Below are 53,418 nucleotides of genomic sequence, written 5' to 3' on the forward strand. Positions count from 1 at the left end.
AGCAGACGCGGGAGCAGCAGAGCTTCACCGAGATCGTGCCCTCCTCCACCTCCTACGACCGGCAGTTCGTCCAGGAGTGGATGTCGAAGCCCGACGGCTACGCGCTGTTCGAGATCCGGGTGCCGCTGTCCCACCCCATGCTGGCACTGTCCTACCCGCGGGAGCGCATGCTCCCGGGCGGCCCGGCGGAGGTCAACCCGGGACAGTACGAGGTGACCCTCGGCCCGACCAGGCTGACGGTGACCGGACGGGAGGAGGACGGCCCCTTCCACGTCATCCGGGTGGACGCCGCGCCCATGACGCTCCACGACGTCACGGAGACGATCGCGGGCTGGACGAACGACACCCCGATGGAGCACGCGTTCGACCTGTTCGCCGGGTTCTACGGCGAGGCCGCGCTGCGCGCCGCCTACCCCGACGACCTGCGGGCCGACCACCGCATCACCGAGCGGCAGTCCGCGGACGGTCGGGAGAAGACCATCGAGATCACCCCGTCCCACCCGAAGCTGACCGGCCAGAGCGTGACGGTGCACCTCAGGCTGGCGCAGGACGGGGCGCTCACGGTCGAACTGCACAACAGCGTCGACATCGCCGAGGGCGACGCTCCGGCGGTGTTCCGGTACACCGCCGAGAACATCCACGAGGTGAGCGCCTACCTGGAGGAGGGCACGCTGGCGAAGACCGCCCCCTTCGACACGATCAACCTCCCGGCGGACTGGTACTGGACCGACCCGGTACCGACGGCGGGTGAAGTCGGCGCGCCCCTGAGCGCGTTCGGCGGCCCCGGCCACGGCTGGTGGCTCGGGAACCCCGATCCGTCGCCGGCGGAGAGGTACGCCCTGGCGCGCTTCCCCGCGCAGGAGGGCGTGTTCACGCTGCCGGTGCACACCGACCCCGAGACCGGCAGGCCGGTGCTGGACGGCGAGGAACTGACCGAGGACCGGGTCGCCGGGATCCTGGCGGGGCTGCACGCGGGCGATGTCTGGAACGGCACCGACCGGCTGCAGTTCGTCTCCTGCAACCTCGGGAAGGCGCCCGGCCTCGACTTCGTCACCGAGGTGATGCGCCAGCTCGGCCTCGCCGACCTGGGCAGCAGCGCGCTGGTCGCGACGGGCCCGGTGTACTTCTCCCCGCGGGTGGACGGCACGGACGGCCCCGGCCACCTGGTGGTCGCCTCCGAGGTCGGCTACACGGCCGACGGCGTGCCGGCCATCGTCGCCGGCGGGCACTTCCGGGAGGTCACCCGGCCCACGGCGGACGGCCGGACGCCCCCGGTCGTGGACCGCGGGGCCCATCTGCCCGCCCCCGCCCACCCGGAGCGGGACCGGGAGCGCCCCGAGGGCTACGAGAGCGCCGAGCCGGGCACCCTCGCTCCCGACCGCAAGCTGGAGGGCGCGCTGGCCTTCGGGAAGAAGAACAAGAAGCAGACCGACCCCGCTCCCCCCGTGGTCAGGGCCCCCGACCCCGAGGTCAGGCCCCTCGACACCAACTCTGCCGAGGGGGTCGAGAACGTACTGTCGGGCGGACCGCGACCTGCCGACGCGCAGGACGGGACGAAGCTGCCGGAGGGGACGGAAGGCAAGGGCAAGGAGCGGGTCAACGACCCGGAACCCCCAGTGGTGGGACCGGAACCCGGCTCCGTGCAGGCGGCGAGGTTCGTGCTGAACGCCTCCCTCCTCGAACCGCTCTTCGCCCGAACTCCCGATGGTGACACCCACGTCGTGATGGGCCTGGAGTTGAAGGGCGACAAGAGCTGGTACATGCCCCACGCCCAGGTCAGCGGGGACAAGAACGGCGTCGACCGGCAGGCTCGGCCGTTCCAGGCCGCCCAACGATGGGCGGATTACGAGAATCTGGACAAGCAGCGCTTCGACGCCGAGGTGAAGGGGCTGCAGCCGGTCTACGAGAAGATGGCGGAATGGGGTGTCGAGCAGGTTCCCTACGACCCGAGGAACGCGCCCGGCAAGCCGCGGGAGAAGGCGGCCGTCCAGCCCGGTGCGCAGCTGCCCCCTCAGACCGAGGGGGTGATCGCCGTGCTCTCCTCCCAAGGCACGTGCGACAGCTGCAAGTACGTGGTCAAGGACTTCCAGGACGCGTTCCCGGGGGTCAGCGCCTATGTGGGATACGCGAACCCCAGGAACAAGCCGACCCTTGCGGTGGCGGAGCGGACGGTCACGCAGGGCGGTGTCAAGGTGCAGCACGTCCTCGACTACGGCTGGAACGAGATGACCACGCTCACGCCTCCCGGCAAGCACACGCCCAAGAACAAGGACGTCGTCTTCAAGTACTTCCCCGCGAAGAGCAGTGACGGGGCCTGGGAGCGCCAGTGGCTCGCGGACAAGGCAGCCGAGAGGAAGGCCGTAGCGCGGGAATTGGCCCGGGAACAGGCGCAGAGGGCAGAGGCCGGCGCAGTGGAGGAGGCCAACAGGCGGCTCAAGCCGGTCCTGGCCAGGGCCGTCATGAAGTTCGCCGACGAGTACAAGGGCGACCGGGAGGACTTCGTCGTGAAACTGAAGGCCAGCACGAAGAACAGCCCCTTGAAGTGGACCTTCTCCCCAGAACTCGATGCGGCCCTCCTGGGCTGGTACAAGAAGGACCCGCGGCCCGACCTCACCGGCACGGCCTGACCCCGGAACGACCACCGGGTGAACGCCGCCCGCGCCCGGAGCCGTTGACCGGGTGAGGGCGCCCCGGTGCGGGGCCACGAGACCGGGAGCACGACGCGTGGAACAGCAGCAAGGGCGGGAGGCGGCGCCGGACTTCCGCCTGGCGGCGGTGTTCGACCTGGTCGACCCGGTGACCGGGCCGGGCTTCTCGCCGGACCACGCGCTGGTGCGGGACGCGGCGCAACGGGCCGCGCTGGTCGGGTACCTGAGGTCCGGGGCGGAGGTGCTGGTGACGCCGATGCTGATGGACGACATCTTCGACACCTCCCGCCGGGGCGCCGTCCCGATGAACTACCGCACCGACGGCGAGTGGATCTGGACCGACACCGTCGCCTACTACCTGGAGGAGTACGACCTCGCCCCCGAGCCCGGGCTGCTCGCCCACTTGAGCGAGCGCACCGGGCCGTGCCCGCAGCCGTCACCGCAGACCCTCCAGCGGGCGGTCGACTTCGTCCTCCACCCGCCGCGCCCCGCCGAGCCGGCCTGGCGCCTGGAAACCAGCTGAACCCTGCGGCGTGTGCCGCCCGTCGTGTGGGGGAGGGGCGGTTCCCGTCGCGCGGCCGGTGCGGCGGGGCGGGCCGGACCCGTCGAGCGTCGTCGTCGAGGGCCAGGGAGCGCGGGTGGGCAGGGAACGGAGTGCGCGGGGGAGCGGGTCGTCGGGCGGGGGCATCCAGCTGCCCGCCGTGGCCTGGGAGGTCCCCGAGCCGGCCGCCGAGGCCGGGGCGCCGGGTGCGGGCGCGGCCCGTACCGAGGAGCAGGCGCCCGCGGCGGTGGGTGCCGCCGGGGCGGTGGGCGCCGCCGGGGCGGTGCCCCCGGTCGCCGGGAGCGGCGCGGCGCAGGCGTCGGCCGGGCAGGCCCGGCCCGGGGTGAGCGCGGTGCCCGCGCCGGCCGGTGCCACGGAGGGGGAGGGCGCCGGGCGGCGCATCCCCAAGCCGATGGTGGCCGCGGCGGTGATCGCCGGCCTGGTGCTGGTGGGGGTGCCGCTGGGCATCTCCGGCTTCGGCGGGGACGGCCCCGGCACGCCCGGTGCCGACGGCCCGCCGCCCGCCGGGTTCTCCCAGCCGGACGGCGGCGGCAACGGGTACGTGCCCGGCGCCGACGGGCCCGGGAACCCGCCCGGCGACCAGCCGCTGCAGCCCGGCCAGCCCGGTGAGCCGGGCCAGCCCGGACAGCCGGCCGGCCCGCAGCCCGGCGAGGGCGCCGCCGCGGCCGCCGCAGCGGTCCCGCCCGGCATCGGCGCCGACCAGGGCGGCCAGGGCGCCACGGCCCCCGGCCACACCGCCGCCGCCGCACCCCAGGGCGGCGGCCAGAACACCGGCCAGGGCGGCGGGCAGAACACCGGGCAGAACACCGGCCAGGGCGCCGGGCAGGGCAGCGGCCAGGGCTCCGGCGCGGCCCAGACCCAGCCGCAGCAGCCCGCCAACCCCCAGCAGCCGGCCCCGCCCCCGGCCAAGCCGGCCCAGCCCGCCCCGCCGCCCGCGCCCACCTACAGCGGCGTCGCCGGCCCCGGCTGCGGCGGGTCCACCTCCATGCAGCGCAACGGCTGGTACGACGACGGGCAGAAGGGCTGGCGCAACAACTCCGGCGGCTACACCGGCGACGGCTGCGGCGGCGGCTTCGCCTCGATGCCGATGTCCGGCGCCGCCGGCAAGGACGACAACAGCAACTCGGTGGTGTGGACCTTCAACACCGGCTCGCTCACCACCGGCAGCTGCCGCCTGTCGGTCTACGTCCCGAACAACGGCGACATCAAGGCCGTCGGCGGCGCCCCGACCTACTACACCGTGCAGAACCAGTCCTTCCTCGTGAACCAGGTCTCCTACCGGGGCCAGTGGGTCTCGGCGGGCACCTTCCCGCTCAGCGGCGGCCGGATCGCCGTGGTGATGCACAGCCGCGGCCAGGACTGGGTCGGCGACAGCGTCAAGACCTACGCCCACCACGCCGCCTCCGCCGTCCGGGCCGACTGCACCGGCTGACCCGCCCCACCCCCGTACCACCGAGCACCACAAGCACGGCAAGCACCACAGACACGAACGACGGAGGAGAGCGCCCCATGGCCCGCCATGTGCTGACGGTCGGCGCGGAGCCGCAAGAGGGCGGCTACCGCACGATCGCCGCCGCCCTGGAGGCGGCCCGCAGCGGAGCGGTGATCAGCGTCCGCCCGGGCCGCTACGACGAGAACCTGGTGATCACCAAGATGGTGACCATCACCGCCGAGGAGGCCCGCGGCAGCGTACGCATCTCCCCGCGCCGCGGCGCCGTCGTCCAGGTCGTGGCCGAGGCCGTCCAGCTCACCGGCCTGGTCCTGCACGGCCAGGACGAGGAACTGCCCACCATCGACGTCCCGCGCGGCCAGGCCGCCCTGGAGGACTGCGAGGTCGCGGGCAACTCCTGGACCGCCGTCCTCACCCGCCAGCAGGGCTCCCTGGCCATGCGCGGCTGCCGCATCGTCAACCCCGCCGGCGCCGGCATCGTCGAGACCTCCACCGGCACCAGCGTCATCGAGGACACCGTCATCGAACACCTCGGCAGCTCCGCCGTGGTGATCGGCGAACGCGCCAACCCCGTCGTGCGCAACTGCGTCCTGCGCGACGCCCGGGGCAACGGCGTGTGCGCCAACGGCGAAGGCCGCGGCTCCATCGAGGACTGCGAGATCTCCGCCACCGACAAACCCGGCATCGCCCTGGAGGAACACAGCACCACCCGGGTCCTGCGCACCACCGTGCGCGACGTCGCGATCGGCGCCTACGTCAGCTCCGCCGCCCAAGTCCTCCTGGAGGACTGCGCGTTCGACGCCACCCGCGGCCACGGACTGGTCCTGGCCGGCGGCACCGACCCACTGGTGCGCCGCTGCCGCACCACCCGCACCAAGGGCCACGGCATCCACGTCACCGGCCGCTCCCGGGGCCGCTTCGAGGAGTGCGCGGTCAGCGACGCCCAGGGCACCGGCGTCCTGGTCGACGAGTCCGCCAGCCCGGTCCTGACCCGCACCACCGTCACCGCCGGCGCCGGCGACGCCGTCGACCTCACCGGCGAGAGCGCCGCCGAGTTCGACCGCCTGGAGGTGCGCGGCGCCGCCGGCGCCGGAGTCGTCGTACGCGACGGCGCCAACCCGCTGCTGCGCCGCCTGGACGTCGCCGAGGTCGGCGGCCACGGCGTCGAAGTGCTGCGCGAGGGCCGCGGCCGCCTGGAGTCCTGCCTGCTCGGCGCGGGCGGGCGCGCCGCCCTGCGGGTCGCCGACGGCGGCAACACCCAGGTCGGCGCCACCACCGTACGCGGCACCACCGCACGCGGCACCACCACCGCCACCGCGGGGGTCAACGGCGTCGAGATCGGCCCCGGCGGCGTCGCCTCGCTGCGCGACTGCGACATCGCCGACTGGAGCGGCGACGGCCTGCTGGTCGAGGACGACGGCGAACTCACCGCCGCCCGCACCCGCGTCCACGACAACCGCCGCCACGGCATCCTGCTCGCCGCCGGCGCCCGCGCCGCCCTGAACGGCTGCGAACTGACCGACAACGCCCGCGACGGACTGCGGGTGGACTCCGAGGAACCGGTCCGCGTCACCGGCTGCACCGTCACCGGCAACCGCGGCTCCGGACTGCGCCAGACCAGGCCCGGCACCCGCCTCGCGGTCACCGAGCTGACCAGCCGCGACAACGCCCACGCCGACAGCCACGGCAGCGCCGAGGCCCGGCCCGTCGCCGCCCCCGGCACCCGCCCCGCCGACCCCGCACCCGGGGACGGCGGCGGGTACGGAGACGGGTACGGGGACGGATACGAGACCCCGCCCGGCCCCGACGGCGCCGCCACCGAGCCGCCGCCACCGGACCCGGAGGGCCCGCAGGCCGCCCTCCAGGCGCTCGTCGGCCTGGAGGGCGTCAAGGAACAGGTCGCCACCCTGGTCAACCTCAACAAGCTGGCCCGGCGCCGCGAACAGGCCGGGATGCCCGCCCTCCCGATGGGCCGGCACCTGATCTTCGCCGGGCCGCCCGGCACCGGAAAGACCACCGTCGCCCGCCTCTACGGCGCCATCCTGGCCGAACTCGGCGTGCTGCGCAGCGGCCACCTCACCGAGGTCGCCCGCGCCGACCTGGTCGCCTCCATCGTCGGCGGCACCGCCATCAAGACCACCGAGGTGTTCACCGAGGCGCTCGGCGGCGTGCTGTTCATCGACGAGGCCTACACCCTGTCCGCCGGGGGCGGCGGCACCGGGCCCGACTTCGGCCGCGAGGCCATCGACACCCTGGTCAAACTGATGGAGGACCACCGCGACGACGTCGTGGTGATCGTGGCCGGCTACTCGGAGGAGATGCGCGAGTTCCTCTCCTCCAACCCCGGCCTGGCCTCCCGCTTCAGCCGCACCGTCGAGTTCCGCAACTACTCCGCCCAGGAACTGGTCACCATCGTCGAACGGGCCGCCGCCGCCCACGGCTTCGACCTCGCCGAGGCCACCGTCGAGGCCCTCGGCACCCACTTCACCCGCATGCCCAAGGGCGCGGACTTCGGCAACGGCCGCGCGGCCCGCAAGGTCTTCGAGGAGATGGTCGACCGCCAGGCCTCCCGGCTGGCCGCCCTCGCCGAGGTCACCGACGCGGACCTGCCGCTGCTGCTGCCCGAGGACCTCGGCGCCGAGGCCGCGCGCGCCGCCGGCCCCGGCCCCGGCGCGGACGGCCGCAGCGAACTCCTGGCCCGGCTGCGCCAGATGGTGGGCCTGAGCGCCGCCAAGGAACAGGTGGAGAACCTGGTCAACCTGATCACCCAGGCCCGCCGGCGCGAGGAGGCCGGCCTGCCCGCCGCCAGGATCAGCCACCACCTGGTCTTCGCCGGCCCGCCCGGCACCGGCAAGACCACCGTCGCCCGCCTCTACGGCGCCCTGCTCGCCGAACTCGGCGTCCTGCCCACCGGCCAGCTCGTCGAGACCGCCCGCGCCGACCTGGTCGGCCGCTACATCGGCCACACCGCCCAGCTCACCAAGGAGGCCTTCGAACGCGCCCGCGGCGGCGTGCTGTTCATCGACGAGGCCTACACCCTCACCCCGCGCGGCGGCGCCGCCTCCGGCGACTTCGGCCAGGAGGCGGTGGACACCCTGATGAAGCTGATGGAGGACCACCGCGACGAGGTCGTGGTGATCGTGGCCGGCTACCACGAGGAGATGCAGGGCTTCCTCGCCTCCAACCCCGGCCTGGCCTCCCGCTTCCCCCAGCAGATCGCCTTCGACCACTACAGCGCCGACGAACTCGTCACCATCGTCGCCCGCCAGGCCGAGGAGGCCGGCTACCTCTGCGCCCCCGAGACCCTCACCACCCTGGCGACGCTGTGCGCGGCCGTCCCCAGGGACCGCAACTTCGGCAACGGCCGCTTCGCCCGCCAGACCCTGGAGGCCATGGTGACCCGTCAGGCCGGGCGGCTGGCCCGCCTGGAGGTCGGCGACGTGTCCGAACTGAGCCTGCTGCTGCCCCAGGACGTCCCCGCGCTGCTCCAGGGGAGCACGGTGTGACCACCCGCCGCAGCGCCGCGGCCGCCGCCGCCCTCGCCGCCGCCCTGTGCGCCCTGGGTACCGGGAGCGCCCCGGCCGCGGCGGCCTCCGGCGACCCCGCGGCCCTGCCCGTGATCGGCCAGAGCCGCCAGGGCGCCCGCGCGGGCGAGTGCCTCAAACCCTCCGACAAGGGCACCGACCGCACTCCCTGGGCCCAGACCTTCCTGCGCCCCGAGGCCGCCTGGGCACTGGGCCGGGGCGCCGGGGTGACGGTCGCCGTCGTCGGCTCCGGCGTCGACGGCGCCTCCGGCGTCCTGGGCGAACGCCTGGTCCCGGGCCCGCGCGAGTACGGCACCGGCGACTCCACCCGCGACTGCGTCGGCCACGGCACCTTCCTCGCCGGGCTGATCGCCGCCCGCCACCAGGACGGCACCGGCTTCGCCGGCATCGCCCCCCAGGCGCGGATCCTGGCCGTCGCCGTCACCGACGACACCGGCGCCACCACCCCGGCCCTGCTCGCCAAGGGCATCCGGGACGCGGCCGACGCCGGCGCCCGGATCATCGCCTCGGCCCTGCCCCTGCCCGCCGGCGACCCCGGCCTGGAGGACGCGCTGCGCCACGCCGAGGAGCGGGGCGCCCTGGTGGTCGCCCCGGCCACCCCCGACCAGGGCGGCGGCTCGCTGCCCTCCGCCCCGCCGCAGGTCCTCACCGTCGCCGCGCTGGCCCCGGACGGCACCGCGCCGGACCCGGCGGGCACGGGCGGCGGCGGTACGGGGGGCGTTGGTGCGGGTGGCGGCGGTACGGGCACCGGTGCGGGAGGTGGCGGTACGGGCGGTGGCGGTACGGGCACCGGAGTCGGCACCGGAGTCGGCACCGGCCAGGGAGCGCGGACCGGCCCCCGGGTCGACCTGACCGCCCCGGGCGAGGCGATGATGAGCACCGGACCGGCCGGCAAGGGCTACTTCACCGGCAGCGGCCCCAGCTTCGCCGCCGCCGTGGTGGCCGGCACCGCCGCCCTGCTCCTGGGCCACCACCCCGACCTCGACCCGGCCCACCTGCGCGAGCGCCTCGAAGCCACCGCCTACCACCCCGGCACCACCCTGCCCGACCCCCGTCTGGGCTACGGCACCGTCGACCCCCTCGCCGCCCTCACCACCACCCCGCCCGCCACCGCCGCCGCCCTCCCGCCGGCGCGGGCCACCGCCCTGGGGCCCCCGCCCCCGGACCCCGCCCCCCGCCAGGCCGCGACGGTGGCCGCCGCCGTCCTGACCACCGTCACCCTCACCCTGGGCCTGGCCGTCGTGTGCACCACCGCCCGCCGCCGCGCCTGGCGCCCGGGCCGCTGGAAGGCCTGACCGGCCCTCAGGCCCTGTCCGGCCGATCCTGCCGGGCGCACGACGCGCGCTGATCCGCCAAGGTCGGCCGGACAGGACCTCAGGCCCCCGCCGGGCGGATGCCCTCGGCGACCAGCGCGGCGAGGTCCAGGTAGGCGCGGCGAGTGCGCTGGTGCAGCCGGGCGGGCTCGAACATGCCGCCCAGGGCGAGGTGCTCGTCGAAGGGCAGCACGACGGCGGCCCGGCAGCGCTGTCCGAAGTGGGCCACCAGGTCGTCCGCCTTGATCGTCCGGCCCTTGGCCCGCACCCCGGAGATCAGGGTCACGCTGCGCCGGGCCAGCTCCTCGTACCCGTTGGCGCACAGCCAGTCCAGGGTGGTGTCCGCGCCGCTGGCGCCGTCCACGCTGGTGGTGGCGGTGACGACGAGCTGGTCGGCGAGGTCGAGCACGGCGTGCATGGAGCCGTGCAGCAGGCCCGTGCCGCAGTCGGCCAGGACGATCGGGTACTGGCGGCTGAGCAGGTCGACCAGCCGCCGGTAGTCCCCGCCACCGAAGGCGTTGGCGACGGTCGGGTCGGCGTCGTTGGCCAGCACCTCCAGCCCGCTGGGGGTCAGCGAGGTGAAGCGGCGGATGTCCATGTAGCCGGCGATCGAGGGCGCGGCCGCGAGCAGGTCCTGGACGGTGGCCGGCGTCTCCCGGCGGATGCGCCGGCTCAGCGTGCCGGTGTCCGGGTTGGCGTCGACGGCGACGACCTTGTCGGCCCGGGTCTCGGCGAGGACGGACCCCAGCCCCAGGGTCGCGGAGGTCTTGCCGACCCCGCCCTTGAGGCCGATGACCGCGATCCGGAAGGAGCGGTGCAGCGGCGTGCGGATGACGGCCCGCAGCCGCTCCTGCTCGCGCTGCTCGCCCCGGCCCAGGCCCAGGCCGCCGCCCAGGCCGGCCCCGAGGAGCCGGGACCGCCGCGCGGGCGCGGGCGCGGGCGCCGGGTCCGGCTGCGCTTGCGGCTGCGGCTGCGGCGCGGTGGACGGGACGGGCGGCGCGGGCGCGACGGCGGGCGGCGCGGGGGGCATCGGGGGCGGGGCGAGGAGGACGGCGGGGGCGGTGACCGGAGCGGGGCCGGGGGAGACCGGGCCGGGGGAGACCGGGGCAGGGGAGACCGAGCCGGGGCGGGCCTCCGGGGGGATGAGCACCGTCCCCAGGGTGTCCAGCGGCCGACGCCAGTCGGGCTCGGACCTCGGGGCCGGGGGGAGCAGCCCGTAGTCGGGGGAGAGCTCCCGCTCCGGGCCCCGCCCCAGCCGCCGTACCTGCTCGATGACCATGTGGTCCGCCGCCACGTTCCGCCTCCTGTCGCTGGCCGGCCCCCATGCCGGTGCCGTACGGATCCCCCACCGACTCAACGGCCCGGGCCCACGACGCCGTTCAACGCCGGCGAGGGATGTGCCCGCCCCCGAGGATGTCCCCCCGCCCGCCTCCGTCGGGGCGGCCCCGCCGCTGTCGGTGCCGCCCCCTAGCCTTGCGGCCGTGGCCACCCCCGCGCACCTCGACCGGGTCGACGCCCTCCTCGCCGACCCCCGGCCCCACCCGCCCGAGGACACCGACCACCCCACCGGGTACTGCGGCCCCGGCTACCGGGTCGAGGAGCTGTCCGTCAGCCGCGAATTCTGGGACGACCCGGACGCGATGGCCTGCGACCGCGAACACGACCTGGCCCAGGGCGCGTTGGAGGCCCTGGCCGAGGTGTTCACGGCCCGCTGGGGCCGCCCGTACGAGGTCGACCTGTTCTCCTACCTGCGCGCGAGCTTCGACGCGCAGGACGCCGGGTACCGGCCCGCCGAACCGGTCGGCCTGCTCTGCCAGCAGGCCGTCACCCTGCACGTCTGGCCACTGCCCGGCGCCGAACGCTGGCTGGGGCTGTGCGTCGGCCAGGGCGACAAGGAACTGCCCGTCGTCCTGTCCGCCGCCCTCGCCGACGGCCCCGCCCCGGCCCCCACCGCACCCGACCCCGCGCCCGACCCCGCGCCGTGAGCGGCCCTCAGGCAGCGTAGGCACGCGACGGCGAGGCCTGATCCCGCAGGATCCCCGGGAGGCGCCCCCGGGGGGAGCGGGAAGTCGGCGGGGACGACTTCCCGCTCCGGCCAGAGGGGGGCGAGCACCGAGCTCCCGCCCCCGGGGCGGCGGTCGCCCGCGCACCAACCGTGCCAGGCCACCGGCCCAGCGGGGAGCGGGAACGGCCGCGCCCACCCGTGTGGGTGAGCGCCGGCGCGCCATAGTCCGCCGACCGGTTTGCGGCACCGGAAGTCGACCGGGCCGACTTCCGGTGCCGGCACCGGCCCGCCGCAGCGGCGGAAACCGGGCCCACGGCCCCGGGGCGCCCCGGCCGGCACGCCCGGGGCGCCCCCGATCCGGCCGGAACCCGGCCACCGCGCCCCCACCACACACCCACCCCCACCTCACCCTCCACGAACCACCTTGACCTCAAGCCGACTTGAAGTCCTACCGTGATCACGTCCTGGCGAACGACACAGAGAGGGCGCAGCAGCGTGACGCTCAAGGAGTACCCGCACGAGGTCCTGGCCGCCCAGCCCATCGGCGCGTGGACCGGCGAGGCCTACCGCCGGGTGGTGGGAGCCCTGCGCGGACAGCTCGCGGTGGAGGGCCTCACCCAGCCGCACTGGTGGACGCTCAACCGCGCCGCCGGCGCCCCCGGCCGCTGGAACCGTACCACCCTGGTCCCGCGGCTGGCCCCCCACGAGGACCTCGGCCTCGACTTCGACGAGGTCTTCGACGACCTCGCCGCCCGCGGCTGGCTGCTGGAGGACGCGACCACCGGCGCCATGTCCCTCAGCCCGGACGGCGAGGCCGCCCGCCTGCGCGCCCGCGAGCGCAACCTGCGCGTGCTCCGGCAGGCCCACGAGGGCGTCGACGAGGCCGACTTCGTCACCACCGTCAACGTGCTGCGCCGCATCACCGCCAACCTGGGCGGCGACGGCGACCTCCCCGAATGACGCCCGAACGACCGGCCCGCGCCGCACCGGCGACACCGGCTGGTCCGCCGCCCCGGTGCCGCCGCCGGCGGGCCCGACTTCCCGTGCCCCGGCCCCCCGCCCTCCCGCGCCCCCGGTGCGGGAGGGCGCCGCGCATCCGGATGCGCCCGGGGGTGCCCCCTTGCGCTCTGGCGCGGGTGCCGCCGCTTCCCCCACGCTGGGCCCGAACCGTACGGCCCCGAGCGGCCGCCACGGACCGCCGAGTCGTATCGGGAGCGCGGAAGCCGAATGCCCCAGGACATCGAGTTCACGGTGCCCCTCGCCGGCCGGGTCAGCCCCGAGCTGGCCCGGGCCCGCCGGCGCCACCTGGCCTGGGTACGGGCCGGCGGGCTGGTCGCCGACCCGGAGGCGCTGCGCCGCTACGAGCTCTCCCGGGTCGCGGACAGCGCCGCGTACGGCTTCCCGGACGCGGTCGGCGCCGACCTGGACCTCTGCTTCGACCTGCTCGGCTGGTTCTTCCTCTTCGACGACCGGTTCGACGCCCGGGACGGCCGTACGGACGACGCGATCGCCGTCTGCCAGGACTTGGTGGACCTCCTGCGCTGGCCGAAGCAGCAGACGGCCCACGCGACGCCCGTCGTCGCCGCCTTCGCCGACTGCTGGCAGCGGATGAGCGAGGGCATGTCCGGGGAGTGGCGCCGCCGCACCGTCCACGACTGGGTCGACTGCCTGGCCGGCTGGCCCACCAAGATCGCCGACCGGGCGCACGGCGTCCTCCCGGACCCGGCCGCCCACCTGCGCGCCCGCCGCCGCACGATCGGGGTGCGCCCGCTGCTGGCGCTGGCCGAGCGGGTCGGGCACTTCGAGGTCCCGCTGCCGGCCTGGTGCACCAGCCACCTGGAGGCGATGCGGGTCGCCGCCTGCGACGCCGTCATCGCCATGAACGAGATCCACTCCCTGGAGAAGGACCAGGCCGGCGCCCGCCCCAACCTCGTGCTGAGCCTGATGCACCACCACGGCGCCTCCCGCGCCGAGGCCGTCCGCCAGGTGCGCGACACCGCGGACCGCAGCGTCGAGTCCTTCCTCGGCCTGCGCGCCGGCCTGCCCGAGCTGGAGCGCGAACTCGGCGGCGGTATACCGGAGTTGGCCCGTTACGCGGACGCCCACGCGGCCTGGATCCGCGGCTACCACGACTGGGGGCGCACGGCCCCGCGCTACGCCACCGGCGAGCATCCGGGCGACCTCGGTCTGGAGAACCTCGTTGCCCGGCAGACGAATTGACGGTGCCCGGCCAGGGGCATCCCCCTATCATGGGCGCGCTCCGCGCCTCATGATCACCAACCCGGGGGGACACCCAGATGACCGCTACCGTCGTCGTGCATGCCGAGCCGCCGCTCTTCGCCCTGCGCAGGGGCTGCTACGGCGTGGAGATCGACGGGGTGCCGGTCGGCAGGGTCAAACAGGGCACCCTCGCGCGCTTCCCGGTCCCGGCCGGCCTCCACACCGTCCGGCTCGCCACCTGGGACCGCACCCGCTCCAACACGGTGACCGTGGAGGCCGGTGAGGGGCGCGAGTTCCTGCTGACGGGCCGGGGCACCGGGCTGCGGTTCGCCTTCCTCGCGCTGCCCCTGGCCCGCTTCACGGTGCTTCCCTGGTACGGCGTGGCGGCGGTCCTGCTGCTGATGGGCGCGGTCTTCTGGGCCGTCCCCGGCCTGCTGTTCCGCCTGCGGGTCGTCGGCGACTCCGCCCTCCCGGGGGCCGGCCCGGCCCGGCCCGCCGAGCCCGCCGAGGAGGAGCAGGGCGCCAACGGCCTGTGGTGGGAGACGGATCCGGCCCTGGCCAAGCGCTTCCGCAAGGACGCCGCCTCCTGAGGCAGCCGCCCCGCACCGGGGCGCGCCACCGCCCCGGGGCCTGGCGGGGCGGCGTAACGCGATATACCGTATCGCGATATAACGTAAGTTGCCGCGCGGCGCCTCCGCGCGCGCACCTTCGCCGAGCGAGTTCAGGGACGGGAAAGATGCCGGGAGAGATCGTGCCCGCCGGGAGCGCCCCCGGCCCCGGCACCCGGCCCGCGCTGCGGGCCTCGCACGCCGACCGGGACCGGGTGGTGACCGCGCTGGGCGTCGCCGCGGGCGACGGCCGGCTGACGGCCGAGGAACTGGACGAGCGGGTGGAGGCCGCCCTGTCGGCCCGCACGGTCGGGGACCTGGCCGAACTCACCGCCGACCTGCCGCCGGTGTCGGTCTCGGCCACCGGGGTGGTGGCCGAGGGCCGGGACGTGCTGCGGATCGAGCAGAAGTTCACCAGGACGGAGCGGGTGGGCGCCTGGGTGCTGCCGCGCCGCCTGGAGATCGCCGCGGAGTGGTGCCACGTGAAGCTGGACTTCACCCAGGCGGTGATCACCCACGACACCCTGGAGATCGACGTCGACATGCAGGGCGGCAACCTGACGCTGATCGTCGGCCCGGGGATCGTGGTCGATCCCTACGGCCTGGCCCTGGAGTTCTCCAAGGTGAAGGGCCATCAGGACGCCGACCCGGGGGCCCCGGTCAGGCTGCGGATCGAGTTGATCGGCAAGAAGAGCTTCGGCCGCGTCACCGTGCGCCACCCCCGACGGTGGCGGGCCCGCCGGGGCTGACCACTCCGTCCGCAGCGGGAAGCAGACTCAACTCACGTGTCGGCCTTCTCCCGCTTGCGCTGGCCGGGGTTGCCCCGGCCGGTGCCCCCGGCCCGCTTCCCGCCCGCCGCACCCGCCCGCTTCTTGACGTCGATGGCGCCGCGCAGCGCCTGCTGGGCGGTGGTGAGGCGTCCGGCGAGGGCCTGGTCGGTGTGCCCGGTGACGGCGGGGGTGGCGGCGGCCCGGCCGAGCGCGGCCACCGAGTTGTCCAGGTACGCGTCCCAGTACTCGACGTGCCGGTCGGTGACGGCGGCCTCGCCGAGGTTGGCGGCCAACTCCTCGGTGTAGGTGATGAGGTAGTCGACGGTCTCCTTCAGGTACCCGCCGTCGATCCCGGTGCGGCCCGCGTGCTCCAGCTCCCAGACGTGGGTCTCGATCTCCCGCATCGGCTGCTGGAGCAGGGCGAAGGTCTCGTGCCCGATGTCGCTCATCACGTCCATGTAGACGTGCGGGTCCGCGCCGTTGGCGGCGTCCTCGTCGGGCATCAGCATGGCCTGGGCGGCGTGGATCAGCTCGTGCCGCAGCGTGCTGTAGACCACGGCGGGGCCGTAGTCGTCGAAGAGGTTGCGGTACAGCGCCATGGTGACCTTGTCGCCCGAAGTGCCGGTGCTGGTCAGCGCCATGGGCTTGCCGGCCCCCTGCCGGGAGTGCTTGTAGCCGAGGACGAGGTCCTTGTCGGCCAGTGCCTGCGGCAGCTCGGGATGGTCGGGCGTGACCGGCAGATGGGCGAGGACGTACCGCAGCAGCGAGTCCAGCGCGGCCTGGCGCACGGCCTTGGCGTCCGCCCCGGTCGCGTCCTTCGCCTCCTGCAACTCCTGGACCAGGGTGGCGGGCAGGTCGGGCACCGCCGCTGACGGCGCCTCGGCGTCGGGGAGGTCGTCGGTGGCGGCGCGCTGCACGGCACCGGCGCTCGCGGAAGCGGTCGCGTGCTCGTGCGGTACGTCGGCCTCGGGCGTGCGGACCGGGCCGGACATGGCCCGGTGCGCGTTGGCCTCGGCCTCGCGCTCGAACCGGTCCGAGGGGTCGCTGACCCGCAGGCCGTTGCCGCGGTCGGTGCCGGCCACGGGGCCGTGCCGCTGCTGGATGACGTGGGTCAACTCGTGGGCGAGGGTGTGCTTGTCGCCGCCACCGTCACCGAGGACGACATGGCTCCCGGAGGTGTAAGCGCGGGCACCGACCTCGGCCGCGGAGGCGCGGGCCGCCGGGCCGACGTGGAGCCGGACGTCGGAGAAGTCGGCGCCGAGACGGGACTCCATCTCGGTACGGGTCGCCTCGTCCAGCGGACGGCCCGCGCTGCGCAGCACGTCGTGGACGGTGGAGCGCTGGACGGCGGCGGGGTGTTCGGGCGCGCGTCGCAGCATCTGCACGACGGCGGCGTTGCCCACGCTGGCCTGGAGGGCGAGCAGCCGGTGGGCGGGCGCCCGCCCGGCGCGGTCGGCGGCGGTGTCCCGGCCGCTGTGCTGCTGCCGCTCGCCGTCGTGTGTGCGCATGGGTGCCCCCCGGATCTTTGCTGACCTTCCATGGTCGTTCGGCACGGTGGGGGAACGGAAGGGCTGTGGGGGCAACGGTCTATGCCCGTCCGGGCAGTTCGGAGGGGGTCCCGCGGCCTTCAGCGGGCGTCGAATTCGCCGGTGCGGACGGCGGTGACGAAGGACTGCCAGGCGGTGGCGGGGAAGACGAGCACGGGGCCGGAGGGGTCCTTGGAGTCGCGGACGGGCATGACGCCGGCGAAGTTGTCGGCGACTTCGACGCAGGCGCCGCCGTTCGAGGCACTGTATGAACTCTTCCGCCAGGCAGTGTTTGTCAGGTCGACATCCATTCCAGGTCCCTCCTTACCGCACGGATGAAAGCCAATGATTCGGCCCGGCCGAGAGCCTCGACCGCCAGTCGATCGTAGCTCTTGGTAAGTGTGGCAATCGACTTGGTGTCGCGGTCGATGTAGCCGCGCAGCTCAACCTCGCCGTAAGCGAGAACTTTGCGGTTCGGCATGGTAAGGAGATGCAGCATATGTGAGAACGGTCGGTTCTCGCCCAGGGAGAACGGCGCGATCTGGACGACGATGTTGGGGCGATCGGCCAACTGCTCAAGGTGAAGCAGCTGTTCGACCATGACGTCGCGTCCGCCGACGACCTTCCGGAGGCAGCTCTCGTCTAAGACCGCGTGGACGAGCGGAGGCGGGGTCCGGTCCAGGACAGTCTGTCGGGCAAGCCTGAAGGCGATGCGTTCCTCGGCCAGTTTCTGGGACGAAGTGCCTTGCCTGACAGAACCCATCTGGAGCGCGGTCATATATGCCCGGGTCTGCAGAAGACCGGTGATGAAGTCGTTCTCGAAGATCCTGATCGCTTCGGCAAGGCCCTCATAGCGGGCGCACTCCGGGAAGCCTTCCAGGATCGCCGCGTTCTTCAGCTGGTACCACATCAGCAGCATCGTGCCGCCGGTGTCGAGCGCGATGTCGGCGAGTTCGGCGAGCCTGCGACTCGGCGGTCGGTGCGCAAGTTCGATGTAGGAGAGGTGCGACGGCGAGCACTCCAGGAGCGGCGCCAACTCCTCCTGGAGGATGTTCTTGGCCTCACGGAAGTTGCGGAGCTGGATACCAAAGGGAGCCCAAGGGCTCGACTCCGGGTCAATCTTCTTCTTGTTCATGGCAGTCCCAACTTCTGGTGAGCCGAAGGCAAGTCGCAAGCTGCTTCCGATCGTAGGCCGCACTGCGCCACCATGTGCACAGAACGTGAAACTCCGATCGCAGAGAGTTTGACTCCCATGACCCATGCCCAAGTCCCCCGCCTCCACGGCTACGGCGTCCGCTGGGACACCGAGGCCCGGTGCTACCGGGTCCGCAACGAGTGCACCGGGGCGTGGCTGTGCACGCCCGACGGCGAGCGCAGCGGCTTCTCCTCCTTCACCGAAGCGTTCTCCGCCTGGCGCCTGTTCGAGGTCCACAAGCGTCCGGGGGAGCGGTGACCCTCTCCCGCGTGACCGCCGAGCAGCGCCGGCAGGCCGCCTCCGTGCTGGACGACCTCACCACCGTCCTGGCCCTGGGCCGGGTCAACTTGCCCACCATCGAGGTCGACTGGGACACCGGCCGCTCCACCTGCGAGTACCTGCTGCACCTCACCGCGCGCCCGCTCGACCTGCTGCGCATCGTGGACCTGCTCCGCAAGGGCCTGCGCTACGAGCGCCTCACCTATGACGACTGAACTCCTCGCCCGCCTCCTGTGGTGGGCCTGCTTCGCCCTCCTGCTGTTCTGCGCCCTCAGGAAGTGAACCCCCCCCATGCACGACCCGCGACTGCTCGCCAAGCCCCCCGTCTGCCGCCTCGGCTGCCTCGTTCTCGTCCGCAACCAGGCCGGTGACGTCCTGCTCGTGGACCCGGACTACCTGGACGGCATGATCCTGCCCGGCGGCGCGGGCAAGGTGAACGAGCCCCCGCACCGCGCCGCCGCCCGCCACCTGCACGCCCAGACCGGCATCATCCTGCGCCTGACCCATGCCGTCGCCCTCGACTACACCCCGTCCGACCGCTACCTGGAGCGTTTCAGCCTGGTCTTCGACGGCGGCACCGTGCGCGACACCACCCTCCTCGCCGTCCCCCCGCACAAGCGCAGCCGCCTGCTCGGCGCCCGCTTCGTGCCCGTGCGCGAACTCCCCCGTCACATGGCGCCCTCCCAGGCCGCCCGCGTCGCCGAGGCCCTCACCGGCCGCGCCCTGCCCCTCCTGCTGCACGGCCAGCGCCCCGACTGACCGGCCGGATCGTTCACTCGTTCGGGTGATGGTCGCGCCGGGTGGCGACGATCTGTAGCAGGCTCCTCCGTGGCTGACGGTGCGTCAGCCGACATCGACCTGTGGAGAGCGTCATGGCCTACCCGAAGGACTTCAAGTACACCAAGGAACACGAGTGGCTGCAGTCCACCGGTAAGGACAAGACCCGGGTGGGCATCACCGACTACGCCCAGCGCCAGCTCGGCGACCTCGTCTTCGTTGAACTCCCCAAGGTGGGCGACACGTTCGAGATCGGCCAGCCGTTCGGCTCGGTGGAGTCGGTGAAGTCGGTCAGCGAGCTCTACGCCCCGGTGTCCGGCAAGGTCTCGGCGATCAACGAGGCCTTGAGCGGCGAGCCCGAGGAGATCAACGCGGACGCGCACGGCGCCTGGATCATCGAGCTCGACCTGACCGCGCCCGCCGAACTGGACGACCTGCTCACGGCGGAGCAGTACGAGGCCTACATCGCACAGGAGTCGTAGCGACCGGACCCCGTCGCCGCGGTGAACACCGGCTCCTGGCCGGTCAGTTCGCAACTGGCCTCCCAGAGCCAGGCCGCGGTGGCGGGGTCCGCCACGTGGTCCCACAGGGGTTCGGGCCGGGGCTCGCCGCGCAGCCCGAACACCCGGGGGCTCCACATCACCGTGCTCGACCCGCGCACGCCCGGGTCGAGCACGGCCCGTACGGCGGGCCACGCGGCGGCGTCCTTGCCCTGGACGACCAGGCCGAGCGGCAGGTGGCCCAGCCGTTCGCGCGCGGTGCGGGTGTGCAGGGGCGGGCGCGCGGGGGTGAGGGCGTCGAGCGCGCCGCCGGGGTGGACCAGGACGCTCAGCGTCGTGCTTCCGGCGGCGCGCAGGCGGCGGTCGAGTTCGACGGCGAAGAGCATCTGCGCCAGCTTGGAGCGGGAGTAGGCGCGCTTGGGCTTGTAGTCGTGGGCGCTCTGGAGGTCGGCGAGGTCCAGGCGTTCGGACTTGGCGGCGAAGCTGCCGGTGGTCACGATCCGGCTGCCGGGGGTGGCCTGGAGCAGCGGTGCCAGGTGGGCGGTCAGGGCGAAGTGGCCCAGGTGGTTGGTGGCGAACATCAGCTCGTGGCCGTTCGCGCTCTCGCGGCGCGGCGGGTCGTCCAGCGCGATGCCCGCGTTGTGGACGACCGCGTCCAGGCGCTCCAGGCCCTCCGCACCGAGTCCGTCGGCGGAGGACGCGACGGAGGCCGGATCGGCCAGGTCCAGCGGCAGGTGCCGCAGCCTGGCGCCGGGTACCCGGACGCCGATCGAGGCCGTCGCGGCCTCGGCCTTGCGGCGGTCGCGGCAGCCGAGGACGACCGTCGCGCCGGTGCCGGCGAGCTGCTCGGCGACGAAGTAGCCGATGCCCGCGTTGCCGCCGGTGACCAGGAAGACCTTGCCCTCGGCCCGGGGCAGGCGGTGGACGTCCCACGGCGGGGTCGGGGTTGCTGCGGGGTTCGGCACGGGGGGCTCCCTGGTGGTGCGGTGGCCGGGGCGCGTCGTTCACGCCCCGGCCCCAGGTTTCCGCAGGCCGCTCACAGCCCACCGGCAGGGCGCTGCCACCGCTGTCATCCCACCGGCACGGGCGCTGGCACCGGCACGGGCACTGGCCTGCCCGGCCGACCCGACTCAGTCGACGCAGAACTCGTTGCCCTCGACGTCCTGCATCGAGATGCACGAGTCCTGGCCGTCGTACAGCACCTGCACGCGCACCGCGCCGAGCGCCTCCAGCCGGGTGGCCTCGGCCTCCAGCACGGCCAGGCGCTCCTCACCCACCAGCCCGGTGCCCACCCGCACGTCCAGGTGCACCCGGTTCTTGGCGGTCTTGCCCTCGGGAACGCGCTGGAAGTACAGCCGCGGGCCCACCCCCGACGGGTCGGTGCAGGCGGACCAGGAGCCCCGCTCCTCCGGAGCCTGGGAGGCCTCGTACTCCTCCCAGCCGGCGAACCCCTTCGGCGGCGTCATGACGTACCCCAGCACCTCGCACCAGAAGCGGGCGACGCGCGCGGGCTCCGCACAGTCGAACGTGACCTGGAACTGCTTGATCGCTGACATCCGGGCACCGTAACAGGGGACGCTCGCCCGTTCCCGGATTATTCGGCGGCCAGGATCCAGTCCGCGGAGGGGGTGGTGCCGCCGGGCTGGGCGCCGAGGCGGCCCTCCTGGGTCTCCGTCAGGTAGAGGTCGTTGTCATTGAGGTCCGACTCCGAGCGGACCCGGGAACGGCCGCCGTCCGCGATGCTCCACGCCGACTCGGCCACCCGGCACTGGCCGTAGCGGATGCGCCAGTTGTCACCGATGGCCACGCAGCCCCAGGCACCCTTCTCCGGGTCGAACGCCGCCACGTTGACCCACGTGCCGGCCGCCCGCAGCTCCCACCGCTGCTCGGGCACCGCCTCGCAGGGCTCCAGCCGCACCTGGGTGGTGCCGAAGACGTGGTGCAGGCACGTCCCGGTACGGGCGTTGCGCAGGCTGTACGCCGAAGGCGCCACAGGTGCTGCGGGCGCGGCCGGTGCCGCGGGCTCCACGGGCTGCGCCGTCGCGCGGGCGGTGGCCAGGAACAGGAGCGCGGAGGCGGCTGCGACCGCCGCGCGCCAGGGGCGAACGGGCATGGGGTGGCTTTCCGTTGCGGCCCGCCCGGCGCTGCGCCGGTCCGGGCCGCGGGGGAGGGGCGTGATCCGTTGACAACAACTGGTACAACGATCAACGATCCACCGGGAGCCGGGAAACGGAACACCACGCCCGGACCCGCGAAAGCGCGGGAAGTCGGCCCGTTCGACTTCCCGCGCTGCGCCCGTTCCGGGGCCGGACTACTCCATGGGGGCCTTGCGGCAGCCCTCGGCCGCCACGACGGCGGGGACGTAGTCGCTGCGCAGGAGGCGGTAGCACTCCTCGAACGCCTGCTTGCCGCCGGCCGCGCCAACCGTGCAGGCGTCCTCCACGATCTCGGTGTTGGCGCCCGGGACCTTCTCCAGGACGTAGTAGAAGCAGCCCTGCGGGGTCGCGCTCGCGGCCGGGGCGAGGGCGACGGCACCGCCGAGGGCGAGGGCGAGGGTGCAACCGGCGGCAGCGACTCGTCGTACCAGCTTCATAGTGGGTAAGTCCTTCCGATGGGCCTGGAATCGGCGTGGAGTTGGCGGCCGGGTGCGGGCATCCTTCGCCCACGAACCCGTCCCCGCCCATGCCTACCGGAAGGTCCGCCCCGCCCGGCCGGGCGCCGCGCCGACGCCCGGCCAAGATCACCCCGTAGGGGGGCGGGTCACAGCCCTCGGCCGGGTCGGCATGGGCCCGCGTCCGCACCACCTGGCCGTCGCGCACGGTGGGCACGTCGGCGGCGGTGATGTCCAGCGGGCAGCCGTCGCTCAGGGCGCGCCGCCAGGCGGGCGGATCGGCGATCGCCTGCGTGAAGTTGGCCGTCATCATCACCAAGTCGACTTGCAGAGGCTGGAGTTCACCAGCGTCACCGCAGATCCAGCGCACCCGGCCGGCGCCCGGCTTGGCGCGCGCCACCTCGATCGGCGCCGCCGCCGGATCGACACCCACCACCTCGACGCCGCGCCGTCCACCATGCCGGCCACCCTGGTGCTGCGACCGGGAGGATCCGGAGCGCACGCGCGACGGCTGGTATTACTGGGGTATGCAGGAAGAGACCGCACGCTCCGCGATCGACACGTTCATCTCCGCGTTCAACGCCTCGGACGACGACTATGTGACCGCCCTGCTCTCCCAGGCCCTGACCTCGGACGTGGTCTTCTGGGGGCCGTTGGGCCGCAGCGAGGGAATCGCGGCGGTCGAGCGGTTCGTGCTGGACATCCGACGCCACCCGGCGGGGACCGGCACGATGGTGCGCTGCTCGGAGGTGGACATGCCTGACGAGTGGGCCCGGTACCGGTGGGTCTTCACCACGCCGGACGGAGGCCCCCGCCTGGCGGGAACGGACGTCGTCCATCTGCGGCGGAGCCTCATCGACCAGGTCATCGTCTTCGCGGGGGAGATCGAGCCGTCCGCCTCCTGAGTGGTCCTTCTGTCGCCGTCCTTCTCCTGGACTTGCGCTCAACTGCCGCAAGGGGCCCGCGAACTCCGCCGTCTCAATCCGTCCGACCGGCATAGCCGCGGGCGACGGCGGCGAAGGCGGCCCAGGCCGTGGCCGACCAGGATCGTGCAACGGGTCCTCGGCCGCCGGGTAGTGGGAACCTTCCCGGCCACAGCACCGCACGGCGCCCAACTGCCTCTGTTCCGTCGCCGGTTCGGGCGATTGCGGTATCCGTCCCGGCGCCGACAGGATTGTTCGCACGGGCACCGCTTCGGGGCGGTGGCCCCCTGACCAGGGAGGAACCCCATGCGTCGTCGGATCTCCGGAGCCGTCCTGCTCGCCGCCGCCGGGATGCTCGCCCTCGCCGTCCCCGCCCAGGCCGCCACCGGGCTGCTGGTGGTGAACGGCGTGCCCCACCAGCACCCGGCGCGCGGCTGCTACCCGGCCTCCTCGCCGATCCTCATCGAGAACTTCACCGACTCGACGGTCCTGGTGCACGCCGCCGCGAACTGCCAGGGCCCGGTGACGGCCCAGGTGGCGCCGAGGGAGTCCGCCGAGGCCTTCGGGGCGAGCTACTTCGTGCTCTGAGCCGGCGGGCCCGCTTCGGGGCCGCTCGGCTGTCGGCTAAGGCCCGCCCCACCGGGCCTCGCCGGCGCCTACCGTCGGCGCATGACAACGGTCACCACCCGCACGGTCCGCTACCCCGCCGACGGCCTCACCATGGTCGGCCACCTCGCGCTCCCGGCCGGCACCGGCCCCCGCCCCGCCGTCCTGATCGGGCCCGAGGGTACCGGCCTCAACGACTTCCAGCGCCGCCGAGCCGACGCCCTCGCCGAACTCGGCTACGTGGCCCTGGCCTTCGACATCCACGGCGGCCGCTGGTTCACCGACCCCCAGGAGATGCTGGCGCGCTGCCTGCCCCTGCTCGCCGACCCCGACCGGCTGCGCGACATCGGCCACGCCGCCCTCGACGCGCTGCGCGCCCAGCCGCGCACCGACCCCGGACGGATCGCCGCCGTCGGCTACGGCACCGGCGGGGCCGTCCTGCTCGAACTCGCGCGCTCCGGCGCCGACCTGAAGGCCGTCGCCACCGTCAACGCCCTCACCACCGGCCGCCCCGGCGAGGCCGCGAACATCCGCTGCCCGGTGTGGGCGGGTGTCGGCTCCGAGGACCCGATCCAGCCCGCCGCCCAACGCGAGGCCTTCACCGCCGAGTTGCAGGCCGCCGGCGTCGACTGGCGCCTCACCGTCTACGGCGGCGCCCAGCACGCCTTCCACCACCCGCCCGTCGACCAGCCCGTCGTCCCCGGCGTCGCCCACCACCCGCTGCACGCCCGCCGCGCCTGGCGCGACATCCTCGCCCTGCTCGACGAATGCCTGCCCGCCGGGGCCTGACCGCTCGCGGCCGACGCTCCCGCCCGCGCACCCCGGCGGCGGCGCAGCCGACTTCTGCGCGCATGACCTCAAGTCGACTTGAACTACCAGACTGTGCGGCATGCCGAACGACACCGCGCTTCTCCCGCTGTCCGACCCCGCCCTCGACTCGATCGCCGCCCAACTGGCGTCCGGGGCGACGGTGGTGGGCATCGGGGAGTCAACCCGATTCTCCCGGGAGACCTCCGGGGTGCGGGACCGGCTGTTCCGCCGGCTCGTCCGGGACCACGGCTTCCGCGCCCTCGCCGTCCAGGACGCCGCCGGCGCCGGCACCGCCCTCGACGCGTACGTGAACGGCGGTGCCGGCAGCGCCGCGGACGCCCTGGCCGGGGCCTGGCGCCCGTGGCGCACCGCCGAGACCGCCGCCGCCCTGGAGTGGATCCGGGCCTACAACCGGGACCACGCCGACGACCCGGTCCGCGTCTACGGCGTCAAGCCCGCCCAGGCGCAACCCGCCGACTACGAAGCCGTCCTGGCCCACGTCCGCGCCACGGCGCCCGAGCGGCTCGCCCGGCCGGCGGCCCACCTCGACCCCATCCGCACCGCCCACGACGTGGACGAACACGTCCAGCGGGCCCGGGGGATCCACCCGGGCCGCCCCTTCGCCGACCACGCCCGCGAGGCCCTCGCCCTGCTCGACGCCGGGCTCGGCGAGAGCGACGCACCCGCCCACTGGTTCGACCTGCGCCACCAGGACGTCCGCCGCGCATGGGACGGCCCCGCCAAGGCCCGCGTCATCAGCGGCGTCTACACCCCGGAGCGCGACGCCGCCGAGCACCTGGCCGTCGCCTCCCTCCCCGACGCCTTCGACGTCCTCATCCATCTGCGCGAGGCCACCCCGGTCCACCGGCTCCCGTGACCCCGGCCGGGGGCTCCGGCCGGCTCTCCGGGCGCGTGGTCGTCCGTTCGTCCGCCTGTTCGTCCGTTCGGGCGGACCGAGGGCGGGGCGCGGCGGCGGCCGCCGGTCGCTCGGCCACCCTGGTGCGGATGCGGTCCGCGACGGCGCGGGCGGCCGGGTGCGAGGGAACGGCGGACGACCATGGAGCGCAGACGCACGGGAGCACGCGGCGGGGCGGGCGGCGGGAGGTGGCTGACGGCGGCCGTGGCGGCGGGCTGCGCGCTGGCGACGCTGACCGCCGGCCCGTCCTGGGCCGGGCAGCGCCCCGACCCCCGCCCGATCGGCCGACCGGTACCGCCGCCCGCGCCCGCCCCCGCGGTCTCCGACTCCGACCTGGAGGTGATCCGGCTGGACCCCGACGCCGCCCCGCCGGGCGGCCGGACCAGCCTGCACGCCTTCGTCGCCAACCGCGGCCCGGACACCACGGCATCGCCGTTCGACGTCCTGATCGTCCTGCCGGCGGGGACCACGGCGGAGGAGCCGTTCTTCCCCGAAACGTGCACGGCCTCCGGGAACAAGCGCCACCTGCGCTGCACCTTCGGGCCCGGGCTGCGTGAGGGGCGCAGCGCGACCGCGATCATCCCCGTCCGGATCTCCCCCGACGCGCCCACGGGCCCACTGCTCGGCGGGGAGGTCGCCGTGCACAGCCCGGACGACCGGAACGGACGCAACAACCGGCAGCCGTTCGAGATCGAGGTCGTCGAAACGGCCGCAGCCTGAGGGCCGTCGCGACCCGGCGGCGGCCCTGGTCCCGGTGAGGCCGCCCCGCTCCCGCCCGGCTGAGCGGACCGCGCCCGCCTCCGCGCGCCACCGATTTCCGGGGCCGGCTACCGGTCCCGGTCCCGATCCCGCACCCGGCGCAGCCCGATGTCGGACACCTCGCCCAGGTGTCCGAGCTTGTCCGGGTTGGACACCGAGTGCAGCGCCCGGATCGCGCCGTCGGCGATCTCCAGCACCAGGACACCGGCGACCCGCCCCCGGGGGTCGTAGGAGACCGCGCCCGGGCGGCCGTTGACCAGGGCCGGGCGGAGGGTGACGCCGAGTTCGCGGTTGCGGGTGAAGCCGAAGGTGAGCAGGTGGGCGACGCGCTCCAGGCCGGCGACCGACTTGCCGACCGACTGCGCCTTGCCGCCGCCGTCGCCGTGGAAGACCACGTCGGGGGCGAGCATGCCGAGCAGCTCCGAGAGGTCCCCGCCGGCGGCCACGGCGAAGAAGCGGCGGGCCAGTTCGTCGCCCTCGGCCCGCCGGGCCGCCGGCAGCGGGGTGTCCGTGCCCAGGGCCAGGTGCTTGCGGGCCCGGGCCAGGATCTGACGGCAGTTCGCCTCCGACTTGCCGGTCAGCTCCGCGACCTCCGGGTAGCCGTAGCCGAAGGCCTCGCGCAGCAGCAGCACCGCCCGCTCCACGGGGGAGAGGGCCTCCAGCATCACCAGGAAGGCCATCGACAGCGAGTCGGCCAGCTCGGCGTGCTCGGCGGGGGCGTCGCCGGGGCGCTCGGCGAAGGCGACGACGGGCTCGGGCAGCCACTCGCCGACGTAGCTCTCGCGCCGCACCCGGGCCGAGTCCAGGTGGTTGATGCCCAGGCGGGTGACCGAAGTGGTCAGGTACGCCTTGAGGTTGGTGACGGTGGTGCCCGCCTGCCCGGCCCGGGTCAGGTTGAGGAAGGTGTCCTGGACGAGGTCCTCGGCGTCGCCCACCGAGCCCGTCATGCCGTAGGCGATGGAGAACAGCAGCGGCCGGTACCGGGCCGCCTCCGCCACGTCCGCCGTACCCGTCGATCCCGCCATGGCACCCCGTCCCTTCCGGCGCCGCCCCGCCCGGGGTGGCGCGCCTCACACCGGGCCCCCGTCACGGGCGGCCGGGCTGCCCTGTCCCGGAGGGCAGCAGCGGACAACGTACCGAGGAGAACATCATGAACCCCGCACTGTGGACCGTCACCGCACTGCTGGCCGCCGCCTATCTGCTCGGCGGTGCCTTCAAGCTGCTGGTGCCGAAGGAGCGGATCGCCGCCGCCGGGCGAAGCGGCCGCTGGGTCGAGGACTTCAGCGCGGGCGGGGTGAGGGCGATCGGCGCCCTCGAAGTCCTGGCCGCGGTGGGGCTGGTGCTGCCCGCGCTGCTCGGCATCGCGCCGGTGCTGGTGCCGCTGGCCGCGCTCGGGCTGGTGCTGCTGATGGCCGGGGCGGCGGTGGTGCGCCTGCGGCGGCGCGAGTACTGGCTGGTGGCGGTGGACGTGGTCTACGTGCTGCTGGCCGCGTTCGTGCTCTGGGGCCGGCTGGGCCCGGAGTCCTTCCTCAACTGACCTCCGGCTGAACGCAACTGACGGCTGACCGACCACCGGCCGACCACCGGCCGCGCGCCGACGGACCGTCGGCCGCGCGCCGACCTGCCGTCAACCGGCCGTCGGGCCGGCCCCCGCCCCCGCTCGCCCCAGCAGCGCCGCCACCGCCGCCACCCCCCAGTGCCCGGCCGCCCCCGGGCGGGTGGCGAGGTAGCCGGCGGCGCGCCAGGGCCCCCAGCCGTGGGCCTCGGCCAGGCCGGCGCCCAGGGTGCGCAGGTAGGCGGCGGTGGGGGCGGTGGGCTCGGTGCCGGCCAGGCCGGCGGGGGAGGTGAAGGTGAGCACCGGGCGCCCCCCGAGTGCTCCGACGCGCAGCAGGGTCTCGTAGCGGCCGGGGCCGACCCGGTCGCGGCCGGTGGCCAGGACCCGGGTGAGGTCGAGGTCGGTGCCCGGGGGGCGGCGCATCTCCTGGGCGGCGATGTCGCTGAACTGGCCGGGGGTGAGCAGGTAGCCGCGGCAGGGCACCGGCCCGCGGCCGGCCGGGTCGTAGTAGGCCGTCGCGCCGCCCCAGGTGGGGGAGTGTCCGGCGAAGTACAGGGTTCCGGGCAGGGTGAGGGCGGCCGTTCGCCGGGGTGGGCGGCGGTCGCGGCAGCCCGGGCAGCCGAGGGCCGCGCCCTCCGGACGGCCGCCGTACAGGTAGCAGGCGAGGCGGGCAGCGTGCAGGTTGGACCCGTACGCCGCGTACCAGAGGAGCGGGTTCCCGCCGTGCGGTCCGCAAGCGGGCGCCGCGGCCCACACCGTCTTCACAGGAAACGTCCGTTTGTTGGACGGCGGCTGGAGAGCCGCACACAAAACCGAGACTGACGTGGACAGGATGAGCATCCGACCAAAACCCACCGATTCGGTAGCCAACCCCTCACTACCGGTACCGTTCCGGACGCCATGGTGTTCATCACTCTTCCCTCCGCCGTCACGCCCCTCCGGTTTCCGCCGATTAGCCTTCACCAGCGAAAACACGTAGAAATACCCGAATCGACATTCGATTCGCATGATGATTAGGCCGATTGTCATCAATGATGAGAATTCTCTTTGACCGCGCCTTCGCTGCATCCAGCGGACGCCCCGTGGAGTCATGGTGAGTGGGCGCGTTCCCACCACGTGACAACGGCGTCACCGCACGTAGCGAAGTGACACGCGCCTCTCAGGACAAACGGAGCCAAGGAACCCATCCCCATGGACGCACGCCACGACACGGCTGGCCCAGGCACGCTGCACCGACCCGACCCGGGGCAGGCCGCGGGCTGGCCGGTGGCCCAGCCCGCCCACCCGCGAAGCCTCCTCGACGTCATCGCCGCCACGGCCGACGCGTACCCCCACGCGCCCGCGCTGGACACCGGCGAGACGGTGCTCGACTACCGGACCCTGCTGCAGCAGGTCGACGCCCTGGCCGGCGGGCTGGCCGGCCACGGCATCGGCACCGGCGACCGGGTGGGCGTACGCATCCCCTCCGGCACCGCCGACCTGTACGTCGCCATCCTCGCCGTGCTGCGCTGCGGCGCCGCCTACGTGCCCGTGGACGCCGACGACCCCGACGAGCGCGCCGAGATGATCTGGCAGGACGCCCAGGTCTGCGCGATCATCGGCGCCGGCCACCGGCTGGCCGCCGGCCCCGCCGCCCGCCCCTCGGGCCGCCCGGCCTGGCCCACCCCTGCCGACGACGCCTGGATCATCTTCACCTCCGGCACCACCGGCCGCCCCAAGGGCGTGGCCGTCACCCACCGCAGCGCCGCCGCCTTCGTCGACGCCGAGGCCCGCATCTTCCTGCGCTCCCACCCGCTGGGCCCCGGCGACCGCGTCCTGGCGGGCCTGTCGGTGGCCTTCGACGCCTCCTGCGAGGAGATGTGGCTGGCCTGGCGCCACGGCGCCTGCCTGGTGCCCGCCCCCCGCTCCCTGGTCAAGGCCGGCACCGACCTCGGCCCCTGGCTCGTCCAACGCCGGATCACCGCGATCTCCACCGTCCCCACCCTGCTCGCCCTGTGGCCCCAGGAGTGCCTGGACCAGGTCCGCCTGATCATCGTCGGCGGCGAGGCCTGCCCGGCCGAACTCGTCGAGCGCCTGGCCGTGCCCGGCCGCGAGTTCTGGAACACCTACGGCCCCACCGAGACCACCGTGGTGGCCACCGCCGCCCGGATGCTGCCCGGCCAGCCGGTGCGCATCGGCGCACCCCTGGACGGCTGGGAGATCGCCGTCGTCGACCAGGCCGGCCACCCCGTGCCCTGGTACGAGAACGGCGAACTGCTGATCAGCGGCATCGGCACCGCCCGCTACCTCGACCCCGCCAAGGACGCCGAGAAGTACAGCCCCCACCCCGCGATCGCCTCCCCCCGCGTCTACCGCAGCGGTGACCTGGTCCGCAACGACCCCGAGGGACTGGTCTTCCTCGGCCGCGCCGACGACCAGATCAAACTCGGCGGCCGCCGCATCGAACTCGGCGAGATCGACGCCGCCCTCCAGGCCCTGCCCGGCGTCCGCGCCGCCGCGGCCGCCGTGCGCAAGACCCCGGCCGGCGCCGACCTCCTGGTCGGCTACCTCGTCGCCCGGCCCGGCGCCGCCCCCGACCTCGCCGACGCCCGCCAGCGACTGCTGGAGCGCCTGCCCGCACCGCTGGTGCCCGTCCTCGCCCTGGTCGACTCCCTGCCCACCAAGACCTCCGGCAAGGTCGACCGCGCCGCCCTGCCCTGGCCGCTGGCCACCACCGGCGGCTCCGAGCGCCCCGCCGAGACCCTGGACGGCACCGCCGGCTGGCTCGCCGGCCAGTGGGAGCGCCTGCTCGGCATGGCCCCCGGCCGCGGCGACGACTTCTTCGCCCTCGGCGGCTCCAGCCTCACCGCCGCCCGCCTGGTCTCCGAACTGCGCACCCGCCACAGCGGCGTCTCCGTCGCCGACCTCTACGCCCACCCGGTGCTCGGCGACCTCGCCGGCTACCTCGACTCCCTCGCCCCGGCCCCCCAGGCCGCGGCGGCCGCGGCAGGGCCGGAAGCCGCCGCGCCCGCCACGCCCGCACGGCCGGTGCGACCCACCCCGCGCGGCGCCGGCCTCTGGCAGAGCCTGATGCTGCTCGCCATGTTCGGCCTGTCCGGACTGCGCTGGGTGGTCGTGCTGATCGCCGTCGACAACCTCATGGGCGGCAACGTCACCTGGGCCCCGCACAGCTCCTGGTGGCCCGTGGCGGCCGGCGCCGTCCTCTTCTACAGCGCCCCCGGCCGCACCCTGCTCGCCGCCGCCGGCGCCCGCCTGCTCACCGCCGGCATGCGCCCCGGCAGCCACCCCCGCGGCGGCCAGGTCCACCTGCGGCTGTGGGCCGCCGAGCGCTACACCGCCATGTTCGGCACCGGCAACCTCTCCGGCACCCCCTGGGCCCCGCGCTACGCCCGGATGCTGGGCTGCCGCGTCGGCAGGAACGTCCAGCTGCACACCGCTCCCCCCGTCACCGGCCTGGCCCGGATCGGCAACGGCGCCAGCCTCGAACCCGAGGCCGACATCGTCGGCTGGTGGCTCGACGGCGACACCCTCCAGCTCGGCCACATCGACATCGGCGAGGGCGCCAGCATCGGCCACCGCGCCACCCTGATGCCCGGCGCCCGCGTCGGCGCCGGCGCCGAGATCGCCCCCGGCTCCTGCGTCACCGGCACCGTCCCGCCCGGCGAGCACTGGCACGGCTCCCCGGCCCGCCCCTCCACCGAGGCCCGCACCCCCTGGCCGACCGGCCCCGTCAGGGCCTCCCGGATCTGGAACCTCGCCTACGGCGTCGGCTTCGCGGCCTTCGGCCTGCTGCCCGTCATCGCCGCCCTGCCGGCGATGTTCATCGTCTACCCGATGGTCGACAACCAACGCACCCTGGCCGCGGTGCTGCTCCAGCTGCTGCCGATGACCGTCCCGCTGGCCATCCTCACCGTCGTCTGCCACGCCGCGCTGATAGCCCTGCTGATCCGGCTCCTCTCGCTCCCGCTGCGCCCGGGCTTCCACCCGGCCACCGGCAAGGTCGCGTTCTGCGCCTGGGGCGTCTCCCACCTCGGCGACAGCGCCCGGCGCACCCTGTTCCCCTTCTACGCCAGCCTCTTCACCCCGGTGTGGCTGCGCCTGCTCGGCGCCAGGATCGGCAGCCGGGTGGAGGCCTCCACGGTGCTCGCCCTGCCCGGCCTGATGCGGGTCGACGACGGCGCCTTCCTCGCCGACGACACCCTCGTCGCCCCCTACGAGCTGCGCGCCGGCCGCCTGCACCTGGGCCGCGCCCACGTCGGACGCCGCTCCTTCGTCGGCAACTCCGGCATCGTGGGCCCCGGCCGCTCGCTGCCCGACAACTCCCTGGTCGGCGTGCTCTCCGACACCCCCGCCCAGGCCCCCGAGGGCTCCTCCTGGCTGGGCCGGCCCGCCTTCGCCCTGCCGCGGGTGGCCGACACCGGCGGCGAGGCCCGCACCTACGACCCGCCCAAGCGCCTGATGTGGGCGCGCGCCGGCGTCGAGGTCTGCCGACTGCTGCCGGTCGTCATCGCCGCCGTCATGGCCGACCTGGTCTTCGCCGCCCTGCAGGCCGTCCGCAACGACTACGGGCTGGGCACCGCCGTCGGGGCGGCCGGCCCGGTGCTGGTGGCCGCCGCGGTGGTGGCCTGCGCGGTCACCACCCTCGCCAAGTGGCTGCTGGTCGGGCGCTTCCGGGTCTCCGAGCACCCCCTGTGGTCCTCCTTCGTCTGGCGCAACGAGCTCTACGACACCTTCGTCGAGGAACTCGCCATGCCCTTCGGCGGCGGCGCCATGACCGGCACCCCGTACCTGAACCTGTGGCTGCGCAGCCTCGGCGCGAAGATCGGGCGCGGCGTGTGGTGCGAGACCCACTGGCTGCCGGAGAGCGACCTGGTCACCGTCGGGGCGGGCGCCAGCGTCAACCGCGGCACCGTGCTGCAGACCCACCTGTTCCACGACCGGGTGATGCGGCTGGGCCCCGTCCACCTGGGCGCCGGCTCCACCACCGGGCCGCACTCGATCGTGCTGCTCAATTCCTCCCTCGGCGACGCCGCCACGGTCGGCCCGGCCTCCCTGGTGATGCGGGGCGAGAACGTCCCCGGCGCCACCCGCTGGCTCGGCAACCCCGTCGCCGCCTGGAACGCCGACGCCACCCCGCCGGCCGGGCGCCGCGCGGCCCGGGGACGGCGGCGAGTTGCCGTGATGTAGATCACATTTACCGGGCGATGGGGAAGCGGTGCGTTCACGGTCCTACCCGTGAACGCACCGCTTCTGCTTTGCCCGTACTTGGGAGGACACCGGACATGACCACGGCACATGTGAAGGCCACCGCCACCGCGGCCACGGCCGCGACCGGGAAGAACACCGTCAAGGGCCCCGCGAGCTACTTCCCGTCGATCGAGAAGAAGCACGGCCGCCCGATCGAGGAGTGGAAGGACCTCATCCGCGCCTCCCCGCTCACCAGGCACATGGAACTCGTCGCCTGGCTCAAGACCGAGCACGGCCTGGGCCACGGCCACGCCAACGCCCTGGTCGCCCACACCCTCGCCGAGACGGCCTGACCCGGGCCCCCGGTCGCCGGGGGTCGGGGGCCGGCGATCCGGCGATGACGGGGGCCGGGGCCGCCGACGGCACGATCGGATGACGGCGGCCCCGGCCCCGGTCCGTTCCCGTACGGGCGGGGCATCGACCGCGGACTGCCCGTACGGCTGCGGTCGGCCCCCATTCCACGACTTCAACAGCACTTGAAGTCAAGCCCGGCCGGAAAGGCCCCGCCGGCAAAGGCCCGGAAGGGAGCCGGCGGGAAGCCGGAAGGAAGCCGGCGGGAAAGCCCCCGGCAGGAAAGCGGACACCCGCGCGGGGTAGCCTCGCTCCCGGCGGGGGCCGACAGGCGGAACGGACAAGGGGCGGACGGATGACGCAGCAGCAGCGCGGCTACTGGCGGGACTCGGACGGCACGCCCGTCGCCGTCAGCCAGGCGCACATCGTGTGGACCAGGGCGGCCTACCCCGCCCTGGTGGACGTGGCCCGCCGCTACCACGCGGTGATCACCTACGCCGACCTGGCCGAGGCCGTCCAGCAGGCCTCCGGGGTGCGCACCAGCATCAACCAGCGGCACTGGATCGGCAAGGTCCTCGCCCTGGTGGTGCGCGAGGCCCACCGCCGCGGCGACCCGCCGCTGACCGCCCTGGTCGTGCACGCCACCGACGGCATGGTCGGCGCCGGCTACCAGGACGTCCTGGCGGTGGCCGGGCAGCCGCCGATCCTCGACGAGATGGACCGCGAGCAGCACGCCGCCGCCGCCCGGCTGGCCTGCTACCGGCACTTCGGAGCCGACCTGCCCGCCGACGGCGGCATCCCGGCCCTGGCCCCGCGGCTGAAGACCGCGGTCACCCGCAAGAAGGCCGCCGCCACCACCGGCGCCGCCGCCACCACCGCGACGGCCCCGCGCCCGCCGGCGATCTGCCCGAACTGCTTCCTCGAACTGCCCGCCACCCGGGTGTGCGACTCCTGCGGGGAGAGCGTCGCGCCCTGACGCGCACCCTCCGGCGTTGTGCTCAGACCGCGGCCGGCAGCCGGCCGGGCATCCGCCAGCCCTCGGCCAGCCGCGAGGGGGTCAGCCGCCGGCCCTCGCCGAAGAACTCGCAGAACTTCATGATCAGCGGGTCCCAGCCGACCGGGTCCACGTAGTGGTCGGTGCCCGGTACGAGCAGCCGCTCGTCCACGTGGGCGCGCACCACGGTGACCTCGAAGGCGGTGCACCCCTCGTTGCCCGCCAGCGGCCGGGCCTCCTCCAGCCGGCACTCCAGCTGCACCGGGCACTCGGCCGCCCGCGGCGCCCGCACCAGCTCCCCGGGCAGCTCCGTCATCCCGGCGGCGGCGAACTTGTCCCGCTCGTGCCGGTAGCCCTGCGCCCGCCGGGACTGCGTGATCCGCGGATTGGCGGTCAGCAGCGCCAGCGCGTCCACCGCGTCGACCTGCGCCGCACTGGGCAGGTTGAGCACGCACTCGCCCTCGCGCCGCAGGTTGATCGCGGTCTGCGAGGTGTTGCCCAGGCCCAGCACACACGTCTGGCCCAGCCACCAGGCCGAGGACATCGGCGTCAGATTGGCGCCGCCGTCCTCGTTGCGCGAGCCGATCAGCACCACCGGGGTGCCGAAGTACAGGACCTTGAGATCAGTGACCTTGTGCACGGGAAGAGCCGTCCTCGAATCCAGGTGAGTCGGCGGCCCGGACCGGACGATCCGTGACCGGCCACCGACTCTGCCCCCGCCCGCACACCCGCGCTGGCGGGGATCGGACATGGCGTTCCCGTACCGGCCGGGGTCAGCCCAGACCGCGGACGGCGACCGTGCGGGCCTGGCCGTCGGTCAGCCGGTACGACAGCCCCACCACCGCGACCCGCCCCTCGGCCACCCGGCCGGCCAGCAGCTGGGAACGCTCCAGCAGCAGGTCCACGGTCTGGCGGATGTGCTCGTCCACGATCGCGTCCGGGTCCTCGATGCCCGCCGCCTTCGCCGACAGCACGCTCGGCGTCACCCGCTCCACCACGTCCCGCACGAACCCGCCCGGCAGCCTGCCCTGCTCCAGCGAGTCCAGGGCCGCCGCCACCGCACCGCAGGAGTCGTGCCCCAGCACCACCACCAGCGGACAGTCCAGCACCGCCACCCCGTACTCGACACTGCCCAGCGCCTCCGCACCGGTCACGTGCCCGGCGGTGCGCACCACGAACAGGTCACCCAGGCCCCGGTCGAAGATGATCTCGGCGGCCAGCCGGGAATCCGAACAGCCGAACAGCACCGCGAACGGCTTCTGAACCGGCGCCAGCGCCGCGCGGCGCCCGGCGTCCTGGTTGGGGTGCTCGGGAGTGCCCGCGACGAAACGGGCATTGCCCTCCAGCAGCACCCGCAGGGCCTCGTCGGGGTCGGAGATCGGGTCGGATACCGGGCCGGATATCGGAGAGGAGATCATGCCGCCCACCCTAGATCGCCCCTGTTCGGGGCCGCAGCCGGGGGGCCGCGGACGGGGCCGGGGGCCGCGGACGGGCGCCGGTGCGCTGCCCGGCGGGAGAGGTCCGTCAGTGCGACTCGGTACCGTGGCCGTATGCCCACCCGAGTGCCCCTCGCCGACCTCGTCCTGCTGCGCCGGGCCCGCGACCGGATGGACCGCGAGTACGACCAGCCGCTGGACGTCCCCGCGCTGGCCGCCACCGCGCTGATGTCCCCCGGCCACTTCTCCCGCAGCTTCCGCACCGCCTACGGCGAGACCCCGTACAGCTACCTGATGACCCGCCGCATCGAACGGGCCAAGGCCCTGCTGCGCCGCGGGGACCTCAGCGTCACCGACGTGTGCATGGCCGTGGGCTGCACCTCGCTGGGCTCCTTCAGCACCCGCTTCACCGAACTCGTCGGCGAGAGCCCCAGCGCCTACCGCTCCCGCGACCACGCCGACGGCGAGCCGATCCCCGCCTGCGTCGCCAAGATCCGCACCCGCCCGGTCCGCCGCACATGAGGCCCCGGCCCGACCGGAGCGCTAGTTTGACGGGCATGCGCATCGAACTCGCCCAGTGTTTCATCGCCGTCGACGACCACGACAAGGCGCTCGCCTTCTACCGCGACGTGCTCGGCTTCGAGGTCCGCAACGACGTCGGCTTCGAGGGGATGCGGTGGGTCACCGTCGGCTCGCCCGACCAGCCCGGGGTCGAGATCGTCCTGGAACCCCCGCTGGCCGACCCGCACGCCTCGGAGGACGACCGCCGGGCCGCCGCCGAACTCCTGGCCAAGGGCCTGCTGCGCGGCGTCATCTTCCGCACCGACGACTGCGACGCCACCTTCGAACGCATCCGCGCCGCCGGCGCCGAAGTCCTCCAGGAACCGATGGACCAGCCCTACGGCGTGCGCGACTGCGCCTTCCGCGACCCGGCGGGCAACATGCTGCGCTTCAACCAGCCGCGCACCAGGTAGCCGTCAACTCCCGCTCCGGGTACGGCCCAGGCGGTGGAAGACCCGCCAGGCCCGCACCCCCTGGGCCAGCAGCACGGCCGACGGCACCGACCGGGGCAGCACACCGGCCAGGGCCGGCGGGAACAGTGCCAGGACCGCCACCGCCAGGACCGGCAGGGCGCTCGACAGAGCTGTGCGCAGCCGGGCGTGACGGGGCATCATGACGCGCCCCGCCGGGCCCGGTCGAGGAAGGCGCGCAGGTCGGCCCAGGCGTCGGCGGGGGCGGCCGGGTCGCCGGAGAGGGCGGCCGGGTCCTCGCGCCAGGCGGTGCGCACGGCGGCCGACAGGGCGGTGTCGCCGCCGCTGAAGAGCCGGGAGAGTTCGTCCAGGCGCTGGACGATGCGGCGCACCCGGGGGTCGGCGGGGTCGGCGCCCTCGCCGCGCAGGGCTTCGGCGCGGCGGTAGAGCTGGGGCCATTCGACCTCCAGCAGGTAGTGGGCGGCCGGGCCCAGCGCGGCGGCGTGGTCGGCGAGGGCGTGCAGCTGGTCGTCGTCGAGGTGGCGGCGCAGGGCCTCGTCGGCGGCGGGTCCGGTGGCGCCGACGGCCTGGACCAGGCGCAGCAGGTCGGCGGTGCCGGGCTCGCGTTCGGCGTCGAGTTCGCCGTGCAGGTGGGTCAGGCGCCCGTGCAGGGCGCGCAGGGCGGTGAGGGAGGCCTCCGTGGCGGCGAGGTGCTCGCGCACCAGGCGCCGGGGGTCGACGCCGGCGTCCAGGCAGGTGGCGATGGTCTCCAGGCCCAGGCCCAGGCGGCGCAGGGCGAGGATCTGGTAGAGCCGCGCGACGTCCGGCTCGGTGTACGCGCGGTGGCCGGAGGCGGTGCGCCGGGAGGGGCTGAGCAGCCCGATCCGGTCCCAGTGGTGGAGGGTGCGTACGGTCAGTCCGCTCGCCTCGGCGAGCGGGCCGACCTTCCAGGTCTGTTCGTCGGTGGGCATGGCACGAGCATTCCTCCTCACGCCGCGTCAGGTGCAAGCCGGGGCGCCGGACCGGCTTCAGGCGTGGGCGGGCAGCGGGTAGTCGGGCAGGACGATGTCGCCGGCCTTGGCGAACTGGGCGGCCAGGACGGGGCGCAGCGGCCAGCGGCCCATCCACCGCATCGAGGCGGCGCGCAGGCGGATCATCAGGGCGCTGTCGGGGGCGTAGCCCTGGAAGCCGCCGGGCGGCAGCTCCTGGGCGCGGGTCACGTAGGGGCGCATCAGCTCCTCGTAGCGGGCGTAGGCGGTGCGGAAGTCGCCCGCGGCGGCGGCGAGTTCACCGGCCAGCAGGTAGGCGCCGACCAGGGCGAGGCTGGTGCCCAGGCCGGTGAGCGGGCTGGGGCTGTAGCCGGCGTCGCCGAGCAGGGCGATGCGGCCGCGGCTGTAGCGCTCCAGGTGGATCTGGCCGCAGGAGTCGAAGGCGAAGTCGTCGGCGGTGGCCAGGCCGGCGAGCAGCCGCTCGACCTGCCAGCCGGCGCCGGCGAAGCGCGCGGCGAGCAGGCGGCGCAGGGCGGCGTCGTCGCGGCGGTCGAGGTCGAGCGGGGCGGAGCGGAAGCCGAGCGAGGCCTTGACCTCGCCGGGCAGCCGGCCGGGCCGGGCGGCGGCGACCAGTCCGCCGGGGGCGTTGTACATCAGGAACCAGCTGTCCAGGTCGCGGGCCAGCGCCGGGTCGTGGACGGTGAACCAGGAGTGGTAGCCGCCGAGCGGGCGGTAGCGGTCCTGCTCGGGGCCGAAGGCCAGCCGGCGCACCGCGGAGTGCAGGCCGTCGGCGCCGATGACCAGGCCGAAGCGGCGGGCGGGGGAGTTCTCGAAGCGGACGGTGACACCGGTGGCGTCCTGGTCGAGGGCGGTGACGCTGTCGTCGTAGCGGTACTCGACGCCGTCGGTGGCCTCCCGGAGCAGGTCGGCGAGGTCGCCGCGCAGGATCTCCAGCTCGGAGACGATGCCCTCGCCCTCGAACAGCTCGACGGGCATCCGGGCGGCGTGCCGGCCGCGGGTGTCGACCAGGGCGATGCCGCGCTGCTCCACGCACAACGCTCGGGCCCGCTCCATCAGGCCCATCCGCTCGATGACGGTGCGTCCGGCGCCGCGCAGGTCGACGGCCTGTCCGCCGGGGCGCGGGGCGGGGGCGCGCTCGACGACGGTGGGGCGGAAGCCGTGGCGGCGCAGCCAGTAGGCGAGGGCGGGGCCGGCGACGCCGGCGCCGGAGATGAGGATGTCGGTGTTCTCCATGCCCATAACCGTACGCAGTACGCATGGGCTCAACAAGCCTTGTTCTGCGGTTATTTGGAATTGATGCACTAGTGCACTAGGGCGGTTCGGGGGTGCCTCCGGGCCGTGCGGGGCGGTCGTGGGGGGCTTTGCCCAGGCGGGCGGCGCCCGAGGTGCACTAGTGCGGGCCTGAGGGCGGGCCCTGGGGGCGGGACCGGGGTGTCAGGGCTCCGGGCCCTCAGGGCCTCGGGGCGGTGCCCATCAGGGTGTGCAGCAGGTCCCCGCCCAGGCCCAGGCCGGTCTTCGACTCGTCCGGCAGGTCGTAGTCGCGGTACCAGTCCGACGGCGCCTCCGGGTGCGGGCCGCTGACCGCCACCCGCCCCGCGCCGTAGGGGGCGACCACGACCGCCGCCCGGTCGTTGGTGTAGCGGGCCAGCACCTCCGCGTCCGGGCCGTTCACGTCGAAGTACGGGCCGTCCTGGAAGTACATCCGCTGCGGCCGCCCGCGCCAGGAGACGTCGACCAGGTGGTCCTGCTCGTCGGTGACGGTGGCGCCCGGGGAGCTGATGTACTGGCCCGAGTCGCCCGGCAACAGGCCGTAGCCCGGATCGCGGCCCGCCAGGTAGCCGCCCATGCACAGCCCCAGGTAGTGCCCGCCACCGCGCACGTACGCGCGCACCAGCTCGGGGGAGAAACCCTGGTCGCGCCGCATCAGGCGCCACGCGGTGGACACCTCCTGCCCGTTGGTGCCGCCCGGCTGCACGTACAGCGCGACGCCGGACAGCGCGTCCGGGCCGAACCGGGTCTCCTCCTCGGGCCCGATGTAGCGCACCGCGAAGCCGTCCTGCTCCAGCAGGTCGCGCGCCGCCTCCGGGCAGCCCTCGCAGGCCGCCGGGCCCCGGTAGACCAGGGCCAGCGGACGGCCCTGCGGGTCCGGCGCCGCCGTGCCCGCGCCGCCCGCCCAGCCGGCGGCCCCGGCCCTGGCGTCCGCGCTCGTGCCGGGGGCGGGCGCCCCGCACGCCGAGGCCGTCAGCACCACCGCCGCCAGCGCCAGCGCCGCAGCGCCCCGTCCAGCCCTCATGACCCGCACTCCCGTCGCCCTCCAGGGCTTCGCGCCGACCCCCGTACGCCGCCCCGACGCTATGTCCCACCGGCCCCGGCCCGCACACCAGTCCCCCTGAACGGGTGAATGTGCGGACGTCCGGTTGACGGGCTCCGGGGTGTCGGGGCCGCGCTGCGGGCTCCGGGGTGCCGGGGCCGCGCTTCGGGCTCCGGGGTGTCGGGGCCCGCGGGGAGCTCCCCACCGCACAGGGCCGCACCCGGGCCCGGCCGTCGGCGCCGCCTGCCCGAGCGCCCGCCGCGCCGGGAGCCGGGCCCCGGACGTTCCTCCCGGGGCGCGCCCTACGGCCGGTGCGGGCCCACCACCGCCGACAGGTCCCGCTCCGCGATCGACGGGTCCGCCAGCAGCACCTGGCGGGCCGCCGCCAGCACCGGGCCGCCGCCCGCCAGGGCGAGGTCCTTGGCCGCCAGCCGCACCGGGAAGTCCGACTCCGTGCTGCGCGCCCGGGCCACCACCCCCGCGAGCGGCCCGGTCGCCAGCACGTCCATGGCCTCCTGCCGCGGCACGCCCAACTCCTCGGCCACCGCGACCACTTCGCTCAGCACGGTGACCGAGGCCACGATCGCGCCGATCACCACGACCTTCAGCGCCGCCCCCGTTCCCGGGCCGCCGCAGCGCCGCACCCGGCCGAGGTGGGCCAGGACGGGCTCGGCACGGTCCAGGTCGGCGTCCTCGCCGCCCGCGTAGACGACCAGGTCGCCGCTGGCCGCCGGTCCCACGCTGCCGAGCACCGGGGCGTCCACCATCGCGCAGCCGTCGGGCAGTCGGGCGCGCAGCCCGGCGGCGGCCCGCGGGCCGATCGAGGACATGTCGATCCACAGGGTGCCCGGGGCCAGGTGGGCGGTGAACCGTCCGGCGACCTCGGCCGCGGCCTGCGGGTCGGACAGCATGGTGACGACGACGCCGGCCCCCGCCACGGCCTCGGCCGGGCTCGCGGCCTCGGTGAGGCCGTCGGCGCGGCCGGGAGTGCGGTTCCAGACGGTCAGCGGGTGGCCGGCGGCGGCGAGGCGGCGGGCCATCGGCAGCCCCATCCGGCCCAGGCCCAGAAAGGCGATCTTTTCCATGGCCGTCACGCTAGGCAGCACCGAGCCAGGCGACAAGCGAATGTCTCGCATGGTAATCATGCGAAATGGACATGGCTTGGCTGGACGTCTTCCGCACCGTCGCGCACCTCGGCTCCTTCACCGCCGCGGGGGAGCGGCTGGGCTTCACCCAGTCCGCGATCTCCCGCCAGATCGCCACCCTGGAAGGAGAGTTGGGCGTCACCCTGTTCGACCGGCTGGCCCGCGGGGTGCGGCTGACCGACCACGGACACGCCCTGCTCCCGCACGCCGAAGCCCTGCTGGAACGCCTCGACACGACCCGGCGCGACCTCGTCGCCCTCACCGAACTGGACGCCGGGCGCCTGCGGGTGGGCGCCTTCGACAGCGCCAACGCCGAACTCGTCCCCAGCGCCCTGGCCGCCTTCCGCGCCGCCCACCCGCAGGTCGAGATCACCCTCACCGAAGGCCTCGCCGCCCAGCTGCTCGACCGGCTCGCCGACGGAACCATCGACCTCGCCGTGGTCGCCTCCTACACCGAGAACCCCCAGGACGCCTACGACAGCGAACAGTTCGACCTGCGGCCGCTGCTCGCCGACCCCGTCCTGGTCGCCCTGCCCCGCGGCCACCGGCTCGCCGGCCGGCGCCGCCTGCGGCTGGCCGAACTCGCCGACGAACCCTGGATCGCCGCCCGCCGCGACCCCGGATCCACCCTCCTCGCCGCCTGCCTGCGCAGCGGCTTCCAGCCCCGGATCGAGTACGCCGTCGGCGCCTGGACCGCCAAACTCGGCCTGGTCGCCGCCGGGTTGGGACCCACCCTGATCCCCTCCCTGGCCGCCCGCGCCGCCCGCCCCGACATCGCCCTGGTCCCCCTCCACCCCCAGGACACCCCGGTCCGGCACGTGTGCACGGCCACCCGCCGCGGACAGCGGGTGCCGCCCGCGGTCGAGGGCTTCACCGGCTTCCTGCGGGCGGGGGCGGTCCGGATGTCCGCGCCGGGCTTCCGCTCCGGGCGGTAACCCGGTGGCGGGGGAAGGCCGTTGCGGGCGAGGATGCCCGGATGGCAACCGAGCGCCCCGAGCGATGGACCCAGGCGAGCGTCTACCCCGACATGTGGGTCGACCCGGACGAGGACCCGCGCAACAGCGAAGGGCCCGCCCCGGACGGCGAAGCGGCCACCCTGGCGGGCTACCTGACCGACTACCGCCTCACCCTGCGGATGAAGTGCGAGGGCCTGGACGCCGAGCAGCTGGCCCGCCGCTCGGTGCCGCCGTCGACGATGTCACTGCTCGGCCTGGTGCGGCACCTGGCCCGGGTGGAGCGGGACTGGCGCAACTGGATCACCGAGGGCGAGCCGCTGCCCAAGCTCTACGGCCCACGGGACGCGGACTTCGACGGAGCCGCCGCCGACCCGGCCCTGGTGGCGGCCGCCTGGCGTGACCTGGAGCGCGAACAGGCCGCACTGGACACCGAGTTGGCCGCCCACCCGGACCTCGGGGAGCGGCTCGGCGCGCAGCGCCTCTCGGTCCGCGAGCTGCAGGTGCACCGCATCGAGGAGTACGCCCGCCACTGCGGCCACGCCGACCTGCTGCGCGAGTGCGTGGACGGCCGCGTGGGCCAGTGACGGCAGCCGACGCGGCCCTGCGCCGACTGTGCGCGCTGCCGCTGTCCCCGGGCACGGCGGACGAGGCGGGCTCGGCGGGCGCAGTGGGTGAGGCGGGCGGCGCGGGCGATCCGGGCGAGCTGCCGGACGAGCTGTTCGACGCCGTGGACGCCCTGATCGCCGCCCACGGTGCCGACGACATCGCCGAACCCGTCGCCCGCGCCGTGCACCTCGGGTGGGCCACCGTCGAGCAGGGCACCGTCTTCCTGAACGTCGCCGCGTGGTCCGGCACCGACAACGGCGCCTCCATGAAGCACACCCTGGACGACTGGCTACGGCACTGCGACGACCCCGTCCGGCTGCACCTGGCCCTGCACCACGAGGCGTACCCGCTGCCCACGGCCGCCGAGATGCGGGTGGTGCTCACCGCGATCGGCGAGCGCCACCCGCGCTTCCGGGAGGTCTGCCGACGGCACCTGGCCGGGCGCCGGCCGGGCGCTCAGCAGGTGACGTCGGCGGGCGGCCGGGCGCCGGTCGACAGGCAGCGGTCGACGCCCGGGAGCTGACCGAGCCCGTCCAGGTCGGCAGCTCCGTCGGCGCCGCCCTCGCCCTCGCCCTCGCCCGGGCCGCCGCCGCACCCGACCGGCTGCTGCGCACCGTGGTGCGGGACAGGGCCCCGGCATCCGGGTGAGGGCCCTCCCGGCACGGCGGCGCTCGGCGCTCGGCGTTCGACGGGCCGGGGTGGGCCGGTTGTGGAACGGTGGAAGACCGGGGGAGCGCCCCCGGGGGCCGGTTGCGAGAGGAGTCCGCCATGTCGTCGAAGCGCCGCCGCAAGAAGAAGGCCCGGGCCAGGCGCGGGGCCAACCACGGCCGCCGCCCCCAGTGCTGAGCGGTTGAGCGGCTGAGCCGCCCGACCGGTACGGCCCCGCGTCCGATGGTCGGGACGCGGGGCCGTACGGTCACGCTCCGGAGCCGAGCGCGGCCGCCTTGCGCAGCAGCACCGCCCGCTCCCGGACGTTGCGGCACAGCCGGGCGGCGAGCTCCAGCTCGGCCCGGGCCTCGGTGGTGCGGCCGAGCCGGACCAGCAGTTCGCCGCGCACCCCCGGCAGCAGGTGCGAGCCGGCGAGGCGGCCGGAGACGGCCAGGTCGTCGACCAGGGACAGCGCCGGCAGCGGCCCGTCGGCCATCGCGACGGCCACCGCCCGGTTGAGCTCCACCACCGGGGACGGCGCCACCCGGCCCAGCGCCTCGTACAGCAGCACGATCCGCTCCCAGTCGGTGTCCGCCACCGAGGGCGCCGCCGCGTGGCAGGCGGCGATCGCGGCCTGCAGGCCGTACGGGCCCAGGCCCCGCCCCAGGGCCGCGGCCCGGCCCAGCGCGGCCAGGCCGCGGCGGATCGCGGAGTGGTCCCAGCGGCGGCGGTCCTGGTCCTCCAGCAGCACCGCCTCCCCGTCCGGGCCGGTGCGGGCCGGGAAGCGCGAGGCGGTCAGCTCGAACAGGGCGAGCTGTCCGTGCACCTCCGGCTCGGCGGGCAGCAGGGCGGCCAGCATCCGGGCCAGCCGGACGGCCTCGTAGGCGAGGTCGGGGCGCAGCAGGTCCTCGCCGGCCGTCGCCGTCGAGCCCTCCGTGAAGATCACGTACAGCACGCTCAGGACGGCGCCCAGCCGCGCCCGCCGCTCCTGCGGGGGCGGCAGCTCGAACGGCACGTGCGCGGCGGCGATGGTCTTCTTGGCGCGGGTGATCCGGGCCTGCACGGTGGGCACCGGCACCAGGAACGCCCGGGCGATCTCCTCGCTGGACAGGCCGCCCACCACCCGCAGGGTGAGCGCCACCCGGGCCTCGGGGGAGAGCACCGGGTGGCAGGCGGTGAACATCAGGGCCAGGACGTCGTCGTCGACCCGGTCGGGGTCGAACGGCAGCTCCGGCGGCGGCGCCGGCGTGCCCGCCGCGCCCGTGCTGAACTCGCCCTCGGCGAGCGGGCCCGCGAGCGCGGCGTACCGCTCGTCCAGCGCCGAGGCGCGGCGGAAGGCGTCGATGGCCCGGCGCCGGGCGGTGGCCAGCAGCCAGCCCACCGGGCTGGCCGGGGCACCGTCGCGCGCCCAGCCGACCAGGGCCTCCGCCAGCGCCTCCTGGGCGACGTCCTCGGCGAGCGCGAAGTCCCCGGTGTAGCGGGCCAGCGCGCCGACGATCCGCGCGGACTCGATCCGCCAGACCGCCTCGACGGCCCGCCGGGCGGCCGCGGCGCCCGGCGGGCCGTCGGTGGCTGCGGGCATCAGAGCTGGCCGGTCCGCTCGCGCCACGCCCGCTCCTTGACGATCCACTCGTTGTCCTGCGGGAACTCCTCGATGCTCGGCACCCGGCGCACCTCGCACTTGGAACCGGGCATCGCCGGCAGCCGCTTGGCCCACTCGACGGCCTCCTCCTTGGAGGCGACGTCGATCAGGTAGAAGCCGCCGAACAGCTCCTTGGTCTCCCCGTACGGGCCGTCGGTGACCACCGGCGTCTCCCCGGCGAAGTCGACCACCACGCCCTGCGACGGGTCGTCCAGCCCCTCGGCGGCCACCAGGACGCCGGCCCGGATCAGCTCCTCGTTGAAGCGGCCCACGGTCTCCAGCATCTCCTCGAACGGGGTCTCCATCATCTTCGCCATGGTCTCGTCCGTGCCCCGCATGATCAGCATGTACTTGGCCATCTCAACCTCCTCGACGGGGTCGCCTGCCGACCCTCTCCAACCCAAGGTCGAACGGCGCGACGCCGGATCGACACGTGGACGAGAACGGACGATATTCCTTTCCGCCGACAGCCCCTCGCCGCCTCGCCGCCCCGTGGCCTGCTTCGGCCGCCGAAGCAGCGACGGCGTCACCCGGCACCCTGCGCGGAAAGTCGGCGAACGGTCGCGAACTGCTCGACGTCTTCCGGCCGCTTCCAGCGCCGACCTGCCGTCGTGAACGCTCGTGCGCAGTCCGGGGTCTGCAACAGCGCTGGGATCAGCTGGTTTTGGAACGCGCGCACCGAGGACGCCACGGCCTCTGGTGCGATGAAGTCGCGGTAGGTGTCCGCCGCCCGGGCCGCCCTGTCGACCGTCCGCGCACCGACTGGGGGGTTTAACCCCCGCCCGCCGCACCGGAACTGGAATTGCGCGGTGGAAACGTGCGCCGGACAGGTCGGCCTTTCGCAGCCCTGTTCGCCGCCGGGACGGGCTGGTGCCGGATCAGGGCGGGGGAGGCATTACGGTGGGAACACCGGGCGGTTGTCCATACATTCGACCGGCCGGACCTTCCGTCAGGCGTCCGGTCCTGAATCCGAACCGCCCGTCCGATTGCCTGCGATCAGAAAGGGACCAACCATGTTCTATCCGCTGTCGAACCGCGCGAAGCCGGCCAATCTGGAAGCGCTCAAGGCGGCCCTCCAGGCCGCGCTGGACACCGCAGACCAGGAAGAACTCCCCGGTCTGCGCCGTGCGATCCACATCGTGGAGGACTTCGTCCCGAGTGCCGGCCCGGCCGGGGTGGAATGGGCGCGAAACGTCCTGGCGCTCGCCGGCATCGACCCCCGCACGGCCGAGGTCAAGGCCGTCCGGGAGGTCCGCCGGGCGCGCCCCGACCTCAGTCTCAAGGACGCGGTCGCGCTGGTTCGGGCGCTTGTCGCGCAGTCCGGCTGAGGAAAACGGACAACCGGGTCGGGCGGTCGGCCGGGAGATCCCCCAGCGGCGTTTGCGGAACGCCCGGAAAGGCGGAACGAAAAGACCTGTCCGCACTGACCTGCGGGTGCGCAAAGCGGCACGAGTCGGCGGCATGTGCTCACCCGAACCATTCGGCGGAGACGTCACCGAACGGCTTTCAGGTCTGCCCGGAAACCGATATCCGCGGACGGCCGGGGAGGAGCCGTCGGTGGATGGGCCCGTCGAGGTGGGCGACGCCGCACCGGAGTCGGGCGCCGCGGCGCCGCCGGCCGGCCCGCAGGAGGCCCTGCTGGTGGCGGCCGAGCACGCGGCGTTCTGCCCGGACAGCCTGTTCCAGCACGCGCAGGGCCCGGCCGGCTACGCCGAGGAGCCGGCCGACGCGGTCAACTGGCGCTTCCGGTGGGACTGACGGGAGGGTGTTCTGACCCGCGGGGTCGCTCGCGGCCGATCGGTGGCTCGCCTCCGCCGTGGGTGGCGGCGGGCCGCCCGCTCAGCCGTGCCGCAGGCCGTCCAGCAACTGCCCGACGTGGTCGGCCGCCTGGGCGGGTTCCAGCGGCTGGTGGCCGACCAACAGGCGGTACCAGAAGAGGCCGAAGAGCCGGTCGGTGGCGGCCTCCAGGTCGGCGGTGGGCGGCAGTTCGCCGCGCTGGACGCCGCGTGCGAGCAGGGTGAGCACGACGGCGCGGCGGCTCTGGACCCACTGGCGGAAGGGTTCGGCGAAGGCCGGGTCGAGCTGGGCCTCGGCCATCAGGCCGCGCAGGGTGCGCATCCGCAGCGGGTGGCAGACGACTCCGTACAGGGCGGTGGTGAAGGCGGTCAGGTCGCCGGCCAGGGTGCCGGTGTCGGGTTCGGGCATCCGCTGTTCGACGGCGGTGCGGTAGGCGTCCAGGACGAGCGGCGCCTTGGACTTCCACCAGCGGTAGATGGTGCTCTTGGCGACGTCGGCGCGGGCGGCGACCCGTTCGACGGTGACGGCCTGGTAGCCGAGTTCCTCGACGAGTTCGACGGTGGCGGCCAGGACCGCGTCGTGGGCGTCCTGGCTGCGGATACGGCCGCCGGTGCGACGGCCAGGGGGTTGTCCGGTTGGCACCCCGTCACCGTAGCAGCGTGCTACCGTTCAATCGAAACGCGACGGATCGTTTCGATTGAACGGTCCGTCGACGCAGTGGATTCGGCGGATCCGGCGAATCCAGCGGATTCAAGGGGAGTGGATCGCACATGAGCGAGATCGTGGTGTCACACGGCCTGGGCGCGAGCGACGACAGCGTCTGGTTCCCGTACCTGGCCGAGCAGTTGGCCGCTGCCGGGCACCGGGTCACCGTGCCGCGCCTGCCCGGCGCCGAGGCCCCGCAGCCGGGGCCCTGGCGCGAGGCGTACGGCGAGGCGGTCAAGGCGGCGGGCCCGGCCGGCTCCACCGTGCTGGTCGGGCACAGCATCGGAGCGGTCAACGTGCTGCGCTTCCTGGAACGCCACGACCCGGAGGCCGACGGGGTGTTCGCCGGCGTGCTGCTGGTGGCCGCCTCGGCGCACGAGGTCGGCTACGACCTGCTCGCCGGGTTCTTCGAGGGCGGCTTCGACTGGGAGCGGATCCGCCGCACCGCGCGCGGCTTCCGCGTCCTGCAGGCGATGGACGACCCGGTCAACCAGCCCGATCCGGCCGAGCATGTGGGGCTGTTCGTCCGGGGCCTGGGCGCCACCGCCGTGCTGACCTCCACCGGCGGCCACTTCGGTGCCACCCCGGACGACCACGTCGAGGTGCCGGAGGCCGTCCGGCTGGTCACCGAACTGCTCCACGCCTGATCCGGGCCGCCCCGGCCGGTTGTGCCGCGTGGGCCCGCGCGGCGCGGGCGCGGGTGCGGACCTCGGCGACGGCCGGGCAGGTGGCGTAGACGCGGGCCAGGCGGGCGAGGTGGTCGGCCTCGCCGTCCAGGGTGTCCGCGACGCTCACCGCCGGCGTCGCTTCCGGCGTCGCTGCCGGTGCCGCTGCTGCCGGTTCGGCGGTCGCGGCGGTGGGCCCGGGTACGGCGCCGGCCGCGGCCAGTTCCAGGGCGGCGGCCAGTGCCGCCGCCTCGGCGGTGGTGGTGGCGGCGTGGGCGGTGGGCGGCGGGAAGCGGCGGGTGGCGTGGTCGAGCCACTGGGCGGCGCGCGGGTCGAGGTGCCGGCGCAGGATCAGCCGGGCGTCGTGGATCTCGATGATGCGCCGGTAGAGCGCGAACCGCGGGTCGCGCGGGGGCAGTCGCAGGCGGCGGGCCGGGTCGAGGGCGATCTCCGGCAGCACGGTGTGCAGGTCGCGCCAGAGCGGGGTCAGCGCCCGGTAGCGGCGGTGGGCGCGCTGCCAGCCCCGGAGCGCCTCGGTCGCGGCCGGCCACAGGGTGCTGCCCAGGCCCGCCGCGATCAGCGCCGCGCACAGTCCGCCCAGGACGGCGCACAGCGTGTCCTCGGAGCCGTCCTGGCGGCCGGTGATGGCCGCGCGCAGGACGTCGTCCACGCTCCAGGCGTTCCACAGCAGCCCGGCCGCCAGCCCGCCGGTCAGCAGTCGCAGCCCGGTGCCCAGCCGCCCGGGGCCGGCCGCGCGGGAGCGCCGCACCAGCTCGCGCAGCAGCGTGGTCAGGCACACGGTGGTGTGGAGCATGCCCACGGCGGTGTACCCGGCCAGCGCCAGGCGCGCGGACAGTTCGGGCCCCACCGTCAGGTCCTCGCCCACCAGGCCCGGCGCGGCGGCGGTGATCAGCGCCAGCCGCAGGCCCAGCACCCCGGCCAGCAGGGCCAGTCCGCCCCGGACCTCGCGCCGTACCGGCCCGGCCCGCCCGCCGGCTCCCGGGTGGGTGGCTCCCGGGTCGGTGGCTCCCGCGTCGGCGGCCCGCAGCGCCGGCGCGAGCAGCCGCATCGCCGCCGCGGCGCCGTCGCGCAGCCCGTCGCCGAGCACGATCACCAGCACCGCCAGGACCGGGAGACCGGTGGCCCGCACCGCCCCCACCGTCGGCGGGGCGAGCACCAGCAGGGCGGAACCCAGCAGGGCCGTGCCGTAGCAGGTGTAGCGGGCGGTGGCGCGGGAGTCGATCCGGCTGCGGGCGAAGTGGGCGGCGCTGAGCACGAAGAACAGTCCGACGGGGTAGAGGGCGAGGTCGCTCACGTCCGGCCCGCCTGCGGCCCGCCGTCGGGGCCCGGGTCGTCCGCCACGGAGTCCTTCGCGAATGACTCCGTGGAGTCCGCCGTGGAGTCCTTCGCGGAGTCCTGCCGCGCCGCGGCCCGGCCCGCGTCGCCGTGCCGCCCGGCGGCCAGCAGGACGCCCAGTGCGTCCAGCGACCCGTGGGCCGGTGCCGGCCCCGGCTGGTCGGCGGCGTCCGCCCGTTCCGCCCGGCTGAGGATCAGCGAGGCCAGCAGCTCCGCCTCCCGCTCCTGCGGCTCGTCGTAGCTGGTGCGCCCCAGCACCCGCTGCACCAGCGCGGGGGAGAGGTTGGGCAGCAGCGCGGCGGCCGGGGCCAGGGGCGCGGAGCCGGCGTGGTCGAGCAGCAGGTGCGCGATCTCGTGCACCAGGATGTGCCGCTGGTGCAGCACCCCGGTGTCCGCCGCGTACAGGATGTAGTCCGCCTCCAGGGTGGAGACCAGCAGCCCGCAGGGGGCGTTCGGACGGGCCGTCACCGGCAGCAGTTCGATCGGGCGTCCGCGCCGCACGGCCAGCCGCTCCAGCAGCACCACCGGGTCGAACGGGCTCGGCAGCTCCAGCTGTTCGGCCATCCGGCGACAGCGCCGCAGCGTGGACCGGTAGCCCCGGCCACCCCATAAGTCACCCCACAAGCCGAGCTCCCCTCACCGCTCCACCCCTACGGTTCCGCCCGCCGACGCATCCGCACGTGCGTCCGGCGGTCCTGTCGCCCCGCGCTCCGGCGGACCCGCTGCCTCCCCGGCCCGGCCCCGGCCCCGGGTTCAGGACGTGGGGCGTTTGCGCGCCGCGTCCCGGCGGGCGATCACGTCGACCAGCTCGCTGACGGTGTCCAGGCCCTCCGGCGACAGGCCCACCACCCGCAGCGCCAGGCTGCGCACGCCCGCGTCGCGCAGCGCGCCGAGCAGGGCCAGCTCCTTGGCGATCTCGGCGCCCTGCCGCTCGTCGAAGAAGTACGCGGGCGGGACCTGGAAGAACTGGGCCAGCGCCTCCAGGTGGCGTTTGGTCGGGTTGTCCCGGCGCCCGGTGCGCAGCTGCCACAGGTAGGTGGTGGAGAAGGACTCCCCGGTCGCCTCGCGGCAGGCCCGGGCCACTTCCTCGTTGGTGTACTGCTCGCGGTCGGGGCGGCGGACGGTGTGGAACAGCGCCTCGATCCGGGCCGCCAGGCCGCTCGCCCCGGCGCCCGCCGGGCCGTCCCCGTCGCCGCCCTCGTTCACGGATCCGTCCTCGGGCTCCTGCGGGCGCGCGTCCGGCTGCGGCGACGCACCCTGCGGTTCCACCTGAACGCCGTCCCCCGTCGACTCCGTCATGCCCCACCTTCCTCACGCCCGGGCCCTCCGCTCCGCGACCTCGACGGGCGGCAGGGCCGGCCAGGTCACGATAGCCGAACGGCATCAGCTGGCGTGGATCCGAAGATACCCGCAATCAACGCCAGTTGACCCGCGTAGCGTCGGCTGACATCCTGGACGGGCAGCCCGCAGGCGCCGCCGACACGATCTGACGCACCGTCATCCCATGTCGTTCCGAGAGCACTTGCCGTTCCCCGCCGGACCGCCCGAACCGACCTCGGCGCGCCCCGGGCGGAAGGGCCGACTCCCGTGAGACCGCACGGCGTCGACACACCGGGCCAGAGCACCCCGCCGTACCGCACCGCCGTACCGCACCGCTGCACTGCCGTACCGCCGTTCCGCCACCCGGCGGGGGCGGCCCGACCGGCCGCACCCCCGACGGCACGACGCGAGAAGGGGGCACCCGTGGACACCACGCCGCGCGGCCACATCGCAGCGCCGGAACCACCGCGCCCGCCGGTGCCGCCCGTCGCTCCGCAGACCGTACGGCTGGCCTTCCTGTGGCGGGCCGCCGGCGCCCCCGCGGGATGCGTCCTGGCCCTCGCCATGGGCGTCGTGCTCGCCCGGACCGGCGTCGCCGCCCACCTCGGCGCCGCCCCCGCCCTCCTGCTGTCCGGCACCGCAGTCCTCGGCACCGCCCTGCCCGTCCCCTACGGCTTCTGGCTGCGCGCCGACGCCCAAGGCCTCACCCTGGTACGGGCTTTCCTCCCGCGCCGCCACCGCTGGCAGGACATCGTCGGCCTCACCATGGAGACCGACGAGGACCCCGACACCGGCGCCGCCCGGCTCGTCCTCCTGCTGTGCCTGGTCCCCGCCCGGACCGCCCGGGCCGCCCGCACGGCCCGGACGGTCCGGGTGGCCCCCGACGCCTCCGCCTCCGCCGACCGCACCGAACGAGCGGACCGCACCGAACGCGTCCGCGGGCCGGTCATCGGCGTCCTCGGCACCACCGCCGACGGACTGCCGCGCGGCACCGAACCCCGCCAGCTGGCCGAACTGTTCGACCTGCTGCGACGCCACGGCGTCCCCCTGGAGAACCGGCGCTACGCCGACCTCGTCCTCACCGCCCACGGCTACCCGGCCCTCGCCCACGCCGCCGAGCCCGCCGCCGTCCGGTCACCCTCCGTTTGATCCCCGGTACGCCCCGCATCCGTTGAACCCGACGAGGGGCGCGCCGTCGGGCGGGCGCGCCGCGAGGGCGGGAGGGCGAACGTGCTCAGGTTCCACGGCGCTTGGCGGATCACCGTGGTCGGCCGCAACGCCGACTACGACCAACGGGCGGTCGTCCGGGGCCCGTCCGGCACCCTGGTGCTCCCCGGCCGGCCCGGCGCCGTCCTGGAGATCGACGCCGACAGCTGGACCCTCACCCTCGAACACCACCCCCGCGGCCACGGCTGGCAGCCCAACCTGCGCACCACCCCCGGGCCGCTCACCGAACGCGACGGCATCCGCAGCCGACTGCTCACCAGCAACGACCGCCACTGGCCGGGCAAGCCCCGGGACTACGTCAACTTCGTCCTGCGGCTGGACCAGTCGGTGGAGCCGGAGGTGCGCGTCACCGGGTAGCGGCGGTGGCCGCCGGGAGCGGCCGGGCACACCACCGGCCGGGCGCACCAACCGGCCGGGCGCACCACCGGCCAGGCGCACCACCGGCCGGGCACACCAACCGGCCGCGCCACCGGCCGCCGGCACCCCGTCGCCACGGCTCCCCTAAAGTCGCAGGTGAGCACCGTCGCGCCGCCCGAGGAGAACCAGCATGCCGACCGACCCCGCCACCGCAGCCGCCGCCCAGGCCCCCGCCCGCCCGCAGCCCGCGCGCCTGGGCCTGGGCACCGCGGCGGTCGGCCGGCCCGGCTACATCACCCTCGGACGCGCCGCCGACCTGCCCGCCGACCGCACCGTCGAGGCCCTGCGCGAACGCACCCACGCCCTGCTCGACGCCGCCTACGCGGCCGGCGTGCGCTACCTCGACACCGCCCGCTCCTACGGCCGCGCCGAGGAGTTCCTCGCCCAGTGGCTCGCCGAACACCCCGAGGCCGCCGCCGAAGTGACGGTCGGCAGCAAGTGGGGCTACACCTACACGGCGGACTGGCGCGCCAGCGGCGTCGGCGCGCACGAGGTCAAGGAGCACTCGACGGCGGTGTACGACCGTCAGATCCGCGAGACCCGCGCCCTGCTCGGCGCCCGCCTGGACGTCTACCTGGTCCACTCGGTCACCGCCGACAGCCCCGCCCTCACCGACCCGGCCCTGCACGAGCGCCTGGCCGCGCTCGCCGCCGAGGGCGTCCGGGTCGGCCTGTCCACCAGCGGCCCCACCCAGGCCGACACCATCCGCCGGGCCCTGGCCGTCACGGTCGGCGGCCGCCCGCTGTTCACCGCCGTCCAGGCCACCTGGAACCTGCTGGAGACCTCCGCCGCCCCCGCCCTCGCCGAGGCCCACCGGGCCGGCTGGCTCGTCGTCGTCAAGGAGGGCATGGCCAACGGCCGCCTCGCCGGCCGCAACGCCACCGGCGACGACACCGCCCCCCTGCGCACCCTCGCCACCCGTACCGCCACCACCCCCGACGCGCTCGCCCTGGCCGCGGCCGCCGCCCAGCCGTGGGCCGACGTCGTCCTCTCCGGCGCCGCCACCCTCGACCAGCTCACCTCCAACCTCACCGCGGACCGCCTGCGACCCACCCCGCAGGACCTCGCCGCCCTGGCCCCGATGGCCGAACCCGCC

The 53,418-nt window shown here is 74.9% G+C and carries 58 protein-coding genes and 1 pseudogene (2 of these 59 running past the window's edge); 34 read left to right on the forward strand and 25 right to left on the reverse strand.

Annotation, left to right across the window (positions count from 1 at the left end):
* The 5 genes from ACFWIS_RS08620 to ACFWIS_RS08640 all read left to right on the forward strand — a co-directional run.
* Positions 1-2,627 carry the final stretch of a protein-glutamine glutaminase family protein gene (locus ACFWIS_RS08620; protein ID WP_380454150.1) on the forward strand. It extends 13,795 nt beyond the left edge of the window, so only the last 2,627 of its 16,422 coding nucleotides appear in the window; the start codon falls outside the window, past its left edge; its stop codon occupies positions 2,625-2,627.
* A 97-nt stretch (positions 2,628-2,724) separates the two neighbouring features.
* Positions 2,725-3,171 (forward strand): hypothetical protein, encoded by a 447-nt coding sequence (locus ACFWIS_RS08625; protein ID WP_380454148.1) that lies wholly within the window; start codon positions 2,725-2,727, stop codon positions 3,169-3,171.
* Between the two features lie 115 nt (positions 3,172-3,286).
* Positions 3,287-4,642, forward strand: a complete 1,356-nt coding sequence (locus ACFWIS_RS08630; protein WP_380454146.1) for a hypothetical protein — start codon at positions 3,287-3,289, stop codon at positions 4,640-4,642.
* Between the two features lie 77 nt (positions 4,643-4,719).
* Positions 4,720-8,166, forward strand: a complete 3,447-nt coding sequence (locus tag ACFWIS_RS08635) for a right-handed parallel beta-helix repeat-containing protein (protein ID WP_380454144.1) — start codon at positions 4,720-4,722, stop codon at positions 8,164-8,166.
* Positions 8,163-9,500: a S8 family serine peptidase gene (locus tag ACFWIS_RS08640; protein ID WP_380454142.1), complete on the forward strand. Its 1,338-nt coding sequence runs from the start codon at positions 8,163-8,165 to the stop codon at positions 9,498-9,500. The genes ACFWIS_RS08635 and ACFWIS_RS08640 overlap by 4 nt, the downstream gene beginning before the upstream one ends.
* A 79-nt stretch (positions 9,501-9,579) precedes the next feature.
* Here the strand turns inward: ACFWIS_RS08640 and ACFWIS_RS08645 are convergent, their stop codons facing one another.
* On the reverse strand, positions 9,580-10,812 hold the full coding sequence (locus ACFWIS_RS08645) for a MinD/ParA family protein (RefSeq protein ID WP_380454140.1): 1,233 nt from the start codon (positions 10,810-10,812) through the stop codon (positions 9,580-9,582).
* A 187-nt stretch (positions 10,813-10,999) separates the two neighbouring features.
* Here ACFWIS_RS08645 and ACFWIS_RS08650 point away from each other — a divergent pair, with 187 nt between their 5' ends.
* From ACFWIS_RS08650 to ACFWIS_RS08670, 5 genes are all read left to right on the forward strand, one after another.
* Positions 11,000-11,503: a hypothetical protein gene (locus ACFWIS_RS08650; protein WP_380454138.1), complete on the forward strand. Its 504-nt coding sequence runs from the start codon at positions 11,000-11,002 to the stop codon at positions 11,501-11,503.
* A gap of 515 nt (positions 11,504-12,018) precedes the next feature.
* A complete protein-coding gene (locus tag ACFWIS_RS08655; protein WP_380454137.1) occupies positions 12,019-12,483 on the forward strand; it encodes a MarR family transcriptional regulator in 465 nt (154 codons plus the stop codon).
* 267 nt (positions 12,484-12,750) lie between these two features.
* The gene (locus ACFWIS_RS08660) at positions 12,751-13,743 is read left to right on the forward strand and encodes a pentalenene synthase (protein ID WP_380454136.1); all 993 of its coding nucleotides are present in this window, start codon (positions 12,751-12,753) and stop codon (positions 13,741-13,743) included.
* Between the two features lie 77 nt (positions 13,744-13,820).
* Entirely contained in the window at positions 13,821-14,333 is a 513-nt protein-coding gene (locus ACFWIS_RS08665; RefSeq protein ID WP_380454135.1) for a hypothetical protein, read from the forward strand.
* Between the two features lie 146 nt (positions 14,334-14,479).
* Complete coding sequence (locus ACFWIS_RS08670) at positions 14,480-15,100, forward strand: DUF1707 domain-containing protein (protein WP_380454133.1); 621 nt, start codon at positions 14,480-14,482, stop codon at positions 15,098-15,100.
* 32 nt (positions 15,101-15,132) lie between these two features.
* Here ACFWIS_RS08670 and ACFWIS_RS08675 read toward each other — a convergent pair whose 3' ends face one another.
* From ACFWIS_RS08675 to ACFWIS_RS08685, 3 genes are all read right to left on the reverse strand, one after another.
* Positions 15,133-16,629: a DUF4157 domain-containing protein gene (locus tag ACFWIS_RS08675; RefSeq protein WP_380454131.1), complete on the reverse strand. Its 1,497-nt coding sequence runs from the start codon at positions 16,627-16,629 to the stop codon at positions 15,133-15,135.
* A 119-nt stretch (positions 16,630-16,748) separates the two neighbouring features.
* Positions 16,749-16,958, reverse strand: a complete 210-nt coding sequence (locus tag ACFWIS_RS08680) for a DUF397 domain-containing protein (RefSeq protein ID WP_380454129.1) — start codon at positions 16,956-16,958, stop codon at positions 16,749-16,751.
* Entirely contained in the window at positions 16,943-17,782 is an 840-nt protein-coding gene (locus ACFWIS_RS08685; RefSeq protein WP_380454127.1) for a helix-turn-helix domain-containing protein, read from the reverse strand. The genes ACFWIS_RS08680 and ACFWIS_RS08685 overlap by 16 nt, the downstream gene beginning before the upstream one ends.
* A gap of 117 nt (positions 17,783-17,899) precedes the next feature.
* Between ACFWIS_RS08685 and ACFWIS_RS08690 the strand changes: the two genes are divergently transcribed.
* The 4 genes from ACFWIS_RS08690 (at position 17,900) to gcvH (ending at position 19,380) form a co-directional block, all read left to right on the forward strand.
* Positions 17,900-18,100: a hypothetical protein gene (locus ACFWIS_RS08690; protein WP_380454125.1), complete on the forward strand. Its 201-nt coding sequence runs from the start codon at positions 17,900-17,902 to the stop codon at positions 18,098-18,100.
* 11 nt (positions 18,101-18,111) lie between these two features.
* The gene (locus tag ACFWIS_RS08695) at positions 18,112-18,336 is read left to right on the forward strand and encodes a hypothetical protein (RefSeq protein WP_380454123.1); all 225 of its coding nucleotides are present in this window, start codon (positions 18,112-18,114) and stop codon (positions 18,334-18,336) included.
* A 76-nt stretch (positions 18,337-18,412) separates the two neighbouring features.
* Entirely contained in the window at positions 18,413-18,880 is a 468-nt protein-coding gene (locus ACFWIS_RS08700; protein ID WP_380454121.1) for an NUDIX domain-containing protein, read from the forward strand.
* 113 nt (positions 18,881-18,993) lie between these two features.
* Positions 18,994-19,380 (forward strand): glycine cleavage system protein GcvH, encoded by a 387-nt coding sequence (gene gcvH / locus ACFWIS_RS08705; RefSeq protein ID WP_380454119.1) that lies wholly within the window; start codon positions 18,994-18,996, stop codon positions 19,378-19,380.
* On the opposite strand, the gene ACFWIS_RS08710 is transcribed toward gcvH, so the two are convergent.
* The 5 genes and pseudogenes from ACFWIS_RS08710 to ACFWIS_RS08730 all read right to left on the reverse strand — a co-directional run.
* Positions 19,359-20,363, reverse strand: coding sequence for an SDR family NAD(P)-dependent oxidoreductase (locus tag ACFWIS_RS08710; RefSeq protein WP_380454118.1), 1,005 nt, complete (start codon positions 20,361-20,363; stop codon positions 19,359-19,361). The genes gcvH and ACFWIS_RS08710 overlap by 22 nt on opposite strands.
* Positions 20,364-20,528: 165 nt before the next feature.
* On the reverse strand, positions 20,529-20,954 hold the full coding sequence (locus tag ACFWIS_RS08715; protein WP_380454116.1) for a VOC family protein: 426 nt from the start codon (positions 20,952-20,954) through the stop codon (positions 20,529-20,531).
* 38 nt (positions 20,955-20,992) lie between these two features.
* Positions 20,993-21,511 carry a hypothetical protein gene (locus ACFWIS_RS08720; protein WP_380454114.1) on the reverse strand — a complete coding sequence of 173 codons (519 nt, stop codon included), beginning with the start codon at positions 21,509-21,511 and terminating at the stop codon, positions 20,993-20,995.
* A gap of 198 nt (positions 21,512-21,709) precedes the next feature.
* Positions 21,710-21,991, reverse strand: coding sequence for a hypothetical protein (locus tag ACFWIS_RS08725; RefSeq protein ID WP_380454113.1), 282 nt, complete (start codon positions 21,989-21,991; stop codon positions 21,710-21,712).
* Between the two features lie 271 nt (positions 21,992-22,262).
* Positions 22,263-22,457, reverse strand: a pseudogene (locus tag ACFWIS_RS08730) (SAM-dependent methyltransferase); the annotation flags it as partial.
* Between the two features lie 79 nt (positions 22,458-22,536).
* On the opposite strand from ACFWIS_RS08730, the gene ACFWIS_RS08735 reads away from it, so the two are divergent.
* The 5 genes from ACFWIS_RS08735 (at position 22,537) to ACFWIS_RS08755 (ending at position 25,984) form a co-directional block, all read left to right on the forward strand.
* Positions 22,537-22,914 (forward strand): nuclear transport factor 2 family protein, encoded by a 378-nt coding sequence (locus ACFWIS_RS08735; protein WP_380454189.1) that lies wholly within the window; start codon positions 22,537-22,539, stop codon positions 22,912-22,914.
* 324 nt (positions 22,915-23,238) lie between these two features.
* Entirely contained in the window at positions 23,239-23,520 is a 282-nt protein-coding gene (locus tag ACFWIS_RS08740) for a hypothetical protein (RefSeq protein WP_380454111.1), read from the forward strand.
* An 81-nt stretch (positions 23,521-23,601) separates the two neighbouring features.
* Positions 23,602-24,327, forward strand: a complete 726-nt coding sequence (locus tag ACFWIS_RS08745; protein ID WP_380454109.1) for a dienelactone hydrolase family protein — start codon at positions 23,602-23,604, stop codon at positions 24,325-24,327.
* Between the two features lie 100 nt (positions 24,328-24,427).
* Complete coding sequence (locus tag ACFWIS_RS08750; protein ID WP_380454107.1) at positions 24,428-25,225, forward strand: erythromycin esterase family protein; 798 nt, start codon at positions 24,428-24,430, stop codon at positions 25,223-25,225.
* Between the two features lie 180 nt (positions 25,226-25,405).
* Positions 25,406-25,984 carry a hypothetical protein gene (locus tag ACFWIS_RS08755; RefSeq protein WP_380523794.1) on the forward strand — a complete coding sequence of 193 codons (579 nt, stop codon included), beginning with the start codon at positions 25,406-25,408 and terminating at the stop codon, positions 25,982-25,984.
* Between the two features lie 107 nt (positions 25,985-26,091).
* On the opposite strand, the gene sigJ is transcribed toward ACFWIS_RS08755, so the two are convergent.
* Positions 26,092-27,048, reverse strand: a complete 957-nt coding sequence (sigJ, locus tag ACFWIS_RS08760) for an RNA polymerase sigma factor SigJ (protein WP_380454104.1) — start codon at positions 27,046-27,048, stop codon at positions 26,092-26,094.
* 125 nt (positions 27,049-27,173) lie between these two features.
* Here sigJ and ACFWIS_RS08765 point away from each other — a divergent pair, with 125 nt between their 5' ends.
* Positions 27,174-27,560, forward strand: a complete 387-nt coding sequence (locus ACFWIS_RS08765; RefSeq protein WP_380454102.1) for a DoxX family protein — start codon at positions 27,174-27,176, stop codon at positions 27,558-27,560.
* Between the two features lie 90 nt (positions 27,561-27,650).
* Here ACFWIS_RS08765 and ACFWIS_RS08770 read toward each other — a convergent pair whose 3' ends face one another.
* Positions 27,651-28,343, reverse strand: a complete 693-nt coding sequence (locus ACFWIS_RS08770; protein WP_380454100.1) for a histone deacetylase — start codon at positions 28,341-28,343, stop codon at positions 27,651-27,653.
* A gap of 426 nt (positions 28,344-28,769) precedes the next feature.
* Between ACFWIS_RS08770 and ACFWIS_RS08775 the strand changes: the two genes are divergently transcribed.
* From ACFWIS_RS08775 to ACFWIS_RS08785, 3 genes are all read left to right on the forward strand, one after another.
* Positions 28,770-32,765 carry a Pls/PosA family non-ribosomal peptide synthetase gene (locus ACFWIS_RS08775; protein WP_380454098.1) on the forward strand — a complete coding sequence of 1,332 codons (3,996 nt, stop codon included), beginning with the start codon at positions 28,770-28,772 and terminating at the stop codon, positions 32,763-32,765.
* Between the two features lie 95 nt (positions 32,766-32,860).
* Positions 32,861-33,118 (forward strand): DUF4287 domain-containing protein, encoded by a 258-nt coding sequence (locus tag ACFWIS_RS08780; protein WP_380454096.1) that lies wholly within the window; start codon positions 32,861-32,863, stop codon positions 33,116-33,118.
* Positions 33,119-33,471: 353 nt separating this feature from the next.
* Positions 33,472-34,092 (forward strand): hypothetical protein, encoded by a 621-nt coding sequence (locus ACFWIS_RS08785; protein ID WP_380454094.1) that lies wholly within the window; start codon positions 33,472-33,474, stop codon positions 34,090-34,092.
* A gap of 22 nt (positions 34,093-34,114) precedes the next feature.
* On the opposite strand, the gene ACFWIS_RS08790 is transcribed toward ACFWIS_RS08785, so the two are convergent.
* Both ACFWIS_RS08790 and ACFWIS_RS08795 read right to left on the reverse strand, forming a co-directional pair.
* On the reverse strand, positions 34,115-34,750 hold the full coding sequence (locus tag ACFWIS_RS08790; protein WP_380454092.1) for a flavin reductase family protein: 636 nt from the start codon (positions 34,748-34,750) through the stop codon (positions 34,115-34,117).
* 133 nt (positions 34,751-34,883) lie between these two features.
* On the reverse strand, positions 34,884-35,528 hold the full coding sequence (locus ACFWIS_RS08795) for a carbonic anhydrase (RefSeq protein WP_380454090.1): 645 nt from the start codon (positions 35,526-35,528) through the stop codon (positions 34,884-34,886).
* A 132-nt stretch (positions 35,529-35,660) separates the two neighbouring features.
* Between ACFWIS_RS08795 and ACFWIS_RS08800 the strand changes: the two genes are divergently transcribed.
* Together ACFWIS_RS08800 and ACFWIS_RS08805 are read left to right on the forward strand one after the other, a co-directional pair.
* A complete protein-coding gene (locus tag ACFWIS_RS08800) occupies positions 35,661-36,068 on the forward strand; it encodes a helix-turn-helix transcriptional regulator (protein WP_380454089.1) in 408 nt (135 codons plus the stop codon).
* A 35-nt stretch (positions 36,069-36,103) separates the two neighbouring features.
* Positions 36,104-36,520 carry a VOC family protein gene (locus ACFWIS_RS08805; protein WP_380454087.1) on the forward strand — a complete coding sequence of 139 codons (417 nt, stop codon included), beginning with the start codon at positions 36,104-36,106 and terminating at the stop codon, positions 36,518-36,520.
* 3 nt (positions 36,521-36,523) lie between these two features.
* Here ACFWIS_RS08805 and ACFWIS_RS08810 read toward each other — a convergent pair whose 3' ends face one another.
* From ACFWIS_RS08810 to ACFWIS_RS08830, 5 genes are all read right to left on the reverse strand, one after another.
* Positions 36,524-36,721: a hypothetical protein gene (locus ACFWIS_RS08810; protein ID WP_380454085.1), complete on the reverse strand. Its 198-nt coding sequence runs from the start codon at positions 36,719-36,721 to the stop codon at positions 36,524-36,526.
* Entirely contained in the window at positions 36,718-37,488 is a 771-nt protein-coding gene (locus ACFWIS_RS08815) for a MerR family transcriptional regulator (protein WP_380454083.1), read from the reverse strand. Before ACFWIS_RS08815 ends, ACFWIS_RS08810 begins: the two co-directional genes overlap by 4 nt.
* A gap of 57 nt (positions 37,489-37,545) precedes the next feature.
* Positions 37,546-38,760: an FAD-dependent monooxygenase gene (locus ACFWIS_RS08820; protein WP_380454081.1), complete on the reverse strand. Its 1,215-nt coding sequence runs from the start codon at positions 38,758-38,760 to the stop codon at positions 37,546-37,548.
* Positions 38,761-38,977: 217 nt separating this feature from the next.
* Positions 38,978-39,820: a BPL-N domain-containing protein gene (locus tag ACFWIS_RS08825; RefSeq protein WP_380454079.1), complete on the reverse strand. Its 843-nt coding sequence runs from the start codon at positions 39,818-39,820 to the stop codon at positions 38,978-38,980.
* Between the two features lie 320 nt (positions 39,821-40,140).
* A complete protein-coding gene (locus ACFWIS_RS08830; protein WP_380454077.1) occupies positions 40,141-40,923 on the reverse strand; it encodes an NAD(P)-dependent oxidoreductase in 783 nt (260 codons plus the stop codon).
* A 65-nt stretch (positions 40,924-40,988) separates the two neighbouring features.
* On the opposite strand from ACFWIS_RS08830, the gene ACFWIS_RS08835 reads away from it, so the two are divergent.
* Genes ACFWIS_RS08835 through ACFWIS_RS08845 form a run of 3 tightly spaced genes read left to right on the forward strand, consistent with a single transcriptional unit; the run spans position 40,989 to position 43,068 of the window.
* Positions 40,989-41,918 carry a LysR family transcriptional regulator gene (locus ACFWIS_RS08835; protein ID WP_380454075.1) on the forward strand — a complete coding sequence of 310 codons (930 nt, stop codon included), beginning with the start codon at positions 40,989-40,991 and terminating at the stop codon, positions 41,916-41,918.
* 41 nt (positions 41,919-41,959) lie between these two features.
* A complete protein-coding gene (locus tag ACFWIS_RS08840; RefSeq protein WP_380454073.1) occupies positions 41,960-42,523 on the forward strand; it encodes a DUF664 domain-containing protein in 564 nt (187 codons plus the stop codon).
* Positions 42,520-43,068 carry a hypothetical protein gene (locus tag ACFWIS_RS08845; RefSeq protein ID WP_380454071.1) on the forward strand — a complete coding sequence of 183 codons (549 nt, stop codon included), beginning with the start codon at positions 42,520-42,522 and terminating at the stop codon, positions 43,066-43,068. The genes ACFWIS_RS08840 and ACFWIS_RS08845 overlap by 4 nt, the downstream gene beginning before the upstream one ends.
* A gap of 393 nt (positions 43,069-43,461) precedes the next feature.
* On the opposite strand, the gene ACFWIS_RS08850 is transcribed toward ACFWIS_RS08845, so the two are convergent.
* From ACFWIS_RS08850 to ACFWIS_RS08860, 3 genes are all read right to left on the reverse strand, one after another.
* A complete protein-coding gene (locus ACFWIS_RS08850; RefSeq protein WP_380523797.1) occupies positions 43,462-44,802 on the reverse strand; it encodes an RNA polymerase sigma factor in 1,341 nt (446 codons plus the stop codon).
* Positions 44,775-45,194, reverse strand: coding sequence for a YciI family protein (locus ACFWIS_RS08855; RefSeq protein ID WP_380460135.1), 420 nt, complete (start codon positions 45,192-45,194; stop codon positions 44,775-44,777). The genes ACFWIS_RS08850 and ACFWIS_RS08855 overlap by 28 nt, the downstream gene beginning before the upstream one ends.
* A 167-nt stretch (positions 45,195-45,361) precedes the next feature.
* Positions 45,362-45,541, reverse strand: coding sequence for a Scr1 family TA system antitoxin-like transcriptional regulator (locus ACFWIS_RS08860; protein ID WP_380460139.1), 180 nt, complete (start codon positions 45,539-45,541; stop codon positions 45,362-45,364).
* A gap of 307 nt (positions 45,542-45,848) precedes the next feature.
* Here ACFWIS_RS08860 and ACFWIS_RS08865 point away from each other — a divergent pair, with 307 nt between their 5' ends.
* Both ACFWIS_RS08865 and ACFWIS_RS08870 read left to right on the forward strand, forming a co-directional pair.
* Positions 45,849-46,163: a hypothetical protein gene (locus ACFWIS_RS08865; RefSeq protein WP_380460133.1), complete on the forward strand. Its 315-nt coding sequence runs from the start codon at positions 45,849-45,851 to the stop codon at positions 46,161-46,163.
* A 229-nt stretch (positions 46,164-46,392) separates the two neighbouring features.
* Complete coding sequence (locus ACFWIS_RS08870; protein WP_380460131.1) at positions 46,393-46,593, forward strand: DUF4253 domain-containing protein; 201 nt, start codon at positions 46,393-46,395, stop codon at positions 46,591-46,593.
* A gap of 81 nt (positions 46,594-46,674) precedes the next feature.
* On the opposite strand, the gene ACFWIS_RS08875 is transcribed toward ACFWIS_RS08870, so the two are convergent.
* Entirely contained in the window at positions 46,675-47,274 is a 600-nt protein-coding gene (locus ACFWIS_RS08875; RefSeq protein ID WP_380460129.1) for a TetR/AcrR family transcriptional regulator, read from the reverse strand.
* 128 nt (positions 47,275-47,402) lie between these two features.
* On the opposite strand from ACFWIS_RS08875, the gene ACFWIS_RS08880 reads away from it, so the two are divergent.
* Positions 47,403-47,984, forward strand: a complete 582-nt coding sequence (locus tag ACFWIS_RS08880; protein WP_380460127.1) for an RBBP9/YdeN family alpha/beta hydrolase — start codon at positions 47,403-47,405, stop codon at positions 47,982-47,984.
* Here ACFWIS_RS08880 and ACFWIS_RS08885 read toward each other — a convergent pair.
* The 3 genes from ACFWIS_RS08885 to ACFWIS_RS08895 all read right to left on the reverse strand — a co-directional run bounded on the left by ACFWIS_RS08885 (position 47,962) and on the right by ACFWIS_RS08895 (position 50,657).
* A complete protein-coding gene (locus tag ACFWIS_RS08885; protein ID WP_380460125.1) occupies positions 47,962-49,317 on the reverse strand; it encodes an MAB_1171c family putative transporter in 1,356 nt (451 codons plus the stop codon). The genes ACFWIS_RS08880 and ACFWIS_RS08885 overlap by 23 nt on opposite strands.
* The gene (locus ACFWIS_RS08890; protein WP_380460123.1) at positions 49,314-49,922 is read right to left on the reverse strand and encodes a ParH-like protein; all 609 of its coding nucleotides are present in this window, start codon (positions 49,920-49,922) and stop codon (positions 49,314-49,316) included. Before ACFWIS_RS08890 ends, ACFWIS_RS08885 begins: the two co-directional genes overlap by 4 nt.
* A 189-nt stretch (positions 49,923-50,111) precedes the next feature.
* Entirely contained in the window at positions 50,112-50,657 is a 546-nt protein-coding gene (locus tag ACFWIS_RS08895; RefSeq protein ID WP_380460121.1) for an XRE family transcriptional regulator, read from the reverse strand.
* Between the two features lie 444 nt (positions 50,658-51,101).
* Between ACFWIS_RS08895 and ACFWIS_RS08900 the strand changes: the two genes are divergently transcribed.
* From ACFWIS_RS08900 to ACFWIS_RS08910, 3 genes are all read left to right on the forward strand, one after another.
* On the forward strand, positions 51,102-51,827 hold the full coding sequence (locus ACFWIS_RS08900) for a hypothetical protein (protein WP_380460119.1): 726 nt from the start codon (positions 51,102-51,104) through the stop codon (positions 51,825-51,827).
* Positions 51,828-51,908: 81 nt separating this feature from the next.
* The gene (locus tag ACFWIS_RS08905; protein ID WP_380460117.1) at positions 51,909-52,262 is read left to right on the forward strand and encodes a hypothetical protein; all 354 of its coding nucleotides are present in this window, start codon (positions 51,909-51,911) and stop codon (positions 52,260-52,262) included.
* 190 nt (positions 52,263-52,452) lie between these two features.
* Positions 52,453-53,418, forward strand: partial view of an aldo/keto reductase gene (locus tag ACFWIS_RS08910; RefSeq protein ID WP_380460115.1) — the 5' portion only. It continues 42 nt past the right edge of the window; 966 of the gene's 1,008 nt are visible here — the first part of the coding sequence; the start codon lies at positions 52,453-52,455; its stop codon lies beyond the right edge, outside the window.

It is taken from the genome of Kitasatospora sp. NPDC127060 (assembly GCF_042724935.1).
Lineage (GTDB): Bacteria > Actinomycetota > Actinomycetes > Streptomycetales > Streptomycetaceae > Kitasatospora.

What these genes read in the sequence shown, in the direction of transcription:
- ACFWIS_RS08635 (WP_380454144.1), top strand. Translation starts at nt 4,720, where the DNA reads ATGGCCCGCCATGTGCTGACGGTCGGCGCGGAGCCGCAAGAGGGCGGC.
- ACFWIS_RS08660 (WP_380454136.1), top strand. Translation starts at nt 12,751, where the DNA reads ATGCCCCAGGACATCGAGTTCACGGTGCCCCTCGCCGGCCGGGTCAGC.
- ACFWIS_RS08665 (WP_380454135.1), top strand. Translation starts at nt 13,821, where the DNA reads ATGACCGCTACCGTCGTCGTGCATGCCGAGCCGCCGCTCTTCGCCCTG.
- ACFWIS_RS08670 (WP_380454133.1), top strand. Translation starts at nt 14,480, where the DNA reads ATGCCGGGAGAGATCGTGCCCGCCGGGAGCGCCCCCGGCCCCGGCACC.
- ACFWIS_RS08675 (WP_380454131.1), bottom strand. Translation starts at nt 16,629, where the DNA reads ATGCGCACACACGACGGCGAGCGGCAGCAGCACAGCGGCCGGGACACC.
- ACFWIS_RS08680 (WP_380454129.1), bottom strand. Translation starts at nt 16,958, where the DNA reads ATGGATGTCGACCTGACAAACACTGCCTGGCGGAAGAGTTCATACAGT.
- ACFWIS_RS08685 (WP_380454127.1), bottom strand. Translation starts at nt 17,782, where the DNA reads ATGAACAAGAAGAAGATTGACCCGGAGTCGAGCCCTTGGGCTCCCTTT.
- ACFWIS_RS08690 (WP_380454125.1), top strand. Translation starts at nt 17,900, where the DNA reads ATGACCCATGCCCAAGTCCCCCGCCTCCACGGCTACGGCGTCCGCTGG.
- ACFWIS_RS08700 (WP_380454121.1), top strand. Translation starts at nt 18,413, where the DNA reads ATGCACGACCCGCGACTGCTCGCCAAGCCCCCCGTCTGCCGCCTCGGC.
- gcvH (WP_380454119.1), top strand. Translation starts at nt 18,994, where the DNA reads ATGGCCTACCCGAAGGACTTCAAGTACACCAAGGAACACGAGTGGCTG.
- ACFWIS_RS08715 (WP_380454116.1), bottom strand. Translation starts at nt 20,954, where the DNA reads ATGTCAGCGATCAAGCAGTTCCAGGTCACGTTCGACTGTGCGGAGCCC.
- ACFWIS_RS08720 (WP_380454114.1), bottom strand. Translation starts at nt 21,511, where the DNA reads ATGCCCGTTCGCCCCTGGCGCGCGGCGGTCGCAGCCGCCTCCGCGCTC.
- ACFWIS_RS08725 (WP_380454113.1), bottom strand. Translation starts at nt 21,991, where the DNA reads ATGAAGCTGGTACGACGAGTCGCTGCCGCCGGTTGCACCCTCGCCCTC.
- ACFWIS_RS08735 (WP_380454189.1), top strand. Translation starts at nt 22,537, where the DNA reads ATGCAGGAAGAGACCGCACGCTCCGCGATCGACACGTTCATCTCCGCG.
- ACFWIS_RS08740 (WP_380454111.1), top strand. Translation starts at nt 23,239, where the DNA reads ATGCGTCGTCGGATCTCCGGAGCCGTCCTGCTCGCCGCCGCCGGGATG.
- ACFWIS_RS08745 (WP_380454109.1), top strand. Translation starts at nt 23,602, where the DNA reads ATGACAACGGTCACCACCCGCACGGTCCGCTACCCCGCCGACGGCCTC.
- ACFWIS_RS08750 (WP_380454107.1), top strand. Translation starts at nt 24,428, where the DNA reads ATGCCGAACGACACCGCGCTTCTCCCGCTGTCCGACCCCGCCCTCGAC.
- ACFWIS_RS08755 (WP_380523794.1), top strand. Translation starts at nt 25,406, where the DNA reads ATGGAGCGCAGACGCACGGGAGCACGCGGCGGGGCGGGCGGCGGGAGG.
- sigJ (WP_380454104.1), bottom strand. Translation starts at nt 27,048, where the DNA reads ATGGCGGGATCGACGGGTACGGCGGACGTGGCGGAGGCGGCCCGGTAC.
- ACFWIS_RS08765 (WP_380454102.1), top strand. Translation starts at nt 27,174, where the DNA reads ATGAACCCCGCACTGTGGACCGTCACCGCACTGCTGGCCGCCGCCTAT.
- ACFWIS_RS08775 (WP_380454098.1), top strand. Translation starts at nt 28,770, where the DNA reads ATGGACGCACGCCACGACACGGCTGGCCCAGGCACGCTGCACCGACCC.
- ACFWIS_RS08780 (WP_380454096.1), top strand. Translation starts at nt 32,861, where the DNA reads ATGACCACGGCACATGTGAAGGCCACCGCCACCGCGGCCACGGCCGCG.
- ACFWIS_RS08785 (WP_380454094.1), top strand. Translation starts at nt 33,472, where the DNA reads ATGACGCAGCAGCAGCGCGGCTACTGGCGGGACTCGGACGGCACGCCC.
- ACFWIS_RS08795 (WP_380454090.1), bottom strand. Translation starts at nt 35,528, where the DNA reads ATGATCTCCTCTCCGATATCCGGCCCGGTATCCGACCCGATCTCCGAC.
- ACFWIS_RS08800 (WP_380454089.1), top strand. Translation starts at nt 35,661, where the DNA reads ATGCCCACCCGAGTGCCCCTCGCCGACCTCGTCCTGCTGCGCCGGGCC.
- ACFWIS_RS08805 (WP_380454087.1), top strand. Translation starts at nt 36,104, where the DNA reads ATGCGCATCGAACTCGCCCAGTGTTTCATCGCCGTCGACGACCACGAC.
- ACFWIS_RS08810 (WP_380454085.1), bottom strand. Translation starts at nt 36,721, where the DNA reads ATGATGCCCCGTCACGCCCGGCTGCGCACAGCTCTGTCGAGCGCCCTG.
- ACFWIS_RS08815 (WP_380454083.1), bottom strand. Translation starts at nt 37,488, where the DNA reads ATGCCCACCGACGAACAGACCTGGAAGGTCGGCCCGCTCGCCGAGGCG.
- ACFWIS_RS08820 (WP_380454081.1), bottom strand. Translation starts at nt 38,760, where the DNA reads ATGGAGAACACCGACATCCTCATCTCCGGCGCCGGCGTCGCCGGCCCC.
- ACFWIS_RS08825 (WP_380454079.1), bottom strand. Translation starts at nt 39,820, where the DNA reads ATGAGGGCTGGACGGGGCGCTGCGGCGCTGGCGCTGGCGGCGGTGGTG.
- ACFWIS_RS08830 (WP_380454077.1), bottom strand. Translation starts at nt 40,923, where the DNA reads ATGGAAAAGATCGCCTTTCTGGGCCTGGGCCGGATGGGGCTGCCGATG.
- ACFWIS_RS08835 (WP_380454075.1), top strand. Translation starts at nt 40,989, where the DNA reads ATGGACATGGCTTGGCTGGACGTCTTCCGCACCGTCGCGCACCTCGGC.
- ACFWIS_RS08840 (WP_380454073.1), top strand. Translation starts at nt 41,960, where the DNA reads ATGGCAACCGAGCGCCCCGAGCGATGGACCCAGGCGAGCGTCTACCCC.
- ACFWIS_RS08855 (WP_380460135.1), bottom strand. Translation starts at nt 45,194, where the DNA reads ATGGCCAAGTACATGCTGATCATGCGGGGCACGGACGAGACCATGGCG.
- ACFWIS_RS08865 (WP_380460133.1), top strand. Translation starts at nt 45,849, where the DNA reads ATGTTCTATCCGCTGTCGAACCGCGCGAAGCCGGCCAATCTGGAAGCG.
- ACFWIS_RS08880 (WP_380460127.1), top strand. Translation starts at nt 47,403, where the DNA reads ATGAGCGAGATCGTGGTGTCACACGGCCTGGGCGCGAGCGACGACAGC.
- ACFWIS_RS08890 (WP_380460123.1), bottom strand. Translation starts at nt 49,922, where the DNA reads ATGGCCGAACAGCTGGAGCTGCCGAGCCCGTTCGACCCGGTGGTGCTG.
- ACFWIS_RS08895 (WP_380460121.1), bottom strand. Translation starts at nt 50,657, where the DNA reads ATGACGGAGTCGACGGGGGACGGCGTTCAGGTGGAACCGCAGGGTGCG.